Source organism: Streptomyces sp. HSS9-12, from assembly GCF_054963655.1.
This window is the reverse complement of the sequence record NZ_JBUEGC010000007.1, coordinates 56,594-114,264: the sequence shown is the minus strand read 5'-3', so window position 1 is coordinate 114,264 and position 57,671 is coordinate 56,594. Positions and strand designations below refer to the sequence as shown.

Genomic DNA, 57,671 nt, shown 5'->3' with positions numbered 1-57,671 from the left:
CGGCGGCCGAGGGGGATGCCGCCGTGGGGGGTGCCACGGGCGCACGGTGATCGGCACGCGCAGTAGGGTGGAGTGCCGTGGCCCGAAGGCCCGCGGCCGTGCAGCCGGACTTGCGTACGATCACACGTAGTCGATCACTAGCAGCCGATCAAAGGGAGCAGGACGTGCCCCGTCAGGTGTTCCTCTACGACCCTCCGGACCGGTTCATCGCCGGTACGGTCGGGCTGCCGGGCCGGCGCACCTTCTTCCTCCAGGCGTCGGCAGGCGGCCGGACCACGAGCGTCGCCCTGGAAAAGGCCCAGGTAGCCGCGCTCGCCGAACGCATCGACGAGCTGTTGGACGAGGTGGTGCGCAGGACCGGAGGCAGCGCTCCCGTGCCCGCGGTCGCCCCCTCCGAACTCGCCGACACCGCGCCGCTCGAAGTCCCTGTGGAGGAGGAGTTCCGGGTCGGCACCATGGCCCTGGCCTGGGACGGCGAGGAGCAGCGCATGATCGTCGAAGCGCAGGCGCTCGTCGAACTGGAAGCGGAGACCGAAGAGGACCTCGCGGAGGCCGAGGAGCGGCTGCTGCGGGACGACGAGCACGGTCCGCCGATGCTGAGGGTCAGGCTCACCGGGGTGATGGCCCGGGCGTTCGCCAAGCGGGCGCTCGAGGTGGTCAACGCCGGACGCCCGCCGTGCCCGCTGTGCAGCCTGCCGCTCGACCCGGAGGGACACGTATGTCCGCGCCAGAACGGATACCGCAGGGGGGCGTGACGCCGGGCTCCTGCTGCGCCGAGGCCGACGGCAGGAGAACGGATCAGCCCGCTCCGGACGATGGCCAGACCGCGCTGTACGACCTGCTCGCGCACGGCGAGCTGACCGTCCGCGCGCGGATCCGGGAGGCGTCGAACGCGGTGCTCTACTGCACCGTCGAACGGGACGGGCAGCGGGCGGACTGCGTCTACAAGCCGATCGCCGGTGAGCGGCCGCTGTGGGACTTCCCCGAGGGCACGCTGGCGCAGCGCGAGGTGGCCGCGTATGTGCTGTCCCGCGCCACGGGATGGGACCTGGTCCCGCCGACCGTGCTGCGCGACGGCCCGTACGGCCAGGGCATGTGCCAGCTGTGGGTCGAGTCCGACCCCGCGGTCGAGCTGCTGGCCCTTGTCGAGAGCGACGAGCCGGACCCCGGCTGGAAGGCGGTGGGCTTGGCTGCGGTGGGGGAAGGGCGCACTGCGCTGCTGGTGCACGCCGACGACCCGCGGCTGCGGCAGCTGGCCGTGCTCGACGCCGTGATGAACAACGCCGACCGCAAGGGCCGCCATCTGCTACCGACCGTCGACGGGCGGCTGTACGCCATCGACCACGGGGTGACCTTCAACGCGGAGAACAAGCTGCGCACCCTGCTGTGGGGGTGGGCTGGGGAACCGCTGCCCGAGTGGGCCCTTGACGCCCTGGTGGCCCTCGACGCCGAGCTGGCCGACGGCGGCTGCCTCGCGACCCGCCTGGGGGAGCTGATCACGGCGGCTGAGGTCGACGCCGTACGGGCCCGGATCGCGGCACTGCTGCGCACCGGGCGACACCCCGAACCGACGGGCGACTGGCCCGCCATCCCCTGGCCCCCGGTCTGACCTTGCGCGGCCCCGTTCACCTGCCCCTTTTCGGGGGCGGGTGGGCGGGAACCTCCAACGCGGAGCGATGGAGACGCGGAACCACGCCAGAGGCGATCCCGCAAGACCGCCTGTCCAGTCAACTCCGCCGATCCGGTTCGTAACCGGAACGCACCCCCGGTTACGCTCAAGGCATGTATGCCTGGCCCGCTTCTGAGGTTCCCGCCCTGCCCGGCAGTGGCCGCGACCTCCGGATTCACGACACGGCGACCGGGGGTCCGATCACCCTCGACCCCGGTCCCGTCGCCCGCATCTACGTCTGCGGGATCACCCCGTACGACGCCACCCACATGGGGCACGCGGCGACCTACAACGCGTTCGACCTCGTTCAGCGCGTGTGGCTCGACACGAAGCGCCAGGTTCACTACGTCCAGAACGTTACCGACGTCGACGATCCGCTCCTGGAGCGGGCGCGGCGCGACGGCCAGGACTGGACCGCACTCGCCGAGCGCGAGACGGCACTGTTCCGCGAGGACATGACCGCCCTGCGGATGCTCCCGCCCCAGCACTACATCGGTGCCGTCGAGTCGATCCCCGGGATCGTGCCGATCGTCGAGCGGCTGCGGGACGCCGGGGCCGCGTACGAGCTGGACGGCGACATCTACTTCTCCGTCGAGTCCGACCCGGACTTCGGCCAGGTCTCCCGGCTCGACGCCGACACCATGCGCCGGCTCTTCGCCGAGCGCGGCGGCGACCCGGAGCGCCCCGGCAAGAAGAACCCGCTGGACCCCCTCCTGTGGATGGCCGCCCGTGAGGGCGAGCCGAGCTGGGACGGCGGCAGCCTCGGCCGCGGGCGGCCCGGCTGGCACATCGAGTGCGTCGCCATCGCCCTCGATCACCTCGGCATGGCCTTCGATGTCCAGGGCGGCGGCTCCGACCTCGCCTTTCCGCACCATGAGATGGGCGCCTCGCACGCTCAGGTGCTCACCGGCGAGCGCCCGTTCGCGCAGTCCTATGTGCACGCCGGCATGGTCGCCCTGCACGGCGAGAAGATGTCCAAGTCCAAGGGCAACCTGGTCTTCGTCTCCGCGCTGCGCCGCGCGGGCGTGGACCCGGCGGCCATACGGCTCGCGCTCCTGGCGCACCACTACCGCTCCGACTGGGAGTGGACCGACAGCGTGCTGGACGAGGCCGTCGAGCGCCTCGGCCGCTGGCGCTCCGCCGTCTCCCGTCCCGACGGGCCGCCCGCCGAGGCCCTGCTCGAGGAGATTCGCGAGGCCCTTGCGAACGACCTCGACTCCCCGGCGGCGCTTGCCGCCGTCGACCGCTGGGCCGCCGCCCAGCAGGCCCACGGCGGTACGGACGAGGGGGCGCCCGGCCTGGTGTCGCGCGCCGTCGACGCGCTCCTCGGCGTAGCCCTGTAAACCAGGCACCACAACACTCAGGGGTGCTCCCCTCCACACCGCAGGGGAGCACCCCACTATTTGACGAGGCGTCAGCTAAGTCGGGTCACTTCTCGTCGTCCGAGTCAGCGGAGTCCGTGTCCGGCTCGTCGTCGTCCTGGGTGGCCGGGGGCTTCGGCGGCCGCGTACGCCCGCTGGAGGTGTCCCGCAGATACGAGCCGCTCTCCCGGCCGTCCGCCGTCGCCCCGCCCTCCGTCGCATGACCACCCGGCTGGCCGGGCCCCGCCTGGCCGTAGCCGTCACGCCGCCGCAGATAGCGCTCGAATTCACGCGCGATGGCCTCGCCCGACGCCTCGGGCAGGTCGGCGGTATCGCGCGCTTCCTCCAGCGTCTGCACATACTCGGCGACCTCGCTGTCCTCGGCCGCCAGCTGGTCCACGCCCAGCTGCCACGCCCGGGCGTCCTCCGGCAGCTCACCCAGCGGGATGCGCAGGTCCAGCAGGTCCTCAAGGCGGTTGAGCAGGGCGAGCGTCGCCTTGGGGTTCGGCGGCTGCGACACATAGTGCGGCACGGCCGCCCACAGGCTGACCGCCGGCACGCCCGCGTGCGTGCACGCCTCCTGCAGGACGCCGACGATGCCGGTCGGACCCTCGTAGCGGGTCTCCTCCAGGTCCATCGTCCGGGCCAGATCCGGGTCGGAGGTCACGCCGCTGACCGGTACCGGGCGGGTGTGCGGGGTGTCTCCCAGCAGCGCGCCCAGGACGACCACCATCTCCACGCCCAACTCATGGGCGAAGCCCAGCAGCTCGTTGCAGAACGAGCGCCAGCGCATGCTCGGCTCGATACCGCGCACCAGCACCAGGTCGCGCGGCTTGGGCCCGCTCACCCGGACCACCGAGAGCCGGGTGGTGGGCCAAGTGATCTTCCGTACCCCGTCCTCCATGAACACCTGCGGCCGATTGACCTGGAAGTCGTAGTAGTCCTCGGCGTCGAGCGCCGCGAAGACCTCGCCCTTCCACTCCCGGTCCAAGTGCTTGACCGCGGTAGAGGCGGCGTCGCCGGCGTCGTTCCAGCCCTCGAACGCGGCCACCATGACCGGGTCGATCAGCTCGGGAACCCCCTCGAGCTCGATCACCCAGCGCCTCCTTCCGACCGGGAGACTCCTCTGGGTCCGCCCCCGGCTGCCGTTCTTGTTGCGTGCCTTCCCAAGCCTACGGCTTCCCGCGAGCCCCCTCCGCAGCGCCTGAAGACTCGCCAGGGCATTGTGTACAGCCGTTCCCCGACGGCGGCTCGCACGCCAGCGCGCTGCCGTCGCTCCTCGGCCGCGCCCGCGCAGCGTACGCACGGTGGGGGCGCGATGGGACCACGCCGGGGGCGAAGTTCCGCGCCGCTGCTCGAGAATGGCCGGAATACACAGGGCCGAAGCGGGACGGTTTGTACAGACGCCGAGGGCGGGTGACAGGAGATCCCACCCGCCCTCGATGTCGGGGCGCCTCAGGCCTTGGCGGCCAGCAGCTCCTCGACCCGGGCCCGGACCTCTTCGGTGTCCAGACCGCGGATCGTCAGGGTCGTACGACGGCGCAGCACGTCATCGGCCGTCTCGGCCCACTCGTGGTCCCGTGCGTACACCACCTGGGCCCAGATCTCCGGACCGTCGGGGTGGATCCGCTCGCCCAGCGCCGGGTCCTCGGTGACGAGGCGGGCGATGTCGAAGGACAGCGAACCGTAGTGGGTGGCCAGGTGGCGGGCGGTGAGCGGGTCCATCCGCGCGCCCGGCTCCCGGTCCACCAGCAGCCGGTGCGCGACCGCGTTGGGGTTGGCGATGCCCGGCAGCGGCACCCGCTTCGGCAGGTGCGCCAGCGGCTCCATGTCCTCGTTCAGCGGCCCGCCGGGCAGCTGCGCGAGCTTGTTCATCACTACCCGGCCGATGTGGCGGTACGTCGTCCACTTGCCGCCCGCCACCGAAAGCATCCCGCCACGGCCCTCGGTGACCACCGTCTCGCGCTTGGCCGACTCGACTCCGCCCGGGCCGCCGGGCAGCACCCGCAGGCCCGCGAAGGCGTACGTGATCAGATCGCGCGACAGATGCTCGTTCCGCACCGAGATGGCGGCCTCGTCCAGGATCTGCTGGATGTCGGCCTCGGTGGCACGCACCTCCGCAGGGTCGCCCTCGTACACCTCGTCAGTGGTGCCCAGCAGCAGCTGGTCCTCCCACGGCAGGGCGAAGGTGATGCGGTACTTGTCGATCGGGGTGGCCATCGCCGCCCGCCACGGCGCCTTGCGTTTGAGGACGATGTGCGCGCCCTTGGAGAGCCGGATGCTCGGGTCCGCGCCCCTGTCCTCCAGCTTGCGCAGGTGGTCCACCCACGGCCCGGTCGCGTTGATGACCAGGCGGGCATTGACCCCGAACTCGGCGCCGTCCACCCGGTCCTTGAGCTCCGCGCCCGTCACCCGCCCGTGCGTGAAGCGCAGGCCGGTGACCTCGGCGTGGTTGAGGACGACCGCGCCCGATTCGACGGCGGCGCGCACCGTCATGATCGCCACGCGCGAGTCGTTCATCTGGTGGTCGCCGTAGACCGCGACCGCCTTGAGGTTGTCCGTCCGCAGGCCGGGGTTGTCGGCCTTGGCCTTGGCCGGGGATATCAGCCGGCCGACACCGTCGCCGAAGGCGGACAGCATCGAGTAGGCGAAGACCCCCGCGCCGAGCTTTGCCGCGCCGTGCGGGCCGCCCTTGTAGACCGGCAGGTAGAAGGTGAGCGGGTTGACCAGGTGCGGGGCCACATCCCTGGCCAGCACCCGCCGCTCGTGGTGGTTCTCCGCGACCAGCTTGACCGCGCCGGTCTGCAGATAGCGCAGACCGCCGTGGGCGAGCTTGGAGGAGGCGGAGGAAGTGGCGCCGGCGAAATCGCCGGCGTCCACCATTGCCACCCGCAGTCCCGACTGCGCGGCATGCCAGGCCACCGAAGTGCCCAGGATTCCGCCGCCGATCACCAGGAGGTCGTACGTCGCCTTGGACAGTCGCTCACGGGTCTCGGCGCGGCCGGGGGCCCGGCCGGCAGCCGGATGCGTCCCGAGCGACGGGACGCTCTGCAGGGTGCTCATCTGTTTACTGCTCCTTAGGTGTCTCCGACGAAGGCCCTTACTTGTCTTCGACGGGCTCCTCGTCGATCCAGCCCATGGTCCGCTCGACGGCCTTGAGCCAGAGCTTGTACTCGCGGTCGCGAACGTCCGCGTCCATGTCGGGCGTCCACTCGGCCGCGCGGCGCCAGTTGGCACGCAGCGCGTCGGTGTCCGGCCAGAAGCCCACGGCCAGTCCGGCCGCGTAGGCGGCGCCGAGGCAGGTGGTCTCGGCCACCATCGGACGCACCACCGGTGCGTCGAGGACATCGGCGAGGGTCTGCATCAGCAGGTTGTTGGAGGTCATGCCGCCGTCGACCTTGAGCGCGGTCAGGTCCACGCCCGAGTCCTTGCTCATCGCGTCGACGATCTCGCGGGTCTGCCAGGCGGTCGCCTCGAGGACGGCGCGGGCAATGTGCGCCTTGGTGACATAGCGGGTCAGGCCGGCGATCACACCGCGGGCGTCGGAGCGCCAGTACGGGGCGAACAGGCCGGAGAAGGCGGGGACGAAGTACGCGCCGCCGTTGTCCTCGACCGAGCTGGCCAGGGTCTCGATCTCCGCGGCGGTGCTGATCAGACCCATCTGGTCGCGCATCCACTGCACCAGCGAGCCGGTGACCGCGATCGAGCCCTCCAGGGCGTAGACCGCCTTGTCGTTGCCGATCCGGTAGCCGACCGTGGTCAGCAGGCCGCTGTAGGAGTTGATGACCTTGGCACCGGTGTTCATCAGCAGGAACGTGCCGGTGCCGTAGGTGGACTTGGCCTCGCCCTCGGCGAAACAGGTCTGGCCGAACAGGGCCGCCTGCTGGTCGCCGAGCGCGGAGGCGACCGGCACGCCCTCCAGCACGCCCGTGGCGGTGCCGTACACCTCGGCGGAGGAGCGGATCTCCGGCAGCACGGCGGCCGGGACCTCCATCGAGGACAGGATCTTCTCGTCCCACTCCATGGTGTGCAGGTTCATCAGCATGGTGCGGGAGGCGTTGGTGACGTCGGTGACGTGGACGCCGCCCTCGGTGCCACCGGTGAGGTTCCAGATGACCCAGGAGTCCATCGTGCCGAAGAGGATGTCGCCCGCTTCCGCGCGCTCCCGCAGACCCTCGACGTTGTCGAGCAGCCAGCGGACCTTCGGTCCGGCGAAGTAGGAGGCCAGCGGCAGGCCGGTCTCACGGCGGAACCGGTCCTGGCCGACGTTGCGGCCGAGCTCCTTGCACAGGGCGTCGGTGCGGGTGTCCTGCCAGACGATGGCGTTGTGCACCGGCTCGCCGGTGTGCTTGTCCCACAGCACGGTGGTCTCGCGCTGGTTGGTGATGCCGATCGCCTTGAGGTCGGCTCTGGTGATCCCGGCCTTGTCGAGGGCGCCGGCGACGACTTCCTGGACGTTGGTCCAGATCTCGGCGGCGTTGTGCTCGACCCAGCCCGGCTTCGGGAAGATCTGCTCGTGCTCCTTCTGGTCGACGGAGACGATACGGCCGTCCCGGTCGAAGACAATGCAGCGGCTGGAGGTGGTGCCTTGGTCGATGGCGGCGATGAACGGGCCGGCGGTGTGCGCGTCGGTCACGGTGTGCTCCTGACGAAGTATGGGTGCGAGAGGGGCCGTGCTCAGACGAAGGCCACGTTGTAGAGACCGGCGGCGAGGGCGCCACCGATCAGCGGGCCGACGACCGGGATCCAGGCGTAGCCCCAGTCGGAGCCGCCCTTGTTCGGCATCGGCAGCAGGGCGTGCACGATGCGCGGGCCGAGGTCACGGGCCGGGTTGATGGCGTAGCCGGTCGGACCGCCGAGCGAGAGGCCGATACCGACGACGACGAGGGCCACGATGAGCACACCCGTGCCGGACAGACCCAGGCCCTTGGTCAGGCCAAGGGTGAGGATCAGCAGAACGAGCACCGCGGTGCCGATGATCTCGGTGGCGAGGTTCTGTGCGGCGTTGCGGATCTCGGGTCCGGTGGAGAAGATGCCCAGCACCGGGCCGGCGGCCGGCTCGGTCTTACGGTCGACCAGCCCCGCGGCCTCTTCCTCGGCCTTGATGATCTCGGGGTCGGTGAGGTGAGCCTTGAAGTGGCCGTAGTAGGCGACCCAGGCCAGCGTGGCGCCGATCATCGCACCGAGCATCTCGCCGGCGAAGTAGACCGGAACGGTGTTCCAGGGCGTCTTGTGGGCGATGGCAAGGCCCAGGGTGACGGCCGGGTTCAGGTGTGCACCGGAGACATTGGCAGAGATGTACGCGCCGGTGAGAACGGCGAAGCCCCACCCGAAGGTGATGGCCACCCAGCCGGAGCCGAAGGCCTTCGAACGCTTGAGAACAACGGCGGCGACCACGCCGGCGCCGAGAAGGATGAGTACGGCGGTACCGATGGTCTCGCCGATGAAGATGTCGGAGGTGGACACCCGCGACTCCTTGTCCTTGGTCCAGGGGAAGGGCAGGCAACGGAGTCCCACCCGTTGGACTGCCTGCTGACGCTCGCTTGCCTCCGGGCTCTTGGACCCGGCGTCGAGGCTCTTCGACCCTGCGTCATACCGCGCTCGGTCTCGGTGCCTACGACACCGGCGTGCCGTTCGGCTCGCTCACTTGCCCTCGGTGAGGGCGGTGACCGGTCCGTTGGCGTGTCACACCCTATCGAAGATTGTCGTTAGGTGTTCGACATTGCCGACCGGTGAACGGCAGTTTTCTTCACCGGTCGGGGTGCGTCAAGAGTCCGGTGACGGAGAAATCGTTCCGTTGTCCTAGCGTGACAGCGGGGAGTCGGCGCACGACTCAGAAACGCCCGGCACCCAGGTCCCGCGAGACCGCGCGGGCACAGTCCCGTACCGCCGCGACCAGGTGCTGACGCAGCTCGCCGTCCTCGCAGACCCGCTCCACCGCGCCGGCGATACAGACCGCCCCCACCGGCATGCGCCGGCGGTCGTGGATCGGGGCGGCCACGGAAGCGACGCCCTCCCAGGTCTCCTCCACATCGGCCGCCCAGCCGCGGGCCCGGGTCAGGTCGAGGATCGTCTCGAAGTCGGCGAGGTCGGTCACCGTACGGTCCGTGAACGCCTTGCGCGCACCCTCCACCGCCTCGGTGTGCGCCACGGGGTCGTACGCCGACAGCACCTTGCCCAGCGCTGTGCTGTGCAGGGGCTGCATGGCCCCGACCTCGAGCACCTGGCGGCTGTCGTCGGGCCGGAAGACGTGGTGGACGATCAGTACGCCCTGCTGGTGCAACACGCCGAGGTAGACGCTCTCTCCACTGGAGCGGGCCAGGTCGTCGGTCCACACCAGGGCGCGGGCCCGCAGCTCGTGCACATCCAGATAGCTGTTGCCCAACCGGAGCAGCTCGGCCCCCAGCTGGTAGCGGCCGGAGGCCAGGTCCTGCTCGACGAAGCCTTCCTGCTGGAGGGTGCGCAGAATGCCGTGTGCGGTTCCCTTGGCAAGGCCCAGGGCCGCGGCCACGTCAGACAGTCCGAGCCGTCGCTCGCCCCCGGCCAGCAGTCGCAGCATCGCCGCTGCCCGCTCGAGCGACTGAATAGTCCGGGCCATCGGGCACCCCTCCTACAAAGCAGTTCGACAATGCGGAACACTATCGGCCCATGCCGACCTTGACATAGCCGCATGAGAGCTTGCCCATGATCTCGCCGTTGGCAGAGGACTCGGCACCGGCCCGTCCGCCTCGTGGAATGTGCGTAGCGCCGAGAGCCTTGGCGGTTACCCTGGCCGGGTGCGCCCTTGAAACCAAGATCGAAGGGTGCATAGCCGACAGCCGTCGCATCCCAGGGAGCTTTTCCATGGCCTCGCACGAGCCATCGTCCGCTACGTCCACCCCCACCACCGGTACCGACCGGGCTTCCGGACTCCGTGAGGCACTCGCCTCCCGGGTCGTGGTGGCCGACGGGGCCATGGGCACCATGCTCCAGGCCCAGGAGCCGACCCTGGAGGACTTCCAGCAGCTGGAGGGCTGCAACGAGATCCTCAACATCACCCGCCCGGACATCGTGCGCTCGGTGCACGAGGCGTACTTCGCCGCGGGTGTGGACTGCGTGGAGACCAACACCTTCGGTGCGAACCACGCCGCGCTCGGCGAATACGACATCGCGGACCGGATCTTCGAGTTGTCGGAGGCGGGCGCGCGGATCGCCCGGGAGGTCGCGGACGAGTTCGCCGCCGACGGCCGGCAGCGATGGGTGCTGGGGTCGATCGGCCCGGGGACCAAGCTGCCGACCCTGGGCCATGTCGCGTACTCCACGATTCGGGACGCCTACCAGCAGAACGCCGAGGGGCTGATCGCCGGTGGCGCGGACGCGCTGCTGGTGGAGACCACCCAGGACCTGCTGCAGACCAAGGCGTCGGTCATCGGTGTCCGGCGAGCGCTCGAGGCGGCCGGAGTGGACCTGCCGCTGCTGGTACAGGTGACGGTGGAGACCACCGGCACGATGCTGCTGGGCTCGGAGATCGGCGCCGCGCTCACGGCGCTGGAGCCGCTGGGCATCGACATGATCGGACTGAACTGCGCCACGGGCCCGGCGGAGATGAGCGAGCATCTGCGCTACCTGTCCCGGCACGCCCGTACCCGTATCTCCGCGATGCCCAACGCGGGCCTGCCCGTCCTGGGCAAGGACGGCGCGCACTACCCGCTTACTCCGGCCGAACTGGCCGACGCCCACGAGACGTTCGTGCGCGAGTACGGGCTCTCGCTCGTGGGCGGCTGCTGCGGCACCACCCCGGAGCATCTGCGCCAGGTCGTCGAGCGCGTCCGCGAGCTGGCCCCGACCGGGCGCGAACCGCGCCCGGAGCCGGGTGCCGCCTCCCTCTACCAGACCGTCCCGTTCCGTCAGGACACCTCCTACCTCGCCATCGGTGAACGGACCAACGCCAACGGGTCGAAGAAGTTCCGCGAGGCCATGCTGGCCGGCCGTTGGGACGACTGTGTGGAGATGGCGCGGGAGCAGATCCGCGAGGGCGCGCACATGCTGGACCTGTGCGTGGACTACGTCGGCCGGGACGGCGTGGCGGACATGAACGAGCTGGCCGGCCGGCTCGCCACCGCCTCCACCCTGCCCATCGTGCTGGACTCCACCGAGCCCGCGGTGATCCAGGCGGGACTGGAGAAGCTGGGCGGCCGCGCGGTGATCAACTCGGTGAACTACGAGGACGGCGACGGCCCTGAGTCCCGGTTCGCCAAGGTCACCCGGCTCGCGGTGGAGCACGGCGCGGCGCTCATCGCCCTCACCATCGACGAAGAGGGCCAGGCCCGTACGGCGGAGCACAAGGTCGCGGTCGCCGAGCGGCTCATCGACGACCTCACCACCAACTACGGGGTGCGTGAGTCGGACATCATCGTCGACTGTCTGACCTTCACCATCTGCACCGGCCAGGAGGAGTCCCGCAAGGACGGCATCAACACCATCGAGGCGATCCGCGAGCTCAAGCGCCGCCATCCTGAGGTGCAGACGACGCTGGGCCTGTCGAACATCTCCTTCGGCCTCAACCCGGCGGCCCGTATCGTCCTCAACTCCGTCTTCCTCGACGAGTGTGTCAAGGCGGGACTGGACTCGGCGATCGTGCACGCCTCGAAGATCCTGCCGATCGCCCGGCTGGAGGAGGAGCAGGTCAAGGTCGCCCTGGACCTGATCTACGACCGGCGCAGCGAAGGTTACGACCCGCTGCAGCGGCTTCTCGAGCTGTTCGAGGGCGTCGACACCAAGTCGATGAAGGCCGGCAAGGCCGAGGAGCTGGCCGCCCTGCCGCTGGAGGAGCGCCTGCAGCGTCGGATCATCGACGGCGAGCGCAACGGGCTCGAGGCCGACCTGGACGAGGCCCTGCAGTCCCGTCCGGCCCTGGACATCGTCAACGACACCCTCCTGGAAGGGATGAAGGTCGTCGGTGAGCTGTTCGGGTCCGGGCAGATGCAGCTGCCGTTCGTCCTGCAGTCGGCCGAGGTGATGAAGACCGCGGTGGCCTACCTCGAGCCGCACATGGAGAAGAGCGACGACTCCGGCAAGGGCACCATCGTGCTGGCCACGGTGCGCGGCGATGTGCACGACATCGGCAAGAATCTGGTGGACATCATCCTGTCCAACAACGGCTACAACGTGGTGAACCTGGGCATCAAGCAGCCGGTCTCGGCGATCCTGGACGCCGCGGAGGAGCACAGGGCCGACGTCATCGGCATGTCCGGGCTCCTGGTGAAGTCCACCGTGGTCATGAAGGAGAACCTGGAGGAGCTCAACCAGCGCGGGCTGGCGGCCACTTACCCCGTCATCCTCGGCGGCGCGGCGCTCACCCGGGCCTACGTCGAGCAGGACCTGCACGAGATCTACGAGGGCGAGGTCCGCTACGCGCGCGACGCGTTCGAGGGGCTGCGGCTGATGGACGCGCTCATCGGGGTCAAGCGGGGTGTGCCGGGCGCGACCCTGCCCGAGCTCAAGCAGCGCCGGGTCAAGGCGGCAACGGCCGTCGTGGACGAGCCGGAGCCGGAGGAGGGCGCCGTACGGTCCGATGTGGCCGTCGACAACCCCATCCCCGCCCCGCCGTTCTGGGGCACCCGCGTGGTCAAGGGCATCCCGCTGAAGGACTACGCCTCGTGGCTGGACGAGGGCGCGCTCTTCAAGGGCCAGTGGGGCCTGAAGCAGGCCCGTACCGGCGACGGTCCGTCGTACGAGGAGCTCGTGGAGACCGACGGCCGGCCCCGGCTGCGCGGCTGGCTGGACCAGCTGCACACCGAGAACCTGCTGGAAGCCGCCGTGGTCTACGGCTACTTCCCTTGCGTGTCCAAGGGCGATGACCTGATCCTGCTGAACGAGGACCGCAGCGAGCGCACCCGCTTCACCTTCCCGCGCCAGCGGCGCGGCCGCCGGCTGTGCCTGGCCGACTTCTTCCGCCCGGAGGACTCCGGCGAGACCGATGTCGTCGGGCTGCAGGTGGTCACGGTCGGCTCGAAGATCGGTGAGGCCACGGCCGAGCTGTTCGCCAGCGACTCCTACCGCGACTACCTGGAGCTGCACGGCCTGTCCGTCCAGCTGGCCGAGGCGCTGGCCGAGTACTGGCACGCGCGGGTGCGGGCCGAGCTCGGCTTCGGGGGCGAGGACCCCGCCGAGATCGAGGACATGTTCGCGCTGAAGTACCGCGGCGCGCGCTTCTCCCTCGGTTACGGCGCTTGTCCCGACCTGGAGGACCGGGCGAAGCTCGCGGAGCTGCTGCGGCCGGAGCGGATCGGTGTGCGCCTGTCGGAGGAGTTCCAGCTCCACCCCGAGCAGTCCACGGACGCGATCGTCATCCACCACCCGGAGGCGAAGTACTTCAACGCGCGGTAGCGCGCGCCGGGGGCACCCCCGGCGCGAAGCCCCGGTTCCGGGGCTTCTCCCTGCGGTAATCCCCCCGGGCTGGGCGGCCCGGGGGGCCCTTGGGGGCACCTCCTGGGGGCGCCTCCAGCGGCAGCTGGGGACGTAGCCGGGGGAGTGCCCCCATTCCCGTGGCCCGGGGCAGCGCCTCATCGGCGCCCGGGGGCTGGGGCGGAAGCCCCGGTTTCGGGCGGGGCAGGGGAACTCCCGCAGGCGCCGGGAACCGGGGCCGCCGCACGTGTGGTAACCCGGCGAACCCGCCGGGCCCACGTGTGTGCAGCCATCCCGTCACGTGATCGTCGTACAATGGTCGGTCCGGTACCGGCCGGTCGGTGTCCCGCCCTGGGACAGCGGCCGGCCCCTTTGTCCCTCGAGGGGCATACCTGACGAGAGGAGCACGGATGACCAGTATCATCCCCGCACTCGGCCCCCGAACGGCCGAGAGATCGGCCCCGCAGGCCGTGCTCCTCGACATGGACGGCACTCTCGTCGACACCGAGGGCTTCTGGTGGGAGGCAGAGGTCGAGATCTTCGCCGAACTCGGCCATGAGCTCGCCGACGAGTACCGCGAGGTGGTGGTCGGCGGGCCCATGACCCGCAGCGCCTCCTACCTGATCCAGGCCACCGGGGCCGACATCACCCTCCCCGAGCTCTCTCTGCTCATCAACCAGCGCTTCGAGGACCTCGTCGACCGCGGCGTGCCGCTGATGCCCGGTGCGGCCCGGCTGCTCGCCGAGCTGGCCGCGCACGAGGTGCCGACCGCCCTGGTGTCCGCCTCGCACCGCCGCATCATCGACCGGGTGCTGAAGTCCCTCGGCCCGGACAACTTCACCTTCACCCTCGCCGGGGACGAGGTGGCGCGCACCAAGCCGCACCCGGACCCGTATCTGCTGGCCGCCACCCGGCTGGGCGCCGACCCGGCACGGTGCGCGGTCGTGGAGGACACGGCGACCGGCGTGGCGGCGGCGGAGGCCGCCGGCTGCCGGGTGGTGGTGGTCCCGTCCGTGGTGCCGATTGAGCCCGCCCCGGGCCGTGAGGTCGTCCGGTCCCTTGAAGAAATCGATCTGCCGTTCCTCCGGAAACTCATCACGGAAACGCGCTGATGCGTTTACACAGCGTGTTTCCGATCATTCTCGGGAGAGGTCCGGGCACCGGATCCCCCATTTTCCGTGACGAATCCCGTCGGTGAATATCCTTGCGCCGCTCCACAGTTGAATGCGTGACGTTTCTCACTTCTTCGGGTATCGACAAGGGGCCTTTGGGGTGCTTGTGGGTGCTCCATGCTCCCGGTTGACGCACCGTTGTGTCCGATTTGATGAGTCGCTGCGTCAATCATCCCAGCGTCCGAATAGCGAACAGTCGGGTCGCGTTATCTCGGCGTGATATCGCATCAACTTCCGTGTGTTCCAGTAAGCCTGGTGCCGCCTACTAATGTCTTCGCGAGAACTTTGTCTCAAGCCCTGGACCAGCAGACCCACCGTGGGATGGTCCCGGGGCAGACCGCTTCGCAGGAGACGTCCGACGATGAATCGCAAGTCTGTGGTGCTGCCGGCCCTCGCGGGCCTGCTGGCTCCTCTGCTCGCCGCATGCGGTGGCGCGGACGACGGCGGCAGCGGCGGTGACCCCATCGTCCTGGGGACCACCGACCAGATCGTGCTGACGAAGGACGCCCCGGCCCCCTTCGACCCCGCCCTGGCCTACGAAATGGGCTCCTGGGACATCCTGCGGAACACCTTCCAGACCCTGTTGGCGCTGCGCCGCTCCGGCGGCGATCCGGTACCGGAGGCCGCCACCAACTGCGGGTTCACCGACCGGCAGAACGAGCAGTACCGCTGCACCCTGCGCAAGGGGCTGACCTTCGCCAACGGGCACGCGCTCACCGCCGAGGACGTGCAGTTCTCGATCGAGCGGGTGCTGGCCATCAAGGACCCCAACGGCCCGGTGTCGCTGCTGTCCAACATCGACACGGTAGAGGCGCCCACCGACCGGCAGGTCGTCTTCCACCTCAAGAGCCCGGACGCGACCTTCCCGCACAAGCTCGCCACCCCGGCCGCGGCCATCGTCGACAGCGAGGTCTACGAGCGCAACCACCTCCGCGACGGCGTCGAGGTCGACGGTTCCGGCCCGTACACCCTCAAGACCCAGGTCGAGAACAACCGCGTCGTCTCCACCGTCTTCACCAAGAACCCGCACTACCAGGGCGGGATGACCCTGAAGAACGACAAGGTGGAAATGCGCTTCCTGCCCGACGCTGCGGCCATGGAGCGGGCCCTGAAGAAGGGCGACATCGACCTGATGACCCGCACCATGGCGCCCGAGCAGGTCGCGCGGCTCGAGCGGAGCCCGGACAAGAGCATCAAGGTCGTCGAGATGCCGGGTCAGGAGATCCGCTACCTGGCCTTCAACACCGACGATCCGGTCGCGGGCAAGAAGGCCGTACGGCAGGCCATGGCACAGGTCATCGACCGGGACGCACTCGTACGCGATGTGTACGCGCGCACCGCCAAGTCGCTCTACTCGATCGTCCCCGCCAGCGTGGGCTCGCACGTCAACTCGTTCTTCAACAAGTACGGCGAGCCGGATGAGGAGGCCGCGCGCAGGACGCTGCGCTCGGCGGGCATCAGCCTCCCGGTGAAGCTCAGGCTCTCGTACACCACCGACCACTACGGCCCGGCCACGCCCAAGGAGTTCCAGACGCTCCAGGCCCAGCTGAACCGCAGCGGACTGTTCGATGTATCGATCGAGGGTGCGCCGTGGAAGAACTTCCGCGCGGCTCAGCTCGACCGCAAGTATTCGGTCTACGGCATGGGCTGGCTCCCGGACTTCCCCGACCCTGACAACTTCATCGCTCCGTTCTTCGCCAAGGACAACTTCCTCAACACCCCCTACCGCAACGACACGATCCGCACCCAGCTGATACCGCAGACCCGGCAGCAGGCCGTACGCAGCGCGGCCACGGCGGGCTTCGAGAAGGCTCAGAACATCGTCGCCGACGACGTCCCCGTACTGCCGCTGTGGCAGGGCAAGCAGTACGTTGCTGCCCGCGACGGCGTCACCGGTGTGGAGTGGGCGCTCAACTCCTCGTCCGTGTTGCAGCTCTGGGAGCTCGGAAACGGAACCTCCGCCTGATTGCCACCCAGGGCGAAGGCAATGACAGGATCGTCACGACACCGCAGGACCCGGCAGGACAGCAACAAACTCAAGTAAGAGTGTGAGGAACGTGCACGTGAGGAAACGTCATCAGTGGCTCGCCGCCCCGGTAGGGGCAGGGCTCGCGGCCGGACTGCTCGCCGGGTGCGGCTCGGACCAAGCCGATACGGCCGGCACCGGGGAGCCGGTGGTGATGGGGATGACGGACAAGATCGTGTCCACCGATCCGGCCTCCGGCTACGACCCCGCCTCCTGGCTTCTGTTCAACAACGTCTTCCAGTCGCTGCTGAGCTTCCCCAAGGGCGGTACGACGCCGGAGCCCGAAGCGGCCCAGCGCTGCGGATTCGACGACAGCCACAGCAAGGTCTACCGGTGCGTCCTCAAGGACGGCCTGAAGTTCTCCAACGGCAACAGCCTCACCTCCGAAGATGTCGCCTTCTCCTTCCGGCGCACCTTGAAGATCAACGACGACCTCGGCCCCGCCGTGATGCTGACGTCGATCAAGGACGTTCAGACCCCGGACGAGAAGACCGTCGTCTTCCACCTCAAGACCCCCGACGCGACCTTCCCCATGAAGATCGCCTCCGGCGCCGGCTCCATCGTGGACCACCGCGAGTACAAGCTGAACAAGCTGCGCACCGACGGGAAGGCCGTCGGCTCGGGCGTGTACAAACTGGACTCCTACGACCCGAACGAAGAGGCGGTCTTCTCCGTCAACCCGGGCTACAAGGGCCCGGCCAAGGTCCGGAACTCCGGCATGACGATGAAGTTCTTCAGCGGCGACCAGCAGGCCCTCAAGCGCGCTGTGCAGGACGGCAGCGTGGACTTCGCCTTCCGCGGCCTCGCGTTGAAGGACATCGCCGACCTGCAGACCGCCACCACCAACGACACCAGCGGCAAGAGCGTCGAGATCGTCGAAGGCAGCAGCGCCGAGGTCCAGCACCTGGTCTTCAACATGAAGGACCCGGTGGTCGGCAAGCCGGCGGTGCGCAAGGCCATCGCGTATCTCATCGACCGCAGCGCGCTCGTACGGGATGTCTACAAGCACACCGCCAAGCCGCTGTACTCGATCATCCCGGCCGGCATCACCGGCCACAACACCGCCTTCTTCGATCGCTACGGCGACCACCCGCAGCCGGACAAGGCCGCGGCGGCGCTGCGCCGCGCCGGCATCAAGGACAAGGTGAAGCTCACCCTGTGGGCGACCCCCGTGCGTTACGGCCCCGGCACCGTGCCCGCCTTCGAGGAGCTTGCGAAGCAGCTGAACGCGAGCGGCCTGTTCGACGCCGAGGTCAAGAGCGTCCCGATCGAGCAGTACGAGAAGGGCATCGCGGCCGGCAAGTACGGCGTCTACGTCAAGGGATGGGTGCCGGACTACCCCGACCCGGACAACTTCACCGCGCCGTTCTTCGGAGACGGCAACGTGCTGTCCAACAACTACACCTCGAACCGGATCGTCAAGCAGCTGATACCGACGACCGCGTCCGAGGCCAACCGGGCAGCGACAGCGGCCAAGTTCGAGGAAGTGCAGAACATCGTCGCCGACGAGCTGCCGATGATCCCGCTGTGGCAGGGCAAGCAGTACGCGGCCGCCCGCGAGAACGTCGCCGGGCTCGAGTGGTCGCTCGACCCCTCGACGGTGTTCCGCTTCTGGGAGATCAGCAAGGGCTCCGAGGAGAACTGAGCCGAGGACCGGGGCGGCGCGGCGCGCTCACTGCGCGCCGGGCCGTACCAGTCCGCTCTCGTAGGCGTAGACGGCCGCCTGCACCCGGTCCCGCAGGCTCAGCTTCGTCAGCACATGCCCGACGTGCGTCTTGACCGTCGTCTCGCTCACGAACAGATCCGCGGCGATCTCCGCGTTCGACAGCCCGCGGGCGACCAGCTTGAGCACCTCGACCTCGCGGTCCGTCAGCGTGTGCAGGCTGTCCGGCACGGGCTCCTCACCGGACGGCAGCCTGCCCGCGTACTTGTCGAGCAACCGCCGGGTGACGCTGGGCGCGAGCATGGCCTCGCCGGCCGCGACGACCCGGATCGCCTGGACCAGTTCGGTGGCCGGCGCGTCCTTGAGCAGAAAGCCGCTGGCCCCCGCCCGCAGCGCCTCCACCACGTACTCGTCCAGGTCGAAGGTGGTCAGCACCAGCACCTTCGCCGGTCCGTCCCGGCCGGGGCCGGTGATCTGCCGGGTCGCCTCCACCCCGTCCATCCGGGGCATCCGGATGTCCATCAGCACCACGTCGGGCTGCAGCGCCCGCACCTGGTCCAGGGCCTGCTGCCCGTCGCCGGCTTCGCCGACCACGGCGAGGTCCGGCTCGGCTTCCAGGATCATCCGGAAGCCGGTGCGCAGCAGGGGCTGGTCGTCGACCAGGAGGACGCGTATCGCCACAGAAAACTCCTTCGTCAGTCCTGCCCCATTCTGCCCTGGAGGGGGATCACCGGAAGGGGATACGGCGGGGGAGTGCCGCCGAACTCCGGGCAGAACGACTGGTGGTCGCACCAGTCGCACAGCTTGCTCGGCCGCGGCCGCCAGTCCCCGGACCGCGTCGCCCGCCGGATCGCCTCCCACAGCGCCAGCAGCTTGCGCTCCACGGCCCGCAGATCGGCCTGCGTCGGGTCGTACGTCAGCACATCTCCGCTGCCGAGGTAGACCAGCTGCAGACGGCGTGGCACGGCGCCGCGCAGCCGCCACAGCACCAGCGCGTAGAACTTCATCTGGAACAGGGCGTCCGCCGCGTACTCGGGCCGGGGCGCCTTGCCGGTCTTGTAGTCGACGATCCGCACCTCACCGGTCGGCGCCACATCCACCCGGTCGATGATCCCGCGCAGCTGGAGCCCGGACTCCAGTGTGGTCTCGACGAACAGCTCCCGCTCCGCGGGCTCCAGCCGCGTCGGGTCCTCCAGCGTGAACCACCGCTCGATCAGCTGCTCCGCGGTGGTCAGCCAGCGCGCCAGCCGCTCCGCAGCGACCGCGCCGGCCTCCGGGCCGCCGCCCTCCCCGTCGCCGCTCTCCTCGGCGAACAGTTCGGCCAGCACCGGCTTCGCCGCCAGCAGCCGCTCCCACTCGCCCGCCACCATGGAGCGGGCACGAGCGGCCGTACGGTCCACCGCCGGGTCGTCAAAGAGCCGCTCCAGCACCGCGTGCACCAGCGTCCCGCGGGTCGCCGCCTCGCTCGGCTTCTCCGGCAGCCGGTCGATGACCCGGAACCGGTAGAGCAACGGGCAGGTCATGAAGTCGGCCGCACGCGACGGCGACAGCGACGAGGGCGGCCCGGGGGCAGGGCCGGCGGCATCGGCCTTTTCGGTGCTGGTTCCCATGACGTACGACCCTACGGCCCGTCACTGACACCCCGCCGCATACCATCGACGCCGGACCTCCACGCACTGCATGATCGTGGCATCACACAACCAACGAGTGCACGCGCCGAGGATGAGACGGCCTGACGGGGACGAGGGGACAGCGTGGAAGACAGCGGCGAAAGCGGGAAGCCGCAGCAGGGGGAGCGCCCTGGGGCTTCACCGGGGGGAGGTGGCTGGCCCCGTCGGATCGGCGGCGGCATCCTCATGGGCCGCGTCTTCGGCGTCCCGGTCTATGTGGCGCCCAGCTGGTTCCTCGTTGCCGCGCTCATCACCTGGGTCTTCGGCGGTCAGCTGGAGCGCGTGCTACCGGACCTGGGCTTCGCCCGCTATCTGGTCTCCCTGTTCTTCGCGGTGGCCTTCTACGCCTCGGTCCTGGTCCACGAGCTGGCCCATACGGTGGCCGCCCTCCGCTTCAAGCTGCCGGTGCGCCGGATCCAGCTGCAGTTCTTCGGCGGAGTGTCCGAGATCGAGAAGGAGTCCGAGAGCCCGGGCCGCGAGTTCGTCCTCGCCTTCGTCGGCCCCTTGCTGTCCCTCGTTCTGGCGGTCCTGTTCTACCTCGGCATGCTGGCGGTCGAGCCCGGCACCGTGCCCGGCGTGCTGCTCGCCGGCCTGATGACGTCCAACCTGCTCGTCGCCGCCTTCAACCTGCTGCCCGGCCTGCCGCTCGACGGCGGCCGGATGCTGCGCGCCCTGGTCTGGAAGCTCAGCGGTAAGGCGATGACCGGCACCATCGCCGCCGCCTGGACCGGCCGCGCGCTCGCGGTCACCGTGCTGGTCGGGCTGCCGCTCCTCACCCGTACCGGCGCCCTCGGCGACCCGACCGAGGACCTCGGCGGCCTCGACACCCTCTCCGACGCCCTGCTCGCCGCGATCCTGGCCGCGATCATCTGGACCGGCGCGGGCAACAGCCTGCGGATGGCCCGGCTGCGCGAGCGCCTCCCCGAGCTGCGGGCGCGTATCCTCACCCGGCGCGCCGTACCCGTACAGTCCGACACACCGCTGTCCGAGGCGCTGCGCCGGGCCAACGAGGCGGGGGCGCGGGCGCTGGTCGTGGTCGATGGGCAGGGCGAGCCGACGGCGGTCGTGCGGGAGGCGGCGATCGCGGGCATCCCGGAGCACCGGCGCCCCTGGGTCGAGGTGAGCGGTCTGGCCCAGGAGCTCACGCCGGGCATGCGGGTCTCCGCCGAGCTGGCCGGTGAGGACCTGCTGGAGACTCTGCGGACCACCCCGACCAGCGAGTACCTGGTGGTCGAGGAGACCGGGGAGATCTACGGCGTGCTGTCCACGGTGGACGTCGAGCGGGCATTCGTCGCCGCCATGGCCCGGACGCCGTCCTAGGGGCTGGGCTCGGCTCAGTTCCCGTCCGGAGGCGAGCCGAGCGCTGGGCGGAACTCCCCTGGCCTTCGGGCAGCGCGAGCCCGGGTACGCTGTCCACATGTCCGAACCGACCGGTGCCGCCCGCCGTCGCGGGCCCTTCCAGGTCGGGGACCAGGTCCAGCTGACCGACCCCAAGGGACGCCACTACACGTTCACGCTCGAGCCGGGAAAGAGCTTCCACACCCACAAGGGAGCCTTCCCGCACGACGAGCTGATCGGGCGCCCCGAGGGCAGCGTCGTACGGACCACGGGAAACGTCGCCTACCTCGCGCTGCGCCCCCTGCTCCCCGACTACGTCCTGTCCATGCCCCGCGGTGCAGCCGTGGTCTACCCCAAGGACGCGGGGCAGATCCTGGCCATGGCCGATATCTTCCCCGGCGCGCGCGTCGTCGAGGCCGGCGTCGGCTCCGGCTCGCTCAGCTGCTTCCTGCTCCGGGCCGTGGGGGACCAGGGCATGCTGCACTCCTACGAGCGCCGGGCCGACTTCGCGGAGATCGCCACCCAGAACGTGCGCCGCTACTTCGGCGGCGACCACCCGGCGTGGCAGCTGACTGTCGGTGACCTCCAGGACAACCTCTCCGACACCGACGTCGACCGCGTCATCCTGGACATGCTCGCCCCCTGGGAGTGCCTGGACGCCGTGTCCAAGGCCCTCGTCCCCGGCGGCATCCTGTGCGCGTATGTCGCCACCACAACCCAGCTCGCGCGCACCGTCGAGGAGATCCGCGAGCACGGTACGTTCAACGAGCCGACCGCCTGGGAGACCCTGGTCCGCACCTGGCACGTCGAGGGCCTGGCCGTACGTCCCGACCACCGGATGATCGGCCACACCGGCTTCCTGCTCACCGCCCGCCGGCTCGCCGACGGCGTCGAGCCGCCGCTGCGCCGACGCCGCCCGGCCAAGGGCGCGTACGGCGAGGACTACTCAGGACCGGGTGGTGCCCGCAGCGGCAGCGGCTCGGCCGAGCGCGCCTGACCCCGGCGGGAGACCCTCCGTACCCCCCGCACACGACTCGTACGGCGTCACGACCCGTACACGGCGTCACGACACGTACGACGAACAGCCCGGCGCCGCCGCCGACTTCCCCTCGGGAGGCCGGCGGCGGCGCCGTTTGACACGGCTTTCCCAAGGGCCCCACCCGGTCGTTCCCGCCACGTGTGACATGTGGCACCATGCTGGCCACCCCCATCGGCTTCCCTCCCCCAGGAGGCACCCCGCGTGCAGCCTTCGGCCGGCTCTGCGTCCGTCCCCCCGCCCCACCCGGAGCTCTCGGAGCTTCCCCACACCCGCACCCGCCCGGTGCACTGGATCGCCACCACCGCCGCGCTGGCCGCCGTGGTCGGGGCCTCCGCCTTCCTGCAGCCCACCCACGCCACCGCAACGCCCTCGGTGGCCACTGCGGAAGCCCCGGCACCCGCCGCTTCCCCATCCGTGATCGCCGAAGGGCCGGATCCGGCCACCGCGCACTATCCCATCGAGTGCGGCCCCGAGAAGCCGGGGGTGATCGCCAAGGACTCCGGGGACCTGGACGGCGACGGCCGGGCCGAGACGGTGGCCGTCGTGCGCTGCACCGCCGGATTCGGCACCCCGCCCAGCGGCATCTACGTCCTGGCGCACCCCGCCGACGCGGCAGCCGACGGCCCGCGGGTGGTGGAAACCCTCCTCGATCCCAAGGAGGGGCTGAGTGTCATGGACCTCGCCGTACGCGGCCGTACGATCTCCGTGACGCTGCTCGGCTACTCGTCCGAGAAGGTGCCGCGCTGCTGTCCGGACAAGCAGCGCAAGGTCAAGTGGCAGTGGCACGAAGGGAAGTTCGGCCTGACCGCGCTGCCTGTACCGGGGAGTGTGTGATCCGTCACTCAGCGTTGGGGCCGTAGACCTCTACGTTGTCCGAAACGCGACGTACATGGATGCAGTCGCCCGGACATTCCTTGGCGGAGTCGATGACCTCATTGAGCAGGGGGAGCGGTACGGGCGTTGCGGCGCCCGGCTCCGCCAGCAGCTCATCCCGGTCATTTTTCACATACGCCAGCCCGTCGATGTCCAGCTCGAAAACCTCGGGGGCGTATTGCGCGCAGATGCCGTCACCCGTGCATAGATCCTGGTCGATCCATACTTCGAGGGCTTCGTTCTGTGCGGTCATCTCGCCTGCCGTTCCTGCGTACGTGAGCCAATTGGAGCCAGCCCTGACGGGTGTTGACCGTCTCGACGATACAACCGGTCGCTTTCCGATGTTGTTGGGTGGGTATTCCCCTGGCGTGAGGGAGTGCGCAAGGGTGAAGATCGGACACACCCCGACCGTCTTTGTGATCTAGGGGTTTCAACCGTCACCTGCCCAGGTAGGGTCAGGAAGCGTCCAGCTCCCCTTGGAGGAGGTGAGGACCGTGGCAGCCCACGACGACGACATCAACCGCGGCATCCGGCCGGGTCGGGGGTCCGATGACCCTGCCGGCCAGATCGCCTATCTCGAGCAGGAGATCGCCGTCCTGCGGCGCAAGCTCGCCGACTCTCCGCGTCACACGAGGATTCTCGAAGAGCGGATCGTCGAGCTGCAGACCAATCTGGCCGGAGTGTCCGCTCAGAACGAGCGGCTCGCGAACACGCTCCGTGAGGCCCGCGACCAGATTGTGGCCCTCAAGGAGGAGGTCGACCGGCTCGCGCAGCCGCCGGCCGGCTTCGGGGTCTTCCTGCAGGCGAACGAGGACGGCACGGCCGACATCTTCACCGGGGGCCGCAAGCTCCGGGTGAACGTCAGCCCCAGCGTCGAGCTAGACGACCTCAGGGTGGGCCAGGAGGTCATGCTCAACGAGGCGCTGAACGTGGTCGAGGCCATGGAGTTCGAGCGCATCGGGGAGATCGTCACCCTCAAGGAGATCCTGGAGGACGGCGAGCGCGCCCTGGTGCTCGGGCACACCGATGAGGAACGGGTGGTGCGGCTCGCCGAGCCGCTGCTGGACGCGACCATCCGGCCCGGTGACGCCCTGCTGCTCGAACCCCGGTCCGGCTACGTCTACGAGGTCGTGCCGAAGAGCGAGGTCGAGGAACTGGTCCTCGAAGAGGTCCCGGACATCGACTACTCCCGCATCGGCGGTCTGGGCACCCAGATCGAGCAGATCCGGGACGCGGTCGAGCTTCCGTACCTCTACCCCGACCTTTTCAAGGAGCACGAACTGCGGCCGCCCAAGGGCGTGCTCCTCTACGGCCCGCCCGGCTGTGGCAAGACGCTCATCGCCAAGGCCGTCGCCAACTCCCTTGCCAAGAAGGTCGCCGAGGTGACCGGGCAGCCCGCGGGGAAGAGCTACTTCCTCAACATCAAGGGCCCGGAGCTCCTCAACAAGTACGTCGGTGAGACCGAGCGGCACATCCGGCTGGTCTTCCAGCGTGCCCGGGAGAAGGCGAGCGAGGGCACTCCCGTCATCGTCTTCTTCGACGAGATGGAGTCCCTGTTCCGCACCCGTGGATCCGGGGTCAGCTCGGACGTGGAGAACACCATCGTTCCGCAGCTGCTCGCCGAGATCGATGGTGTGGAGGGCCTGGAGAACGTCATCGTCATCGGTGCCTCCAACCGTGAGGACATGATCGACCCTGCGATCCTCCGCCCTGGCCGCCTCGATGTGAAGATCAAGATCGAGCGTCCGGACGCGGAGGCGGCGAGGGACATCTTCGGCAAGTACCTCACCCCGTCCCTGCCTCTCCACGCCGACGACCTCGCCGAGCACAACGGATCCCGCGAAGCCGCTGTCGACGGCATGATCCAGTCGGTCGTCGAGCAGATGTACGCGGAATCCGAGGAGAATCGGTTCCTGGAGGTCACGTACGCCAATGGCGACAAGGAAGTCCTGTACTTCAAGGACTTCAACTCCGGCGCGATGATCCAGAACATCGTCGACCGGGCGAAGAAGATGGCCATCAAGGCCTTCCTCGAGCACAACCAGAAGGGTCTGCGCGTCTCCCACCTGCTCGCCGTCTGCGTGGACGAGTTCAAGGAGAACGAGGACCTGCCGAACACGACCAACCCGGACGACTGGGCCAGGATCTCCGGTAAGAAGGGCGAGCGGATTGTCTTCATCCGCACCCTTGTCACTGGAAAGCAGGGCGCAGACACCGGTCGGTCCATCGACACGGTGGCAAACACCGGTCAGTACCTGTAAAAGGCAGTCCGGCTGCGGGTGCCCTCTACGGGGCGTCCGCAGCCGAGTGCTTTCCGTGGTATGGAATAGCGAAAATGATCTCCCCCACACCGCAAAGGCGTTCTAGGCTCTTCGATACCGCCGAGTCGCGCAGTGCGGGGACGGGCACCGCACACGCATCGGAGAAGAGCGGTACTTGAGCGTCCACCCCGGACGGGGCAGGCGCCGGCAAGGAGGGCCGCATGACCGTACGGCGAGTAATGGGTATCGAGACGGAGTACGGGATCTCCGTCCCCGGTCACCCGAACGCCAATGCCATGCTCACCTCGTCTCAGATCGTCAATGCCTATGCGGCGGCGATGCACCGGGCGCGCCGCGCCCGCTGGGACTTCGAGGAGGAGAACCCGCTGCGGGACGCCCGCGGCTTCGACCTCGCCCGCGAGTCGGCGGACGCCAGCCAGCTCACCGACGAGGACATCGGCCTGGCCAATGTCATCCTGACCAATGGTGCGCGGCTGTACGTGGACCACGCGCACCCGGAGTACAGCGCCCCCGAGGTGACCAATCCGCGCGACGCGGTGCTCTGGGACAAGGCCGGTGAGCGCATCATGGCCGAGGCGGCCGAGCGGGCCGCCCAGCTGCCCGGAGCCCAGCCCATCCACCTCTACAAGAACAACACCGACAACAAGGGCGCCTCCTACGGCACGCACGAGAACTACCTGATGAAGCGGGAGACCCCGTTCTCGGACATCGTGCGGCACCTGACGCCCTTCTTCGTCTCCCGGCAGGTGGTCACCGGCGCCGGCCGGGTCGGCATCGGCCAGGACGGCCACGAGCACGGCTTCCAGCTCAGCCAGCGCGCCGACTACTTCGAGGTCGAGGTGGGGCTGGAGACCACCCTCAAGCGCCCCATCATCAACACCCGGGACGAGCCGCACGCGGACGCCGAGAAGTACCGCCGGCTGCATGTGATCGTCGGGGACGCCAACCTCTCCGAGATCTCCACCTACCTCAAGCTCGGCACCACCTCGCTGGTGCTGTCGATGATCGAGGACGGCTTCATCGCGGTGGACCTGGCCGTGGACCAGCCGGTCCGCACGCTGCACCAGGTCTCCCACGATCCGACGCTGCGCCAACTGATCACCCTGCGCAGCGGCCGGACACTGACCGCGGTCCAGCTCCAGATGGAGTACTACGAGCTGGCCCGCAAGTACGTCGAGGACCGCTTCGGCGCGGACGCCGACGAGCAGACCAAGGACGTCCTCGGCAGGTGGGAGGACGTGCTCAACCGCCTCGAGAGGGACCCGATGAGCCTGTCCGGCGAGCTGGACTGGGTGGCCAAGCGGGAACTGCTCGAGGGCTACCGGCGCCGTGACAGCCTGGGCTGGGACGCCGCCCGCCTGCACCTGGTCGACCTGCAGTACGCCGACGTACGGTCCGAGAAGGGCCTGTACAACCGTCTGGTGGCCCGGGGGCGGATGAGGCGGCTGCTGGACGAGGACGAGGTCCGCAGGGCCCAGACGCAGCCTCCTGAGGACACGCGCGCGTACTTCCGCGGGCGGTGCCTGGAGCAGTACGCCGACGACGTGGCCGCCGCGTCCTGGGACTCGGTGATCTTCGACCTCCCGGGCCGTGACTCCCTGCAGCGGGTGCCCACGCTGGAGCCGCTGCGCGGGACTCGTAACCACGTCAAGGAGCTGCTGGACCGGTGCCGTACCGCGGAAGACCTGGTACGAGTGCTCTCCGGGGGCTGAAATCGGTGCCGAGCGGGAATCATCGTGATGACGTTCGGACGTTGTAGGAAGTGCGGGGCCGATGTCGGACCCGGCTTGTAGGGTCTGATCTTGTACGTCGAACCGAGCGGGGTGAGGGATATGGCGACCAAGGACACCGGCGGCGGACAGCAGAAGGCGACTCGCTCGACCGAGGAGGTCGAGGAGACCGCGCAGGACGCGCAGGCCTCCGAGGACCTCAAGGAGCGTCACGAGAAGCTGTCGGACGACGTTGACTCCGTCCTGGACGAGATCGACGACGTCCTCGAGGAGAACGCAGAGGACTTCGTCCGGTCTTTCGTGCAGAAGGGCGGCGAGTAGAACTGGTCACTCCGTCCCGCGCCCCTTGTGAGGGGGTGCGGGACGGATGACTTTCCCGGCTAGGGGTAAGGTCCGTGCAGTATTTTCAAGATCTGATGGAAGGAATCGCGTGGAAGCCAACACTCGGGGCACCGGGCGTCTGCCGGCAGCCTTCCTGACGCCCGGCTCGTCGTCGTTCATGGACTTCCTGTCGGAGCATTCGCCGGAACTGCTTCCCGGGAACCGGCCCCTGCCTCCTGTCCAGGGTGCGATCGAGGCCCCGCACGGGACGACGATTGTCGCGGCCACCTTCCCCGGCGGCGTCGTGCTCGCCGGTGACCGGCGGGCGACGATGGGCAACATCATCGCGCAGCGCGACATCGAGAAGGTCTTCCCCGCCGATGAGTACTCCGCGGTCGGCATCGCCGGCACGGCGGGCCTGGCCGTTGAGATGGTCAAGCTCTTCCAGCTGGAGCTGGAGCACTTCGAAAAGGTCGAAGGCGAGCATCTCTCCCTGGAGGGCAAGGCGAACCGGCTGTCCACGATGATCCGCGGCAACCTCGGCATGGCCCTGCAGGGCCTGGCCGTCGTCCCGCTCTTCGCCGGCTGGGATCTGGAGCGCGAGAAGGGCCGGATCTTCAGTTACGACGTCACCGGCGGTCGCTCGGAGGAGCTCGGTTACGCGGCCACCGGCTCGGGCTCGGTCTTCGCGCGCGGCTCGCTGAAGAAGCTCTTCCGCGAGGACCTGACCGAGCGGCAGGCCGTCACCCTGGTCGTCCAGGCGCTGTACGACGCCGCCGACGACGACTCCGCGACGGGCGGCCCGGACCTCGCCCGCCGTATCTACCCGCTCGTCACGGTCATCACCGACGAGGGCTTCCGGAAGTTGACGGAGGCCGAGTCCTCCGAGATCGCCCGCGCCGTTCACGAGCGGCGGCTCGAGGAGCCCGACGGCCCGCGCGCCGCGCTGCTCTGAGGGCGCAAGATGCATGTGTCACTGACAGAAAGGGACGGATAGCCGGTGTCGACGCCGTTCTACGTCTCACCCCAGCAGGCCATGGCCGACCGCGCGGAGTACGCCCGCAAGGGCATCGCGCGCGGCCGGAGCCTGGTCGTGCTGCAGTACACCGACGGGATCGTGTTCGTCGGCGAGAATCCGTCCCGCGCGCTGCACAAGTTCAGCGAGATCTACGACCGCATCGCGTTCGCGGCGGCGGGCAAGTACAACGAGTACGAGAACCTGCGGATCGGTGGCGTCCGCTACGCCGATCTGCGCGGCTACACATATCACCGGGAAGACGTCACCGCGCGGGGCCTGGCCAATGTCTATGCGCAGACGCTGGGCACGATCTTCTCCAGCGTCGGCGAGAAGCCGTACGAGGTCGAGCTCGTGGTCGCCGAGGTCGGGGACGTCCCGGAGGACGACCAGATCTACCGGCTGCCGCACGATGGCTCGATCGTGGACGAGCACGGCTCGGTCGCGGTCGGCGGCAATGCCGAGCAGATCAGCAGCTTCCTCGACCAGCGGCACCGCGACGGGATGACCCTCGCCGAGGCCCTCAAGCTCGCGGTGCAGGCCCTGTCCCGGGACAACGCCGGGGGTGAGCGCCAGCTCTCCGCCGAACAGCTGGAGGTCGCGATCCTGGACCGTACGCGGCCGCAGAAGCGCAAGTTCAAGCGGGTGGTGGGGCGTCAGCTGGCACGCCTGCTGGCGCCGGAGGAGTCGACCTCCGCTCCCGCCGAGGAATCCGCCCAGGAAACGGATGAGGGTTCCGCCTCCGACAAGTAGTCCGCCTGTCCTCTCCGCGCCCCTGACCGGCCCCGCCCGGCCAGGGGCGCGGTGGTTCCCGCCCAGCCCCTGTCCTCTCCGCGCCCCTGACCGGCCCCGCCCGGCCAGGGGCGCGGTGGTTCCCGCCCACCCGCCCCAGCGCAGCGCCGGCGTGTCCGCCGGGGCCGGGCTATGACGCCGGCGGGCCCGTGGAGCCGCGGATCACCAGCTCTACCGGCAGCGCCTCACTCTCCGCCGGGCGGCCGTCGAGGACGGCCAGCAGCGCCGCCATGCCCCGCGCCCCCACCTCCTCGGCCGGCAGCCGCACCGTCGTCAGCTCCGGCTCCACCGCCGTCGCCAGCGCCAGGTCGTCGAAACCGCTCACCGACACGTCCTCCGGCACCCGCAGGCCCAGCCGCCGTACCGCTTTGCACGCGCCCGCCGCCAGGATGTCGTCGTCGCACAGCAGGGCCGTGGGACGCGGACCGGGGCGGGACAGCGCCCGCTCCGCCGCGCGCCGGGCCTGGTCCACCTCCAGCGCCGTCGCCTCGGTGTGCAGCACCGCATCGGGGACGCCCCGGAGCGCCTCGGCGACGGCGCGGGCCCGGATCCGGAAGGTCCACGAGTCAACCGCGGACGCCAGGTGCACCAGACGCCGGTGGCCCAGTCCGAGCAGATGCTCCGTCATCCGCCGCATGCCGCCGGCGATGTCGAGATTGACGGTGGCCGCGGCATCCGTGTCCGCCGGATCGCTGTCCAGCATCACCAGCGGCAGCTCGCCGCCGCGCATCGCCGCGAGCGCGTCGGCCGCCATGGAGGAGGCGATGACGCCGTCCAGGGCCGTGCGCGCCGAGTCGAAGGGGTCACGCGCCGGCCCCACGCCCTCCGGGGACGGATAGAGCACCACACCGAAGCCGTGCTCGGCGGCGACCCGGGAGGCGCCGGTGTGGACGCGGGCGAAGAACTCGTTCGTCAGTGCCGGGACCACCAGCAGGGCGGTCCGGGTGCGGCCCATTCGCAGGTGGCGCGCCGCGAGATTGGGGCGGTACCCGAGCTTGTGCGCGGCCGCCCGTACCGCTTCGGCCGTACGCTCCGACACCCGGCCGTGCCACTTGTCCCCGAGCACGAGGGAGACCGTCGCCTGCGACACGCCCGCGCACCGCGCGACATCGCGGCTGGTCGGCCGCGAGGACCCTGCCTGGTCGGCTGCCCCCTCCAGTCCCGCGTCGCCTCGCCGCGCGCGCCGGGCAGGTGTCCCCGGGGCGTCGGGCGCGCCGCCCGAGCCCCTCGGCTCGACCGCGCCGGAACCCTTCGCGCTCCCCACGTGCACCTCCGCCGTAGCCGTCCGTACCGGCCCGCCGCACGCGCCCGGTGGACCGGCGGACTGGCGTCATGGTACGTATAACGCCGCACGTTATACGTAAAACGAGGCCGCAAGGCGCAGGAGATGAGGGCGGGCGATGGCTGCGGGCTACGCGGAGCTGCTACGGACCCGGTACGCGGCGCGGCTGCTCATCGGCACGCTGGTCGGCCGGCTGCCGAACGCCGTGGCCGCCGTCGCCATCGTGCTCTTCACCCGCGCCGAGGGCGGCAGCTACACCCTCGCCGGCGCCCTCTCAGCCGTATACGGGCTGGCCAACGCGGTCGGACAGCCGGTTCTCGGCCGGGCCGTGGACCTCTACGGCCAGCCGCGAGTCATGCTGCCCGCCGCGCTGGCCTCCGCCCTCGGCATGGTGCTGTTCGCCGTCGTCGGTCTGGAGCCGCTGCCCGGCGCCTACGCCGCGATGCTCGTCGCCGGGTTCTGCACACCGCCGCTGGAGGGCGGTCTGCGCGCCCTGTGGCCGAGTGTGCTGGGGCGCGAGGACCGGGTGCACACCGCGTACGCACTGGACGCCGTGGCGCAGGAGGTGATGTTCACCGTCGGCCCGCTGCTCGTCACCCTGGTGGTGGCCGCCTGGTCGGAGGCGACCGCGCTGCTGGTCCTGAGCGCCCTCGGCGTCGCCGGCGCCCTGTCCGTCGTCGTGTCCGAGCCGTCCCGGGCCTGGCGCTCCGCGCCGCGCGAGGCGCACTGGCTCGGAGCGCTGCGCTCGCCCGGCCTGCTCGCGCTGCTCGGCGCGTTCTTCTTCGTCGGCCTCGCCCTCGGCTCGATCGCCGTCGCTTCCCTCTCCTACGCGGACCGCACCGGCGACCGCGACCTGGTGTACGGCCTGCTGATGTCCGCGCTGGGCTTCGGCGCGCTGGCCGGCGGCGTGGTCTACGGGTCCCGGCAGTGGCCCGGCGCGCCCGAGCGGCGGCTGCGCCTGCTGGTGGCCCTGCTCGCCCTCGGTTATCTGCCGCTCCTGCTGGTCCCCGGCGCACCCGCCATGACCGCGCTCGCCGCGCTGGCCGGCGTCTTCCTTGCACCCTCCCTGGCCTGCGCGTTCGTCGTCGTCGACCGGCACGCCCCGCGCGGTACGGTCACGGAGGCGTTCTCCTGGCTGGTCACCACGTTCGGGGTCGGCGCGGCCCTCGGAACGGCCGCGGCGGGACCCGCCGTCGAGCGCAGCGGCACCGTCGCGGGGTTCTGTGTCGCCGGGGCGGGCGGGCTCGCCGCCCTGCTCGTTCTGCTGGTCACCTCCCGGGTTCTCGCAGTTCCCGCCCGTACAGCGGACGGTGGACGCACGCCGAAAAATGATCGAAACGGTGCTGTCGAACCCGGTTTCAGAGCAGAGCATCAGGCGTAATGTTCAGTCATGGACCGCCGCATTTTCGGGCTGGAGAACGAGTATGGCGTCACGTGCACGTTCAGGGGACAGCGCCGACTGTCTCCTGACGAGGTGGCGCGGTACCTCTTCCGCCGTGTCGTTTCCTGGGGCCGCAGCAGCAATGTGTTTCTGCGCAACGGCGCCCGTCTCTATCTCGACGTGGGCTCGCACCCGGAATACGCAACTCCCGAGTGCGACAACGTGGTCGAGCTGGTCACCCACGACAAGGCGGGCGAGCGGATTCTCGAAGGCCTGCTCGTCGATGCCGAACGCCGCCTGCACGAGGAGGGAATCGCGGGCGACGTCTATCTCTTCAAGAACAACACCGACTCGGCGGGCAACTCCTACGGCTGCCACGAGAACTACCTCGTGGCCCGGCACGGAGAGTTCTCCCGGCTCGCGGACATCCTCATTCCGTTCCTCGTCACCCGCCAGCTGCTGTGCGGCGCGGGCAAGGTGCTGCAGACGCCGCGTGGCGCCGTCTACTGCGTCAGCCAGCGCGCCGAGCACATCTGGGAGGGTGTCAGCTCGGCGACCACCCGTTCCCGTCCGATCATCAACACCCGCGACGAGCCGCACGCCGACGCCGAGCGCTACCGCCGGCTGCACGTCATCGTCGGCGACTCCAACATGTCCGAGACGACCATGCTGCTGAAGGTCGGCGCCACCGACCTCGTGCTGCGCATGATCGAGGCGGGCACGGTCATGCGGGACCTCACGCTGGAGAACCCGATCCGGGCCATCCGCGAGGTCAGCCATGACACCACCGGGCAGCGGAAGGTGCGGCTGGCCAGCGGCCGCGAGGCCTCCGCCCTCGAAGTGCAGCAGGAGTACTACGAGAAGGCGGTCGACTTCTGCGAGCGCCGCGGCATCGTCACCGGCACGGTGGAGCAGGTCCTCGAACTGTGGGGCCGCGCTCTCGACGCCATCCGCACCCAGGAGCTGGACCGGATCGACACCGAGATCGACTGGGTGATGAAGTACAAGCTCATCGACCGCTACCGGGCCAAGAACAACATCACCATGTCGCACCCGCGGGTCGCCCAGATAGACCTCGCATATCACGACATCCACCGCCGCCGCGGGCTCTACTACCTGCTGGAGAAGCGCGGCCAGGCCAAGCGTGTCTGCAACGACGTGAAAATCTTCGAGGGCAAGTCGGTGCCCCCGCAGACCACACGTGCCCGGCTGCGCGGCGACTTCATCCGCCGTGCGCAGGAGCAGCGCCGCGACTTCACCGTTGACTGGGTGCACCTCAAGCTCAACGACCAGGCGCAGCGCACCGTCCTGTGCAAGGACCCGTTCCGGTCGGTGGACGACCGGGTGGAGAAGCTCATCGCCGGTATGTAGCAGGGCGCTTCGGACGCGGCTGTGCGCCGGGAGTCACAACAGACTCCCGGCGCACAGCCGTGTTGTCCGCGCTGGAACACACAGGCACAGGTCGTAGAGTGGCGGGCATTGCCCGCAGAACCAGAACCCACGAGTCCGAGTTGGATCCATGCTGAAATCAAAGACCCGCCGTATCGCCGCGGCGCTGGCCGTGCCTGTCCTGCTGTTCACTGCCGCGTGCGGATCGGAGGAAGGCGGCTCGTCGCAACCGGTCGCGAAGGTGGAGGGCAAAGCAGGGGAGCAGCCCAAGATCTCCGTGCCGAAGAACGCCAAGCCGGCCGACAAGGTCGTCGTCGAGACGGTCATCGCGGGCAACGGTGAAGAGGTGAAGAAGGGGTCCTTCGTACGGCTCGACTGGACCGGGCAGACGATGAAGGACAAAAAGCCGCTCGGTGGCACCTGGACCCCGCAGCCGGGCGCCAACACCAAGGGCCCGCGCCGTCAGGTCGTCCAGGAGATCGGCCAGCCCAGCCAGGAGCTGCCGCCGAAGGTGCTTGACGCGCTCGTCGGCCGGAAGGCCGGCAGCCGGGTCGAGGTGGAGGGGACGGCCAAGGCGCTGATCGGGGAGCAGCTGAACCCGCAGTCGGGGGTCAAGCCGGAGGACGGCCTGGTGTGGGTCATCGACATCGTCGGCGCCAAGCAGGTCGACAAGAAGGCCGAGGCCAAGGGCAAGCAGGCGCCGCCGGCGGCCGGTATGCCCGAGGTGAAGGCCCAGCCGCAGAAGCCCGCCACCATCATCATCCCCAAGGGCGAGAAGGCTCCCACCGATCTCAAGCAGCAGGTCCTGATCAAGGGCAACGGCCCGAAGGTCAAGGCCGGTGAGGGCCTGATCGCCCAGTACACGGGCGTCAAGTGGGAGGACGGAAAGAAGTTCGACTCCTCCTGGGACCACGGCGGTGCCACCGCCTTCCAGATCGGCACCGGCTCGGTCGTCCAGGGCTGGGACAAGGCCCTGGTCGGCAAGAACGTCGGGGACCGGGTGCTGATGGTCATTCCGCCGAAGCTGGGCTACGGCAGCAACCCGCAGAGCGAACTGGCGAAGAACACCCTGGTCTTCTCCGTCGACATCGTCGGCACGGTGTGATCGCGGATGATCTCGGTCTGCGAGACTGGCACCGTTTCCGACAAGATCCATCCGTAGGAGCACTTCAGTGAGCATCGACAAGCCCGAGGTCGACTTCCCGGGCGGCGAGCCCCCGGCGGACCTGCAGATCCAGGACATCTGGGAGGGCGACGGCCCGGTCGCCAAGGCCGGGGACACCGTGCAGGTCCATTACGTGGGCGTGGCCTTCAGCACCGGCGAGGAGTTCGACGCGAGCTGGAACCGCGGCACGCCGCTCCGCTTCCAGCTGGGTGTCGGCCAGGTCATCCCCGGATGGGACCAGGGCGTCCAGGGCATGAAGGTCGGCGGCCGCCGTCAGCTGGTCATCCCGCCGCACCTCGCGTACGGCGACCGTGGCGCCGGCGGCCGGATCAAGCCGGGCGAGACGCTGATCTTCGTCTGCGACCTGGTCTCCGTCTGAGGCCGCCCACGTCGGCCGAGGCCCATGCCTGTCCCAGGCATGGGCCTCGGCTTTTGCCTGGGATCCCCGGACCGGTACGGTCATGTGTCGAGGGGACAATGAGAGAAGGGCGTCGATGGCGATTGCCAAGGCCGAGCGGCTGATGAACCTGGCGCTGTGCCTGCTGGGGACCCGGCGCCCGCTGACCAAGCGAGAACTGCGGGCCTCCATCGAGGCGTACATCGAAGCGGGCAGCGACGACGCCTTCAACCGGATGTTCGAGCGGGACAAGGACGACCTGCGGGAACTCGGCCTCGTCATCGAGACCGTCGAGAACTTCGACGGCGATACCGGCTACCTCGCCCGCCGCGACAGCAACCGCCTCCCGCCCGTCGCCCTCGACGCCGAGGAGGCCGCCGCCCTCGGCCTCGCCGCCAAGGTCTGGCAGCAGGCCCGGCTCGCCGGCGCCGCCAGCGGCGCCCTGCAGAAGCTGCGCGCCGCCGGGATGCCGCTGGCCGAGGACGTGTACGAGAGCCACAGCGCCCTCGAGCCGCGCATCCCCGCCCACGAGGCCGCCTTCGAACCGCTGATGCTCGCTTGCCGCGACCGCCGGCCGGTCGTCTTCGACTACCGCAAGGCCACCGCCGCCCGCCCCGAGACCCGGCATGTCGAGCCATGGACCCTCGAATGCTGGCGCGGCCACTGGTATCTCGCCGGCTGGGATCGCGACCGGCAGGCCGAACGCGTCTTCAGGCTCTCCCGGATCACCGGCAGGGTGCGCTCCCGGTCCGGAGCCTTCACCGCCGAGGTACCCGACCACGTCACCGTCCGCGAGACCGTCGAGAGCTGGGCGGGCGAGACCGCGACCCGAACCGCCCGCATCCGGCTGCGCGCGGGCGCCGGCTACCCGTTGCGCGCCCGGGCCGTGAGCACCCGTGCGGCGGGAGACGGCTGGGACGAGCTGGAGATCCCGTACGGACACGGCCTCGACGCCTGGCTCGTGGAGTTCGGTCCGGACGTGGTCGTGCTGGAGCCCGCGGAGCTGCGGGCAGACGTGATCGACCGGCTGCGCGCCGTGGCCAAGGGCTGAGGCGAGAGGAAGCGGAAGAGACTGCTCATGGCCAGCAACGCGATCGACCAGACACGGCGGATGCTCTCCTTGGTGACGTATCTGCGCGAGCGGCCCGGCGCCCGCGTCAGCGATGTCGCGCGGGCCTTCGGCATCACCGAGGACCAGCTCATCGCCGACCTCGACGTGCTCCCGCTGTGCGGCACGAGCTTCCGGGGCGGTGATCTCCTCGACATCGACACCGACGGTGACCGCATCTGGTGGCACAACCCGGACGATGTGGCGACCCCGCTGCGGCTCGCCGCCGACGAGGCCACCGCCCTGCTCGTGGCCGCCCGCGCCGTCGCCACCCTCCCCGGTCTGCGGGAGGGCGACCGTCAGGCGCTGCTGCGGGCCACGGCCAAGCTGGAGGCCGCCGCGGGGGAGGCCGCGGGCGCCAGCTCCCGGCTGTCGGTGACCTTCGAGTCGGAGGGCGGGGTGTTCGCCGACGTCGACCGGGCGATCTCGGAGCGCCGGCGGCTGTGGCTGCGGTACTACTCGCCGGCGCGTGATGAGCTCACCGAGCGCGAGGTGGACCCGATCCGCCTGTTCGCCGTGGGGCACACGTATATGGAGGCCTGGTGCCGGCTCAGTGAGGCTCGCCGTACCTTCCGCCTCGACCGGGTCGCCGAGATCAAGCTGCTCGACGAGCCCTCCGATCCGCCGCCCGTCGAGCTGCGGGATCTGTCCGAGGGGCTGGTGCAGCCGGCGGCGGAGGACCCCGAGGTGGTCGTCGAGGTCGGCCCCGCCGGCCGCTGGGTCGCCGAGTACTACCCGCACGACAGCGCCGAGGAACTGCCCGACGGTGGCCTGCGGATCACTCTTCGCACCCCCGACCCGGCGTCGCTGCGCCGGCTGGCGCTGCGTCTGGGCCGGGACGGCCGCATCGTCGCCCCGCAGGACCTCGCGGAGAGCGCTCAGCAGGCGGCCCGAGAAGCCCTCGCGGCCTACGGCGACTGAAGGGGCGGGAACTACGGTGGCCACAGCGGCGATCTTCAAGGCAGCCTGCCCGGACTGCCGCGGCCGGTTCGAGCTCACCTCGGACGCCTTCCGGCTGGCCATCGGTGCCACCCGGCGCACCACCTTCTACTCCTTCACCTGCCCCGACTGCGGGTCCACCGTCCGCAAGCCGGCCGGCGAGCGGATCGTGGAACTGCTCACCGGCGGCGGGGTGCGCACCCTGCGGCTGCACATCGGCTGATTTCGGCCGAAGTGGGTTGGTGCGGTGGCTGATTCGGGCCGCCCGGTAGGCTCCTCCCCATGCTCTGGCCCATGATCGCGATCGCTCTCGCCTTCTGTGGAACCGCCGTGCTCGGCGTGCTCGCCGTACGGGCCGGCATCGAAGTGCGACGGCTGGCGCGGCAGGTGGGGGACGCCTCGGAGCGCATCAGCCGCGCCGCGCAGGACCTGGAGCGCGCCGCCGTCCCGCTCGCGGCACGGGAGCGGCCGCCGCACCACGACTGACCGCCCAGGGACGGCAGGTACGCTGCATGGACGGCCCCACAGCGAGGCCACGGGCCGCAACAGGGAGTACGCACAGGCATTGCCGTGCATTTACCCCTGCGCGTTACGATCGCTGCCAGCACGGCAGTCGGTGTCATACCGGCAGGTCGGGCAGCCCCACCCAATGCCGCCTCGGTGAGAAGGTAAACGCATATGTTCGGAAGGCTCGGCGCTCCCGAGATCATTCTGATCCTCGTCGTCGTCATCCTCCTGTTCGGAGCGAAGAAGCTGCCGGACATGGCCCGCTCCCTGGGTAAGTCGGCTCGCATCCTCAAGAGCGAGGCCCGCGCGATGAAGACCGAGGGCAAGGACTCCGCCTCGGCGCCCGCTGACCCGCCGGCTGACCAGCCCGCGCCCCGGACGATCCAGGCCGCCCCCGGGGACGTGACCAGCTCGCGCCCGGTGAGCGAGCCCACCGATACGACCAAGCGCTGACCGGAGCCGGACCAGGCGGCCGATGACGGCTCGCCGCACGAGATGAGGACGTGGGTTGCTCAAGCCTGCCCGCAAAAAGGAGAAGGACCCCGAGGGGCGGATGCCGCTCGTGGAGCACCTGCGCGAGCTCCGCAACCGGCTTGCGAAGGCCCTGCTCGCGATCATGGTCGTCACGATCGTGGCCGCGTTCTTCTACAACGACATCATCGAGTTCTTCACCAAGCCGGTGCTGCAGTCGGTGGGGTGTGACTCCACCTTCGCGGAGCTGGCGAAGCAGGGTGAGGCCACGACCTGCGCGCGGATCACGATCAACGGTCTGCTCACCCCGTTCACGCTGGCGCTCAAGGTGTCGTTGATGGCGGGCATCGTCCTCGCTTCCCCGGTGTGGCTGTACCAGTTGTGGGCGTTCCTCGCGCCCGGCCTGCACCGCAACGAGAAGAAGTACGCGCTGAGCTTCGTGGCGGCGGGCTTCCCGCTCTTCCTCGGCGGCGGCTACTTCGCGTACGCGGTCCTGCCGACCAGCGCCAAGGTGCTGATCGACTTCACCCCGGGAGGCGTGGACAACCTGCTGCCGCTGGACGACCTGCTCGACCTGGTGACGCGCATGGTGGTCGTCTTCGGCCTCGCCTTCGAGCTGCCGCTGCTGCTCGTACTGCTCAACCTCGGCGGTGTGATCACCGGCAAGCGCATGCTCGGCTGGTGGCGCGGCATGATCATGGGAATCACGATCTTCGCCGCGGTCGCGACTCCCAGTACCGACCCGCTCACGATGCTCGCGCTGGCCGGTCCCATCTGGGTGCTGTACTTCGTCGCCGTCTCTGTCGCCCTGCTCAACGACTCTCGTAAGCGCGCCCGGGAGGCGGCCGGGCCCGCTGACGACGAGGCGTCCGAGCTCGACCTGACCCCCGCGGCCATCGGCGAGGTGGAGTCGGTCCCGGCCGCCCCGGCCCTGCCGGAGCAGGCGAGCGGCGACCGCGACCCCGGCCGCTCCCTTGACCGCGGCGGTTACGACGACGCGACGTGATCGTCTAAGGCCCCGGCGGTCCCGGGCGCACGGCAGGCGCTGGCAAAGATCGCTGCTCTGTCCGAGGTGGCCGGTAGGCTCGTAGACACGATGACCGAGGACCTGTCCCCTGCGGAGCGCTACGCCGCTGCTCGCAACCGCGCCGCCGAGCAGAAGACCGCACTCGCTCCCTTCCGTGAGATGTACGACTTCGAGCTGGACCCGTTCCAGATCGAGGCGTGCCAGGCGCTCGAGGCCGGGAAGGGCGTGCTTGTCGCTGCTCCCACCGGCTCCGGCAAGACCATCGTGGGCGAGTTCGCCGTCCACCTGGCCCTGACCGAGGGCCGCAAGTGCTTCTACACCACGCCGATCAAGGCGCTGTCGAACCAGAAGTACAACGACCTCGTGGCGCGCTACGGCCCCCAGAAGGTCGGCCTGCTGACCGGCGACAACAGCATCAACGCCGAGGCCCCGGTGATCGTGATGACCACCGAGGTGCTGCGCAACATGCTCTACGCCGGCTCGCAGACGCTGGCCGGCCTCGGCTATGTGGTGATGGACGAGGTGCACTACCTCTCCGACCGCTTCCGCGGCGCCGTCTGGGAGGAGGTCATCATCCACCTCCCCGAGTCCGTGACCCTGGTCTCCCTGTCCGCCACCGTCTCCAACGCCGAGGAGTTCGGTGACTGGCTGGACACCGTGCGTGGCGACACCGAGGTGATCGTCTCCGAGCACCGGCCCGTCCCGCTGTGGCAGCACGTGCTCGCCGGCCGCCGGATGTACGACCTCTTCGAGGAGAAGAAGGCGAAGAGCGGCGGCCGGGCCGACGGCAGGCGGGAGGTCAACCCCGATCTGCTCCGGCTGGCCCGAATGGAGAACAGCCGCCCCACGCGCATCCGCGAGCGGCAGCGCGGGCGCAACAACATGCGCGAGGCGGACCGCGAGCGGGAGCGGCGCCAGCGGAGCCGCGTCTACACCCCCAGCCGGGTCGAGGTCATCGAGCGGCTGGAGGCCGAGGGGCTGCTGCCCGCCATCACCTTCATCTTCAGCCGGGCCGGCTGCGAGGCCGCCGTACAGCAGTGCCTGGCCGCCGGGCTGCGGCTGAACACCGACGAGGAGCGCCGGCAGGTACGGGCCCTGGTCGAGGAGCGTACGGCCCCCATCCCCGACGAAGACCTGCACGTGCTGGGCTACTTCGAGTGGCTGGAGGGCCTGGAGCGGGGGATCGCCGCGCACCACGCGGGCATGCTGCCGACCTTCAAGGAGGTCGTGGAGGAGCTGTTCGTCCGCGGTCTGGTCAAGGCGGTCTTCGCCACCGAGACCCTGGCGCTGGGCATCAACATGCCCGCGCGGTCGGTCGTCCTGGAGAAGCTCGTCAAGTGGAACGGCGAGCAGCACGCCGACATCACGCCCGGCGAGTACACCCAGCTGACCGGGCGGGCCGGGCGGCGCGGCATCGATGTCGAGGGCCACGCCGTGGTGCTGTGGCAGCGCGCCATGAGCCCCGAGGCGCTCGCCGGACTCGCCGGCACGCGTACGTACCCGCTGCGCTCCTCCTTCAAGCCGTCGTACAACATGGCGGTCAACCTCGTCTCCCAGTACGGCCGGCACCGCTCGCGCGAACTGCTGGAGACCTCCTTCGCGCAGTTCCAGGCCGACCGGTCGGTGGTCGGTATCTCCCGTCAGGTGCAGCGCAACGAGGAGGGCCTGGAAGGCTACCGCGAGGCGATGACCTGCCACCTCGGGGACTTCGAGGAGTACGCGCAGCTCCGCCGTCAGCTCAAGGACCGCGAGACCGAGCTTGCCAAGCAGGGTGCCGCGCAGCGGCGGGCCGCTGCCGCGGCCGCGCTGGAGAAGCTCCGGCCCGGGGACGTCATCCATGTCCCCACCGGCAAGTACGCGGGCCTGGCGCTGGTCCTGGACCCGGGCGTCCCGGCCGGCCGTACCAACCCGCACCGGGGCTTCGAACATGACGACGGGCCACGCCCATTGGTGCTCACCGCCGAGCGGCAGGTCAAGCGGCTGGCGTCCATCGACTTCCCGGTGCCGGTCGAGCCGCTGGAGCGGATGCGGATTCCCAAGTCCTTCAACGCCCGCAGCCCGCAGTCGCGCCGCGACCTCGCCTCCGCGCTGCGCACGAAGGCCGGCCACATACAGCCGGAGCGGCACCGCAGGCAGCGCTCCGCCGCTGCCGACGACACCGCGATCGCCCAGTTGCGCGCGGCGATCCGCGCCCACCCCTGCCACGGCTGCGACGAGCGCGAGGACCACGCCCGGTGGGCCGAGCGCTACCAGCGGCTGCAGCGCGACATCCACCAGCTGGAGCGGCGCATCGAGGGCCGTACGAACACCATCGCCCGCACCTTCGACCGGGTGTACGCGCTGCTGACCGACCTCGGCTATCTGCAGGGGGACGAGGTCACCGAGCACGGGCGGCGGCTGGCCCGGCTCTATGGCGAGCTGGACCTGCTGGCCTCCGAGTGCCTGCGCGAGCGGGTGTGGGACAGCCTGAAGCCGGCCGAGCTGGCCGCCTGCGCCTCCGCGCTGGTCTATGAGTCCCGCGTCGCCGACGATGCGCTCCCGCCGAAGCTGCCGCAGGGCAATGCCAAGCAGGCGCTCGCCGAAATGGTCCGGATCTGGGGCCGGTTGGACGCCCTTGAGGAGGAGCACCGCATCAACCAGACCGAGGGCGTGGGCCAGCGGGAGCCCGATCTGGGGTTCGCCTGGGCCGCGTACCGGTGGGCTTCCGGGCACAGCCTGGACTCGGTGCTGGGCGAGACGGACATGCCTGCCGGGGACTTCGTGCGCTGGTGCAAGCAAGTGATCGACGTGCTCGGGCAGATCGCGGAGGCCGCGCCGGACGGCAGCCCGGTGCGCCGGAGCGCCCGGCGGGCGGTCGATGGGATGCTGCGCGGCGTGGTCGCGTACTCCTCCGTGGGCTGATACTTACCGTCCGCCCAGGGAAAGGAGCGGGTGGGAAGACCGGCGCGGAGCGCCGGAGCTCACACCGGCAGGGTGGCGAGAAGCCGCTCAAGGGAGCCGCCCAGTCCCCAGCGCGCGGAGAGGGCCTCCAGGGTCGCGGGGTCGCGCGGCTGGTGGGGCACCGCCGGATCGAAGGCGGGCAGCGTGACATCGCGGGCGACCCGCACCACCCTCGGGGCGACGGCGAGGTAGCCCCGCGCCTCGTCGAGCCGCTTGCGCTGGACCGGGGTGAGCCCCGAGGCGGGGTCGTCGATCGCGGCCGTGATCCCGGCGAGGTCGCCGTAGATGGCGAGGAGCTTGGCCGCGGTCTTCTCGCCGATGCCCGGGACGCCGGGGAGCCCGTCGCTGGGGTCGCCGCGCAGCAGCGCCAGATCCGCGTAGCCGGGGCCGTCGACCCCGTACTTGCCGCGCAGGGCCGCCTCGTCCACCACCTGCAGGGTGCCAACGCCCTTCACCGGGTACAGCACGCGCACTTCGCGCTTGTCGTCGACGAGTTGGTAGAGATCGCGGTCGCCGGTGACGATGTCCACCGGGCCGGTCGCGCGGGCGGTGAGGGTGCCGATGATGTCGTCCGCCTCGTATTCGGGCACCCCGACGCGGGCGATGCCGATGGTGTCGAGGACCTCCTCGATGATCGGCACCTGCGGCGACAGGGTGTCCGGAATCTCCTCGATGTCGGAGCCCTCGGGCACCTCCTCCGCGACCCGGTGCGCCTTGTAGCTGGGGATCAGCGCGACTCGCCAGTGCGGCCGCCAGTCGGCGTCCATGCAGGCGACCAGCTCATCGGGCCGGTGGTCCTGGACCAGCCGGGCAATGAAGTCCAGCAACCCGCGCACCGCGTTCACGGGTGTGCCATCGGGGGCCCTGACCGAGTCCGGAACCCCGAAGTAGGCGCGGAAATACAGGCTGGCGGTGTCGAGCAGGAGCAGCTTCCTGGGGCGAGATGCAGTCACGCGGCCAGCATGGCACGCCGGGGAGCGGCGCAAGCGATCGATGCCCGCAAGATGCCCGCAAGTGTTTTGCCCGGTATGAGAGTGAATTACTGGGTACGCGAGTTACGCACGGTTGCTCCCGACTCCCGTGTGACCTGGGGGAAGGGATCATCATCAAACCGGATGAGGGATCAGCATGAACAAGGACAAGCGACGTAAGCGGTTCGCGGGTCTGGCCTTGGGGGCCACCGTCTTGACGTCGGTGGCGGTGACGGGTGTGACCCCCGTCGGAGCAAGCCAGGGCCAGACCCAGGTCCGCGGCCAGGCCCAGGGCCGCGCCGAGAACCCGGCCCAGCCGCGGCCCGGGGCACAGACGCGGCAGATCGCCTTCACCCAGCTCGATCAGGACCGCAGGGCCATCCTCACCGCAGAGCGATCAAGGTTCAATCGCCAACGCGCGACGGTGCACCTCGAGATCTTCTCGTTCATCCGTGGCCAGTGGGTCAGCCGGGGCACGCGGCTGGTAGGCCAGCCCAACCAGTGGTTCTGGTTCACGCTCGTCAGCCCGCCGGGCAACCCCAGGCTGGGCCACAACGCGATCTGTGAGTTCTCCGTCTCCAGTGCGATCCCGCCGGCGGTCAACGCGAACGAGCGGGGGGCCATACATGTGAGCCTCTTGCAGACCGCGCCGGGAAGCAGGCAGCCCCAGTGCTCCGAGGATTTCCCCTTCCATGTGAACCTGGTGCGTGATCCGCGCAACAGGAGGGTGTTCATCGAGCAGCTGGTCCAGGGCTGAACGGAGCGTGTGAACTGCGTAACAACAGCGTTTGGCCTGGACAACCCCGGGCAGCCGCCCACGCGGAGCGGACCCGGTCGTGTGATCAACACCATGCGGCCGGGTCTGCGGGCAGGTCCCGCGCGCCGCTCTACGACCCGGCCGTGGGGGAGGCGGGTCGTAGTCAGTTCGACCCGAAAGGTTCATGTGTCCAGGCTGCAAGCCGAGCACCTGTACAAGGTGTTCGGGAGACGACCCCATGACGCCGTACGCAAACTCGAAGGCGGCGCGGACCGCGAGGACCTGCGCGCCGGCGGTACGACAGCGGCGGTGATCGACGCCTCCTTCTCCGTCGAGGCAGGCCAGATCTTCGTCGTCATGGGATTGTCCGGTTCCGGTAAGTCCACCCTGCTGCGCATGCTCAACGGGCTGTCGGAGCCGACAGCCGGTCGGGTCCTCTGCGACGGCCAGGACCTCACCGCGCTCAGCCCGCGCGAGCTGCGCACGGTGCGCTCGCGGAAGATCAGCATGGTCTTCCAGCACTTCGCGCTCTTCCCGCACCGGAGCGTCCTGGAGAACGCCGCGTACGGGCTTCAGGTGCAGGGCGTGCCGCGTGCCGAGCGGGAGGCGCGCGCCACCGAGGCACTGGAGCTCGTTGGCCTGAAAGGCTGGGAGAAGTCCTGGCCCGATGAGCTCTCCGGCGGTATGCAGCAGCGCGTCGGCCTGGCCCGCGCGCTCGCCACCGACGCCGAACTGCTGCTGATGGACGAGTCCTTCAGTGCGCTCGACCCGCTGATCCGCCGCGACATGCAGGACCAGCTGCTCGAGCTCCAGCAGCGGCTGAAGAAGACCATCGTCTTCATCACCCATGACCTCAACGAGGCCATGCGTCTCGGCGACCGGATCGCGGTCATGCGCGACGGCCGGATCGTCCAGGTCGGCACGGCCGAGGACATCCTCGTCCGCCCGGCCAACGACTATGTCGCCTCCTTCATCCAGGACGTGGACCGCAGCCGCGTGCTGACCGCCGGCTCGATCATGGCCGAGCCCAGCAGCGCCCTGGGCGAGGAGAGCGACGACGGTACGACGATCCGTACCGAGCAGGACATCCTGACGGCAGCGCCCGCGACTGTGACCGCCGACACCCCCATCGCTGAGCTGTTCACCCCCTGCTCGGCCAGTGGCGTCGCGGTCGCCGTGACCGACACGGAAGGGGAGCTGGTCGGCGTCGTGGACCGCGAGAACCTGCTCGCCGCGCTCGGCGAACAGGCCCGCGCGGACCAGACGGAGGCCGAAGCCGGTACCCCGGCGGACGCCAAGGCCGCGGCACAGGGCACGGTGACCGCCCATGCCTAGGATCACCATCGGAAGCTGGATCGAGTCGGGCATCACCGCCCTGCGGGACCATCTCGCCTGGCTCTTCGACGCCATCTCATCCGTTGTCAACGGCATGTACGACGGGGTGCACGCGGTGCTCTCCGCCCCCGACCCCCTGCTCCTCGCGGGGATTCTCGCGGTGCTCGCATGGTGGCTGCGCGGACTGCTGCCCGGCGTCCTCGCGTTCGCCGGATTCGCGCTGATCGACTCGCTCGATCAGTGGGACAAGGCGATGGAGACGCTGTCACTGGTGCTCGTCGCCGGCCTGATCACCATCGCCATCGCGGTGCCGCTGGGCATCTGGGCCGCCCGCAACCGCGCCGTGAGCGCTCTGCTGCGCCCGGTGCTGGACTTCATGCAGACGATGCCCGTCTTCGTCTATCTGATCCCCGGCATCTTCTTCTTCGGCGTCGGCGTGGTCCCGGGCGTCATCGCGACCATCGTCTTCGCGATGCCTCCCGGCATCCGGATGACCGAGCTGGGCATCCGGCAGGTCGACGAGGAACTGGTCGAGGCGGCCGACGCCTTCGGCACCAGTCCCCGTCGCACCCTGCTCGGCGTCCAGCTGCCGCTCGCCCTGCCCACCATCATGGCGGGCGTCAACCAGGCCATCATGCTGGCGCTGTCGATGGTCGTCATCGCGGGCATGGTCGGCGGTGGCGGCCTCGGCTCCAGCGTCTTCGAGGCCATCAGCTCCGTCGATGTGTCCCTCGGCTTCGAGGGCGGCCTCGCGGTCGTCATCCTCGCCATGTACCTGGACCGGATGACCGGCGCGCTCAACCAGCGCGTCTCGCCTCTCGGCCGCCGGGCGCTGGCCAAGCAGAACGCCAACCCGCTGCACGGCCTGAAGGTGCTGCACTGGAAGCCCGCCACCTCGGTCGCGATGGTCGGCGTCGTCGTCCTCGCGCTCGTCGCGGGCGGTCTCAACGTCTTCGGCAAGAACGCCGGTGGCGAGAAGACGGCGGCGGCGAACGTCGGCCACGGCCGCTCGGTCAACCTCGGCTACATCAACTGGGACGAGGGCGTCGCCTCCACCTTCCTGTGGAAGGAGATCCTGGAGCAGCGCGGCTTCCAGCCAAAGGTGCAGCAGTACGACGTGGGCGCGCTCTACACGGGCCTGGCCGCCGGTGATGTGGACTTCCAGACCGACTCCTGGCTGCCGGTCACGCATGCCTCGTACTGGAAGCAGTACCAGCACCAGCTCGAAGACCTCGGCTCCTGGTACGGGCCGACCTCGCTGGAGATCGCGGTGCCGTCCTACGTCAAGGGCGTGAAGTCGCTGGCGGACCTCAAGGGCCGGTCCAAGGAGTTCAATGGCAAGATCATCGGCATTGAGCCGGGCGCCGGCGAGATGAAGCTGCTGAAGTCCAAGGTGCTGGACGCGTACGGCCTGAAGGGCGAGTACACGCTCACCGACGGCAGCACCTCCTCGATGCTGGCGCAGCTCGAGCGCTCGTACGCGAAGAAGGAGCCGGTCGCGGTCGTGCTGTGGTCCCCGCACTGGGCGTACGACAAGTACAACCTGACCAAGCTGAAGGACCCCAAGGGCGCCTTCGGCAAGGGCGACGGCATCCACTCGCTCGCGCGCAAGGGCTTCGGTAAGGACCAGCCGGAGATCTCCCAGTGGATGAAGAACTTCAAGCTGGACGAGAAGCAGCTCACCAGCCTGGAGTCCGCCATCCAGGACGCGGGCACGGGCCATCAGCAGGAGGGCGTGCGCGCCTGGCTGAAGAAGAACCCGGGCATCGTCGACAAGCTGGCTCCCGTCAAGGGCGGCGGCGCCACGGACCGGCCCGGCAAGCAGGCCGGGGCCGCACCGCACATCGGCTACTTCCCGTGGGACGAGAACATCGCCACCACCTATCTGTGGAAGAACGTCCTGGAGCGGCGCGGCTACAAGCCGAAGATCAAGCAGTACGACATCGGCACGGCGTACACCGGCATGAGCGCTGGTCAGATCGATGTCCAGTTGGACGCCTGGCTTCCCAACGGCCAGAAGCAGTACTGGGACAAGTACAAGAACAGCCTGGTCGACCTCGGGCCCTGGTACGACAAGACCTCGATGGAGATCGCGGTGCCGTCGTACGTCAAGGGTGTGAAGTCCCTGGCGGACCTCAAGGGCCGGTCCGAGGAGTTCAATGGCAAGATCATCGGCATTGAGCCGGGCACCGGCGAGATGAATCTGCTCAAGTCCAAGGTCATGAAGGCGTACGGCCTGGACAGCGAGTACCAGGTCGTCGACGGTGGTACCCCGAGCATGCTCGCCGAGCTTCAGCGCGCCTACGCCAAGAAGGAGCCGGTCGCGGTCGTGCTGTGGACGCCGCACTGGGCGTACACCAAGTACCAGCTGACCAAGCTCGCCGACCCGAAGAAGGGCTTCGGGGAGAGCAACGAGATCCGTTCGCTGGGCCACAAGTCCTTCCCGAAGAAGTACCCGGAGTTCGCCGGGTGGTTGAAGAACTGGCACATGAGCGAGCAGGAACTCGGCAGCCTCGAGCAGGCCGTCCAGGAGGCCGGCAAGGGCCATGAGGAGCAGGGCGTCCAGAAGTGGATGGACTCCCACCCCGGCATCGTCGACAAGATGGCGCCGGTCGGGTCCTGACCTCACCCGATAAGCCCTGCGCTGCACCTGCCCGTCCCTCGCCGGGGCGGGCGGGTCGCTTTGGGGCCGCCGCGCCGCAGGGCTGACGCGGCACTAGGGTGCTGACGGGCGGCCGACCTGTGCCGCCGACCACCAGGAGGCCCTGACATGCGTGTCGTCTCGCTCGTGCCCTCGCTCACCGAGGCCCTCGCCGTCTCCGCGCCCGGGCTGCTGGTGGGGGTGACCGACTGGTGCAGCCATCCGGCGGAGCTCGACGTCGTTCGGATCCGCGGTACGAAGAACCCCGATGTACCGAAGATCGTCGAACTGGCCCCGGACCTGGTGATCGCCAACGAGGAGGAGAACCGGGAGCCGGATCTGGCCGCACTGCGCGCCGCCGGCCTCGAGGTGATGGTCACCGAAGTGCGCACCCTGGACCAGGCGTTCAGCGAGCTGGAGCGGGTGCTCGTACAGGGCTGCGGGCTGGCCAGGCCCGGCTGGCTGAGCGAGGCGGAGTCAGTCTGGCGGGAGCTGCCCGCACCGGCCGAGCGGCGGCGCGCGATCGTCCCCGTCTGGCGGCGGCCCTGGATGGTGCTCGGCCGGGACACCTTCGCGGGCGATCTGCTGGCCCGGCTCGGTGTCGACAACCTCTACGCCGGACACGGCGACCGCTACCCGCGCATCCCCCTCGACGAGCTGCGCTCCAGCGGGGCGGACCTGTGCGTGCTGCCGGACGAACCGTACCGCTTCACCGCCGACGACGGCCCCGAGGCGTTCCCGGAACTGCCGGCCGCGCTGGTCAGCGGCCGCCATCTCACCTGGTACGGCCCGTCGTTGGCGGAAGCACCGGCCGCCCTCAGCGCGGCGCTGCAAGCGGCGTGCCGTTGAACCAGTCGAGCCGAGCCCGCGCGCGGCGAGCGCGATGGCGCGACGCATCGCTGCTGCTTCGGCTGCTGCGGTGGCCACCACCCGGGTCCTCCTGCCTCGGCGGGCTCGGACTCCGGGGCCTGCTCACAGGCGCGCCGCCCGCACCGTGGCATATCCGCAGTGTCCCGCAGACGGCCCGGCGCTGCGGGTCGTCGTGAACCCGGGCAAACTCATGTTCGCGGGCCGGCAGTTCGCCGCAACGGCCCCCGGGGCGTTGACCGCGGGTGAGTGCGGTCACGAGGAGGCTGTCACATCTCCGGGTGCTCGTCGGTTCTCAGCGGATGACGGGCGCTCCACCGGGGAGCGCACGCCCAGCGAAGGGATGCGAACTGCGATGACCACGATCCTGGTGACCGGCGGCACCGGAACGCTCGGCCGGCTCGTCACCGAGCGGCTGCGCGCTGGGGGTACCCCCCAGGCCGGAGGCTCTGGGGGAGGGCACGAGGTGCGGGTGCTGAGCCGGCACTCACAGCCGTACGCCGTGGACCTGCGCGAGGGCACGGGGCTTGCCGCGGCCGTCGCGGGCGTGGACACGGTCGTGCACTGCGCGAGCTCGCCGCGCGGCGGTGACGAGCAGGCGGCACGCCATCTGATCGGGACGGCCCGCCAGGCCGGGGTACGGCATCTGGTGTACATCTCGATCGTCGGCGTCGACCGGGTGCCGCTCGGCTACTACCGGACCAAGCTCGCCGTCGAGGGGCTGATCGAGGAGTCGGGGCTCGGCTGGACCGTGCTGCGCACCACGCAGTTCCACGACCTCGTGCTGCAGCTCCTGCAGGGCTTGGCGAAGCTGCCGGTCATGCCGCTCCCGGCGGGGGTCGCTGACCAGCCGATCGAGGTGGAGGAGGTCGCCGCCCGGCTGGCGGAGCTCGCAACCGGGGCGCCCGCCGGGCGGGTGCCGGACATGGGCGGCCCCGAGGTCCGTACGTTTCCGGAGCTGGCCCGGGCCTATCTGCGCGCGAGCGGACGACGCCGCCCCCTGCTGAACGTGCGCCTGGCCGGCAAGGCCTATCACGGCTTCCGGGCGGGCGGGCATCTGACGCCGGAACGGGCCGTGGGCCAGGGCACGTTCGAGCAGTTCCTGGCGGGGCGCTTTCCCGCGCGAGGCTGACGCCTGGTGGAGGCGCGTGCCAGTCGGCGTGGGGCGTGTTGACCGACTTCCCCGAGGCCGCTTGGCCCCGCAGCGTAAGGGACCAGGCAACGGCCCGGGGCAGCACTACGGCTGGATGAGTCGCCCGGCGTGCCCGGCCTCGTCGAAGGACTGACGCCGGGCGGAACGCCGGCCGGCCGACGCCGCCTCCACCAGGGCCCGCATGACCCTGCCGTCGTCCCCGACCTCCGGGTGCCACTGCACGCCGACCGCGAAGCATGCCCCGGGGAACTCCAGCGCCTCGACGGTGCCGTCATCGGCGTACGCCGTCGCGATCAGGCCCTCGCCGAGCCGGTCCACCGCCTGGTGATGGTGGGTGGCCACCTCGACCGGTTCCGGCAGCAGTTCCCCGGTGCGGGTGCCCGGCACGGACTTGATCACATGGTCGGTGAAGACGCCGGGCTGCGGGTTGTGTGCCGCGTGGCCGAGCGTGTCCGGCAGGTGCTGGATGAGGGTGCCGCCCGCGTGGACGTTCATCAGCTGCATGCCGCGACAGATGCCGAGTACAGGCGTGCCGAGGTCGAGCGCGGCGGCGAGCAGGGCGCGCTCCCAGCTGTCGCGGGCAGGCACCGGGGCGCCCGTACGCGGATGCGGCTCGGCCCCGTACAGCGCGGGGTCGAGGTCCTCGCCGCCCGCGAGGACCAGCCCGTCCAGCCGCTCGACCACCGCGGGCGCGGCCGCCGGGTCGTCGTCCGGCGGCAGCATGACGGCGAGGCCCCCGGCGGCCTGTACATATCCGGGGTAGGCGGCCGGGAGCAGCGCGGCGGGCAGCTGCCAGGCGCCCCAGCGGGCGTCGGTGAGGTAGGTGGTGACACCGATCAGCGGTGGCCTGTCCACGTCGTCGCTTCCTTCCTCGCTGCCTGCCGGCACGCGTCCGCCGCCTGGTACCCCGGCCTTCAGAATTCCAGTTCGTGCTCGATCGCGGCCAGCTCCTCGGGCGTGCCCTGGACCTTGGGGCCGGTGAACCACTTGCGCGCCGAGACCAGCCACCAGGTGCCGGCGAAGCCGAGGACCAGCAGGACGGCGAGCGGAGTGTAGTTGAAGGTCTTGGCCGTCACCGGGCTGGTCGTCGGCAGCATGAACAGCACGGAGATGAACAGGGTCCATCCGACGGCGATGACCCCGACGGGCTTGCTCCAGCGGCCGAGGTGCCACGGGCCGCGCTCGAACCGCTCGCCCTGCAGCAGGCGCAGGAAGGTGGGCAGCACGTAGGCGATGTACAGGCCGATCACGGCGATCGAGGTGACGGCCGCGTACGCCGTGGCGTTCCACAGATACGGCAGGCCCAGGAGGAACGCGCCGCCGGCGGCGAGCCAGACCGCGTTGGTCGGCGTCTTGGTCCGCTTGTTGATGCGGTGCCACAGCCGCGAGCCGGGCAGCGCACCGTCCCGCGAGAACGCGTACACCATCCGCGAGTTGGCCGTGACCGACGACATGCCGCAGAAGAACTGGGCGCCGATGACGATGAGCAGCAGCAGCTTGCCGCCGCTTGAGCCCAGCGCGTCGATGAAGATCTGCGCCGGGGGGACGCCGGTCGAGCTGCCCAGCGCGCCGTCGTAGTTCTGGATGGCGAAGGTGATGCCGACCAGCAGGATCCAGCCGGCGACCAGCGAGACGAGGATCGACATCACGATGCCGCGCGGACCCGCCTTGGCCGCGTCGTGCGTCTCCTCGGTCATGTGCGCCGAGGCGTCGTAGCCGGTGAAGGTGTACTGCGCGAGCAGCAGCCCGAGCAGTCCGACGTAGAAGCTGGAGTGCCAGCCGGTGTCGTTGACGAAGTGCGTGAAGACGAAGGACGCGGACTGGTGCTTCGACGGCAGGACGACCAGCGCGCCCACGATGATCAGCACGCCGATGACGTGCCACCACACGCTGACGTTGCTGAGCAGGGAGACCAGCTTCACGCCGAAGGTGTTGAGCAGGCCGTGCGCCAGCAGCACCAGCCCGAACAGCATGATGGTGTGGGCCGGGGTGGCCGAGAAACCGAACTGCAGATCCAGCAGCGCGTTCATGAAGAACGCCGCCCCGAAGTCGATCCCCGCGGTCACCGCCACCTGGCCCAGGAAGTTGAACCAGCCGGTGAACCAGGACCACGCCGCGCCGTTCGAGGGGGCCAGCTTCGCCGCCCAGTAGTACAGGCCGCCCGCGGTCGGGTAGCTGGAACAGACCTCGGCCATGGCCAGGCCCACGAACAGCGTCATGGTGCCGACCAGCGGCCAGCCCCAGGTGATCAGCGCGGGCCCTCCGGTGGTCATGCCGAAGCCGTACAGCGTGAGGCAGCCGGAGAGGACCGAGATGATGGTGAACGAGACGGCGAAGTTGGAGAACGCCGACATCGAACGGGCCAGCTCCTGGGCGTAACCGAGCTCGTGCAGACGCTGCTCGTCGCTGCTCAGGTCAGGGGTCGGCGCTTCCTGGTCTGGGTTCGTCACATGTTTGTCGAGGGACACAACGCCTCCGGGGGCCTCGGATATCCGCGGCGGGCACGGCGTTCGGCGGACCGCTCCTGCCTCGAAACAAAGGTTTGGGGCGATACCTTTGCCCTCGGAATGGTGGAGCGCAAGACCCTGGCGGAAAAGTTTTGTATCCCGCGGGTTTCACGAGAGGAAGCCTCGGAGCAGCGCCGCCGTACCCGCGCAGTGCTCCCGCATGACCTCCCGGGCCCCGTCCGGGTCGCCCTCCAAAATGGCCTCGACCAGCGCCTCGTGCTGCTGCTGTGAGTGCTCCAGATTGCGTACCAGCAGCGGAATGCAGTCCAGCAGATCGTTCACGGTCGCCCGCACCGCGGCGTACTGCGCGGCCAGTGACGGGGAACCGCACAGCTCGGCCAGCGTCAGATGCAGCAGGGTGTCGCGGCGCCGGTAGTCGGCCAGCGGCGCATCCTGGGTCGCGGCCAGCGCGGTCCGCAGCCGCTCCGCCTGCTCCTGGCCGAGTCCGTGCACCGCGCACAGTCCGGCCGCGCCCACCTCGAGGACCTCGCGGAACCGCAGTGTGTCCTCCACATCGACCTTTTCGATACGCCTCCGCAGCTCCTCCTCGCCGCCGCCGCCGGTGCCGACCTCCGGCCGCTGCCGTACGAACGTGCCGCCGTACCGCCCGCGCCGGCTCTCGACCAGCCCCTGGTCGGTGAGGACCTTCAGGACCTCGCGCAGGGTCACCCGGCTGACCCCGAGGCGGTCCGACAGCTCACGCTCGGACGGCAGCCGTTCACCCTGCGGGACCAGCCCGAGCCGGATGATCTGGAGTATCTGCTCCAGCGCCTCCTCGAAGCCGTTGCCCGCTCGCACCGGCCGCAGCACCGGCGCCAGCCGGTCCGCCATGCCAACGCTCTGGTCGGCCTGGCTCATCGGACCCCCTTCCCAATCAATGGTTCCTATGCATACCTTATGCCATCCGGTTGCACCGACAGGAGGCACTCCCGTGGCTGACCGCACGCCCCCGCTCTCCGTCGACGACCTGAGAAGGCTCGTCGACGCCGAGGAGATCGACACTGTCGTCCTCGCTTTCACCGATATGCAAGGAAGGCTCCAGGGCAAGCGATTCGCCGCACGCTTCTTCCTCGACGACGTCCTCGACCACGGCACCGAAGGATGCAACTACCTCCTCGCCGTGGACGCCGACATGAACACCGTCGACGGCTACGCCATGTCCTCGTGGGAGCGCGGTTACGGCGACTTCGCCATGCACGGCGACACCACGACGCTGCGCCGCACGCCGTGGGACCCGGGGACCGCGCTCCTGCTCGCCGACCTCGCCTGGCACGACGGGTCGCCGGTGGTGGCTTCGCCGCGCCAGATCCTGCGCCGCCAGCTCGGCCGGCTCGCCGAGCACGGCTGGACCGCGTACGCCGGCACGGAACTGGAGTTCATGGTCTTCCGGGACTCCTATGAAGAGGCCTGGTCCCGCGGCTACCGGGAGATGAACCCCGCCAACCAGTACAACGTCGACTACTCGGTGCTCGGCACCGGGCGCGTCGAACCCCTGCTGCGCCGGATCCGCAACGAGATGGGCGCGGCCGGCATGACCGTCGAGTCGGCGAAGGGGGAGTGCAACCTCGGCCAGCACGAGATCGCCTTCCGCTACGACGAGGCGCTCACCACCTGCGACCAGCACTCCATCTACAAGACCGGCGCCAAGGCGATCGCCGCGCAGGAGGGCATGTCGCTGACCTTCATGGCCAAGTACGACCAGCGCGAGGGCAACTCCTGCCACGTCCACCTCTCGCTGCGCGACGAGGCCGGACACCCCGTGCTCGCCGACGACGACGGCCCGTACGGGATGTCCACGCTCATGCGGCACTTCCTCGCCGGACAGCTCGCCGCCATGCGCGACTTCACCCTGCTGTACGCGCCGAACATCAACTCCTACAAGCGGTTCCGGCCCGGTTCCTTCGCACCCACCGCGGTCGCCTGGGGCCCCGACAACCGCACCTGCGCGCTGCGCGTCATCGGCCACGGCCAGTCCCACCGCCTGGAGAACCGCCTCCCCGGCGGCGATGTGAACCCCTATCTGGCCATCGCGGGCATGGTCGCGGCCGGGCTGTACGGCATCGAGAACGAGCTGGAGCTGCCGGAGGCGTGTACCGGCAACGCCTATACGGGTGACGCCGCGCACGTACCCACCACGCTGCGGGAGGCCGCCCAGTTGTGGCAGGCGTCCCCGATCGCCCGGGCCGCCTTCGGCAACGAGGTGGTCGAGCACTACCTCAATATGGCCCGCGTCGAGCTGGACGCCTTCGACTCCGCCGTCACCGACTGGGAGCGGTTCCGTTCCTTCGAGCGCATGTAAGGGATCAGTCGTTTTGTCCGAGCACCACGTTCTCAATCCGGCGACCGAGGAGGTCGTCGCCACCGTCGCCGCATCGACCCCGGCGGACGTCGATGCCGCCGTCGTACGGGCCGCCAGGGCGCAGGAGGGCTGGACGGCCCTGGCACCCGGCGACCGCGCCCGGCTGCTGCGCCGCTTCGCCGCCGCCATCGACGACCACCTCGAGGAGCTCGCCCAGCTCGAGGTCCGGGAGGCGGGCCACCCGGTCGGCAACGCGCGCTGGGAGGCCGGGAACGCCCGCGACCTCTTCGACTACGCCGCCGGGGGAGTGGAGCGACTGAATGGCCGTCAGATCCCGGTAGCCGGTGGGCTGGACATCACCTTCCATGAACCACTCGGGGTCGTGGCCGTCATCGCGCCCTGGAACTTCCCGATGCCCATCGCCTCCTGGGGCGTGGCCCCGGCGCTCGCCGCGGGCAACGCCGTCCTCCTCAAGCCGGCCGAGGCGACCCCGCTGACGGCGGTCCGGCTGGCCGAACTCGGCCTGGAGGCAGGGCTTCCGGAGGGCCTGTTCCAGGTGCTGCCGGGCGCCGGCCGGGTGGCGGGCAACGCCCTCGTCGAGCACCCGGGCGTCGCCAAGGTCGTCTTCACCGGCTCCACATCCGTCGGCAGGCAGATCATGGCCAAGTGCGCCGAGCGCGTGAAGCGGGTGACCCTCGAACTGGGCGGCAAGAGCCCCAACATCGTCTTTGCCGACGCCGACATCGAGCAGGCCGCGGCCGCCGCCCCCGGCTCGTTCCTGGACAACACCGGCCAGGACTGCTGCGCCCGCAGCCGCATTCTGGTCCAGCGCAGCGTCTACGACCGGTTCCTGGAGCTGCTGGAGCCGGCCGTGCTGGCCTGGACCGTCGGCGACCCGATGGACCCGGCCACGCAGATGGGCCCGCTGATCTCCGCCGACCAGCTGGCGACCGTACGCGGTTACGTACCCGGGGACGCCCCCGTCGTCATCCGCGGCGAGGCGCCCGCCGGCAAGGGCTTCTGGTACCCGGCGACCGTGCTCGCCCCGACCTCCCCGGACGACCCTGCCGCCATCGAGGAGATCTTCGGTCCCGTCGCCGTCGTGCTCCCCTTCGAGGACGAGGCCGACGCCGTACGCCTCGCCAACGCCACCGAGTACGGGCTGTCCGGCTCCCTCTGGACCCGCGACCTCGGGCGCGCCGTACGCGTCTCCCGCGCCGTCGCCGCCGGCAACCTGTCCGTGAACTCGCACAGCAGCGTGCGCTACTGGACCCCCTTCGGGGGTTACAAGCAGTCCGGACTCGGGCGGGAGTTGGGCCCCGACGCCCTCGCCGCCTTCACCGAGACGAAGAACGTGTTCATCAGCACCGAGGGCTGACCCCCGGACCTCCAGCGGATCGTCGCCTTCCCCGGTTGCACCACCACCGCGAAAGAAAGGTTCAGAGCGTTGACCGAGACCTCAGTCTGCCGCCGCCTGGTCGGCCGTACCGCCGTCGTCACCGGAGCGGGCAGCGGCATCGGCCTCGCCACCGTGCGGCGCCTCGCGTCCGAGGGCGCGAACGTCGTCTGCGCCGACATCGACGAGGCCGCGGGCAAGGCCGCCGCCGAGGAGGTCGGCGGGCTCTTCGTCCAGGTGGACGTCACCGACCCGGACCAGGTCGAGGCCCTGTTCAAGACCGCCTACGACACCTACGGCTCGGTCGATGTCGCGTTCAACAACGCCGGCATCTCACCGCCCGACGACGACTCGATCCTCACCACCGGCCTGGACGCCTGGAAGCGGGTCCAGGAGGTCAACCTGACCTCCGTCTACCTGTGCTGCAAGGCCGCCATCCCCTATATGCGGCGCCAGGGCAAGGGCTCCATCATCAACACCGCCTCGTTCGTCGCCGTGATGGGTGCCGCCACCTCGCAGATCAGCTACACCGCCTCCAAGGGCGGGGTGCTGGCGATGTCGCGAGAGCTGGGCGTGCAGTTCGCCCGCGAGGGCATCCGCGTCAACGCGCTGTGCCCGGGACCGGTCAACACCCCGCTGCTGAAGGAGCTGTTCGCCAAAGACCCGGAGCGGGCCGCGCGCCGCCTGGTGCATGTGCCCGTGGGCCGCTTCGCCGAGCCGGAGGAGATGGCCGCCGCGGTCGCCTTCCTCGCCAGCGACGACGCGTCGTTCGTCAACGCCGCCGAGTTCCTCGTCGACGGCGGTATCGCGGGCGCGTACGTCACCCCGCTGTAACCCCCTCCCGTCACCGGCAGGCGGGCTTCGCCGCGAGCCCGGCTGCCGTGCTGACGCCCGCCGCGATCGTCGGTCATTCCCGACCAGCAGGACACGGTGTACTGAACCGAATCCGGGCCTTAGGGTGACGCCCGTGACCACGACGACCCCGCCCGGCTGGTACCCAGACCCCGGGCACACAGGCCACGGGCCCGCCCTCGAACGCTGGTGGGACGGGTCCGCATGGACCGGCCACACCCGTGACCCGCAGGCGGCCGGCGCCGCGTTCGTTCAGCAGCAGCCGACGGGATTCGGCTCGCCCGCCGACTTCGGCAGGCAGCCGGGCCCAGGCGGCTCGCGCCGTACCACGACCGCGGTCCTCATCGGGGCCGCGGTCGTCCTCGTGGCCGCCATGGTCGGCGGCATCGTGCTGCTCGGCGGCGACGGGGGCAGCCCCGACAAGGCAACCAAGCCGGGGACCGGTTCCCCGCAGCCGGCGCCCGAGGGCGACGGCGGCGCGACCGCGGGCGGCGGCAGCACGGCCCCGGCGCCGGGGCCCAGCGGCGCACCGGACACCGCGCCCGACATCGCCCCCGACCCCGTGAACGGGATCGGCCTGCCCGTCCTGCGCGGCTGGGACAAGACCCGCAGCAGCTCGGGCGGGGCGGGCGTGACGATCGGCCCGTACCCGTGCCCCGGCGATGCGAACAGCAGCTGTGTGCGCGGCGGGGTGTTCACCCGGACCGCCACCGGCTACGACGCCACGACCGCCAAGGGGATCGCCGAGGAGGACATCGCCCGCAACGCCGAGGACTCGTACGGCAAGGACCCGGAGTCCGGCAAGCAGATGTACGGCGGGGTCGTCTCACACCGGCAGCTCAAGGCGGGGGCCGTCACGGTCCTGGGTCGCAAGGGCTATCTGGTGCGGTGGAAGGTGGAGACCAAGAAGGGGGACGGCGGTTACGTGGAGTCCCTTGTCTTCCCCTCGG

Annotated in this window: 49 protein-coding genes (2 of these 49 running past the window's edge); 36 read left to right on the top strand and 13 right to left on the bottom strand. The window is 69.9% G+C overall.

All coding sequences use genetic code 11. The features are described 5' to 3' along the window. From ACY34J_RS06015 to mshC, 4 genes are all read left to right on the top strand, one after another. Positions 1–50: the 3' end of a histidine phosphatase family protein gene (locus ACY34J_RS06015; protein ID WP_462725513.1), read on the top strand. It extends 649 nt beyond the left edge of the window; the window shows 50 of its 699 coding nt (coding positions 650–699); its start codon lies beyond the left edge, outside the window; the stop codon is at positions 48–50. 114 nt (positions 51–164) lie between these two features. Next, positions 165–755 carry a DUF3090 domain-containing protein gene (locus tag ACY34J_RS06010; protein ID WP_462725514.1) on the top strand — a complete coding sequence of 197 codons (591 nt, stop codon included), beginning with the start codon at positions 165–167 and terminating at the stop codon, positions 753–755. Next, complete coding sequence (locus ACY34J_RS06005; RefSeq protein WP_462725515.1) at positions 719–1,609, top strand: SCO1664 family protein; 891 nt, start codon at positions 719–721, stop codon at positions 1,607–1,609. Before ACY34J_RS06010 ends, ACY34J_RS06005 begins: the two co-directional genes overlap by 37 nt. Positions 1,610–1,782: 173 nt before the next feature. Continuing rightward, the gene (gene mshC / locus ACY34J_RS06000) at positions 1,783–3,012 is read left to right on the top strand and encodes a cysteine--1-D-myo-inosityl 2-amino-2-deoxy-alpha-D-glucopyranoside ligase (protein WP_462725516.1); all 1,230 of its coding nucleotides are present in this window, start codon (positions 1,783–1,785) and stop codon (positions 3,010–3,012) included. Between the two features lie 85 nt (positions 3,013–3,097). Here mshC and ACY34J_RS05995 read toward each other — a convergent pair whose 3' ends face one another. The 5 genes from ACY34J_RS05995 to ACY34J_RS05975 all read right to left on the bottom strand — a co-directional run bounded on the left by ACY34J_RS05995 (position 3,098) and on the right by ACY34J_RS05975 (position 9,628). Then, positions 3,098–4,126 carry a PAC2 family protein gene (locus ACY34J_RS05995; RefSeq protein WP_462725517.1) on the bottom strand — a complete coding sequence of 343 codons (1,029 nt, stop codon included), beginning with the start codon at positions 4,124–4,126 and terminating at the stop codon, positions 3,098–3,100. A gap of 359 nt (positions 4,127–4,485) precedes the next feature. Then, positions 4,486–6,093, bottom strand: a complete 1,608-nt coding sequence (locus tag ACY34J_RS05990; RefSeq protein WP_462725518.1) for a glycerol-3-phosphate dehydrogenase/oxidase — start codon at positions 6,091–6,093, stop codon at positions 4,486–4,488. Positions 6,094–6,130: 37 nt separating this feature from the next. Next, positions 6,131–7,666 (bottom strand): glycerol kinase GlpK, encoded by a 1,536-nt coding sequence (gene glpK, locus ACY34J_RS05985; protein ID WP_462725519.1) that lies wholly within the window; start codon positions 7,664–7,666, stop codon positions 6,131–6,133. 41 nt (positions 7,667–7,707) lie between these two features. Continuing rightward, positions 7,708–8,496, bottom strand: coding sequence for an MIP/aquaporin family protein (locus ACY34J_RS05980; RefSeq protein ID WP_462725520.1), 789 nt, complete (start codon positions 8,494–8,496; stop codon positions 7,708–7,710). 367 nt (positions 8,497–8,863) lie between these two features. Next, entirely contained in the window at positions 8,864–9,628 is a 765-nt protein-coding gene (locus tag ACY34J_RS05975; RefSeq protein WP_462725521.1) for an IclR family transcriptional regulator, read from the bottom strand. Positions 9,629–9,873: 245 nt separating this feature from the next. Between ACY34J_RS05975 and metH the strand changes: the two genes are divergently transcribed. The 4 genes from metH to ACY34J_RS05955 all read left to right on the top strand — a co-directional run bounded on the left by metH (position 9,874) and on the right by ACY34J_RS05955 (position 18,259). Continuing rightward, the gene (gene metH / locus ACY34J_RS05970) at positions 9,874–13,398 is read left to right on the top strand and encodes a methionine synthase (RefSeq protein WP_462725522.1); all 3,525 of its coding nucleotides are present in this window, start codon (positions 9,874–9,876) and stop codon (positions 13,396–13,398) included. A gap of 428 nt (positions 13,399–13,826) precedes the next feature. After that, positions 13,827–14,528 (top strand): HAD family hydrolase, encoded by a 702-nt coding sequence (locus ACY34J_RS05965; RefSeq protein WP_462725523.1) that lies wholly within the window; start codon positions 13,827–13,829, stop codon positions 14,526–14,528. A gap of 421 nt (positions 14,529–14,949) precedes the next feature. Further along, on the top strand, positions 14,950–16,554 hold the full coding sequence (locus tag ACY34J_RS05960) for an ABC transporter substrate-binding protein (RefSeq protein ID WP_462725524.1): 1,605 nt from the start codon (positions 14,950–14,952) through the stop codon (positions 16,552–16,554). Positions 16,555–16,651: 97 nt separating this feature from the next. Further along, positions 16,652–18,259: an ABC transporter substrate-binding protein gene (locus ACY34J_RS05955; protein ID WP_462725525.1), complete on the top strand. Its 1,608-nt coding sequence runs from the start codon at positions 16,652–16,654 to the stop codon at positions 18,257–18,259. Positions 18,260–18,286: 27 nt separating this feature from the next. Here ACY34J_RS05955 and ACY34J_RS05950 read toward each other — a convergent pair whose 3' ends face one another. Together ACY34J_RS05950 and ACY34J_RS05945 are read right to left on the bottom strand one after the other, a co-directional pair. Next, positions 18,287–18,958 (bottom strand): response regulator, encoded by a 672-nt coding sequence (locus ACY34J_RS05950; RefSeq protein ID WP_462725526.1) that lies wholly within the window; start codon positions 18,956–18,958, stop codon positions 18,287–18,289. A 14-nt stretch (positions 18,959–18,972) separates the two neighbouring features. Next, positions 18,973–19,887, bottom strand: coding sequence for a RecB family exonuclease (locus tag ACY34J_RS05945; protein WP_462725527.1), 915 nt, complete (start codon positions 19,885–19,887; stop codon positions 18,973–18,975). A 144-nt stretch (positions 19,888–20,031) separates the two neighbouring features. Between ACY34J_RS05945 and ACY34J_RS05940 the strand changes: the two genes are divergently transcribed. The 3 genes from ACY34J_RS05940 (at position 20,032) to ACY34J_RS05930 (ending at position 23,158) form a co-directional block, all read left to right on the top strand. Next, positions 20,032–21,267: a site-2 protease family protein gene (locus ACY34J_RS05940; RefSeq protein ID WP_462725528.1), complete on the top strand. Its 1,236-nt coding sequence runs from the start codon at positions 20,032–20,034 to the stop codon at positions 21,265–21,267. 97 nt (positions 21,268–21,364) lie between these two features. Beyond that, positions 21,365–22,282 (top strand): tRNA (adenine-N1)-methyltransferase, encoded by a 918-nt coding sequence (locus tag ACY34J_RS05935; RefSeq protein WP_462725529.1) that lies wholly within the window; start codon positions 21,365–21,367, stop codon positions 22,280–22,282. Positions 22,283–22,525: 243 nt separating this feature from the next. Further along, entirely contained in the window at positions 22,526–23,158 is a 633-nt protein-coding gene (locus ACY34J_RS05930) for a hypothetical protein (RefSeq protein WP_462725530.1), read from the top strand. Positions 23,159–23,162: 4 nt separating this feature from the next. On the opposite strand, the gene ACY34J_RS05925 is transcribed toward ACY34J_RS05930, so the two are convergent. Further along, the gene (locus ACY34J_RS05925) at positions 23,163–23,450 is read right to left on the bottom strand and encodes a ferredoxin (RefSeq protein ID WP_462725531.1); all 288 of its coding nucleotides are present in this window, start codon (positions 23,448–23,450) and stop codon (positions 23,163–23,165) included. A 241-nt stretch (positions 23,451–23,691) separates the two neighbouring features. Between ACY34J_RS05925 and arc the strand changes: the two genes are divergently transcribed. The 5 genes from arc to prcA all read left to right on the top strand — a co-directional run bounded on the left by arc (position 23,692) and on the right by prcA (position 29,298). Next, positions 23,692–25,458 carry a proteasome ATPase gene (arc, locus tag ACY34J_RS05920; RefSeq protein ID WP_462761939.1) on the top strand — a complete coding sequence of 589 codons (1,767 nt, stop codon included), beginning with the start codon at positions 23,692–23,694 and terminating at the stop codon, positions 25,456–25,458. Between the two features lie 221 nt (positions 25,459–25,679). After that, positions 25,680–27,191 carry a depupylase/deamidase Dop gene (dop, locus tag ACY34J_RS05915; RefSeq protein ID WP_462725532.1) on the top strand — a complete coding sequence of 504 codons (1,512 nt, stop codon included), beginning with the start codon at positions 25,680–25,682 and terminating at the stop codon, positions 27,189–27,191. A 120-nt stretch (positions 27,192–27,311) separates the two neighbouring features. Beyond that, positions 27,312–27,530 (top strand): ubiquitin-like protein Pup, encoded by a 219-nt coding sequence (locus ACY34J_RS05910; protein WP_462725533.1) that lies wholly within the window; start codon positions 27,312–27,314, stop codon positions 27,528–27,530. A 109-nt stretch (positions 27,531–27,639) separates the two neighbouring features. After that, positions 27,640–28,485, top strand: coding sequence for a proteasome subunit beta (gene prcB / locus ACY34J_RS05905; RefSeq protein WP_462725534.1), 846 nt, complete (start codon positions 27,640–27,642; stop codon positions 28,483–28,485). Positions 28,486–28,530: 45 nt separating this feature from the next. Then, positions 28,531–29,298 carry a proteasome subunit alpha gene (gene prcA / locus ACY34J_RS05900; protein WP_462725535.1) on the top strand — a complete coding sequence of 256 codons (768 nt, stop codon included), beginning with the start codon at positions 28,531–28,533 and terminating at the stop codon, positions 29,296–29,298. A gap of 169 nt (positions 29,299–29,467) precedes the next feature. On the opposite strand, the gene ACY34J_RS05895 is transcribed toward prcA, so the two are convergent. Further along, positions 29,468–30,496, bottom strand: coding sequence for a LacI family DNA-binding transcriptional regulator (locus ACY34J_RS05895; RefSeq protein WP_462725609.1), 1,029 nt, complete (start codon positions 30,494–30,496; stop codon positions 29,468–29,470). 241 nt (positions 30,497–30,737) lie between these two features. Here ACY34J_RS05895 and ACY34J_RS05890 point away from each other — a divergent pair, with 241 nt between their 5' ends. The 11 genes from ACY34J_RS05890 to ACY34J_RS05840 all read left to right on the top strand — a co-directional run bounded on the left by ACY34J_RS05890 (position 30,738) and on the right by ACY34J_RS05840 (position 41,904). Continuing rightward, positions 30,738–32,000, top strand: coding sequence for an MFS transporter (locus tag ACY34J_RS05890; RefSeq protein ID WP_462725536.1), 1,263 nt, complete (start codon positions 30,738–30,740; stop codon positions 31,998–32,000). A 9-nt stretch (positions 32,001–32,009) separates the two neighbouring features. Then, entirely contained in the window at positions 32,010–33,371 is a 1,362-nt protein-coding gene (pafA, locus tag ACY34J_RS05885; RefSeq protein ID WP_462725537.1) for a Pup--protein ligase, read from the top strand. Positions 33,372–33,519: 148 nt separating this feature from the next. Continuing rightward, positions 33,520–34,494, top strand: coding sequence for an FKBP-type peptidyl-prolyl cis-trans isomerase (locus ACY34J_RS05880; protein WP_462725538.1), 975 nt, complete (start codon positions 33,520–33,522; stop codon positions 34,492–34,494). Positions 34,495–34,561: 67 nt separating this feature from the next. Continuing rightward, positions 34,562–34,933, top strand: a complete 372-nt coding sequence (locus tag ACY34J_RS05875) for an FKBP-type peptidyl-prolyl cis-trans isomerase (RefSeq protein WP_462725539.1) — start codon at positions 34,562–34,564, stop codon at positions 34,931–34,933. A 115-nt stretch (positions 34,934–35,048) separates the two neighbouring features. Next, on the top strand, positions 35,049–36,002 hold the full coding sequence (locus ACY34J_RS05870; protein ID WP_462725540.1) for a helix-turn-helix transcriptional regulator: 954 nt from the start codon (positions 35,049–35,051) through the stop codon (positions 36,000–36,002). A 27-nt stretch (positions 36,003–36,029) separates the two neighbouring features. After that, entirely contained in the window at positions 36,030–36,980 is a 951-nt protein-coding gene (locus ACY34J_RS05865) for a helix-turn-helix transcriptional regulator (RefSeq protein WP_462725541.1), read from the top strand. Positions 36,981–36,996: 16 nt separating this feature from the next. After that, positions 36,997–37,221 carry a hypothetical protein gene (locus tag ACY34J_RS05860; protein WP_462725542.1) on the top strand — a complete coding sequence of 75 codons (225 nt, stop codon included), beginning with the start codon at positions 36,997–36,999 and terminating at the stop codon, positions 37,219–37,221. Between the two features lie 59 nt (positions 37,222–37,280). Further along, on the top strand, positions 37,281–37,484 hold the full coding sequence (locus ACY34J_RS05855) for a hypothetical protein (protein ID WP_462725543.1): 204 nt from the start codon (positions 37,281–37,283) through the stop codon (positions 37,482–37,484). A 192-nt stretch (positions 37,485–37,676) separates the two neighbouring features. After that, entirely contained in the window at positions 37,677–37,958 is a 282-nt protein-coding gene (gene tatA / locus ACY34J_RS05850) for a Sec-independent protein translocase subunit TatA (RefSeq protein WP_462725544.1), read from the top strand. A gap of 55 nt (positions 37,959–38,013) precedes the next feature. Beyond that, positions 38,014–38,982, top strand: coding sequence for a twin-arginine translocase subunit TatC (tatC, locus tag ACY34J_RS05845; RefSeq protein ID WP_462725545.1), 969 nt, complete (start codon positions 38,014–38,016; stop codon positions 38,980–38,982). Positions 38,983–39,072: 90 nt separating this feature from the next. Next, positions 39,073–41,904 carry a DEAD/DEAH box helicase gene (locus ACY34J_RS05840; RefSeq protein ID WP_462725546.1) on the top strand — a complete coding sequence of 944 codons (2,832 nt, stop codon included), beginning with the start codon at positions 39,073–39,075 and terminating at the stop codon, positions 41,902–41,904. A gap of 59 nt (positions 41,905–41,963) precedes the next feature. Here the strand turns inward: ACY34J_RS05840 and ACY34J_RS05835 are convergent, their stop codons facing one another. Continuing rightward, positions 41,964–42,896 carry a 5'-3' exonuclease gene (locus tag ACY34J_RS05835; protein ID WP_462725547.1) on the bottom strand — a complete coding sequence of 311 codons (933 nt, stop codon included), beginning with the start codon at positions 42,894–42,896 and terminating at the stop codon, positions 41,964–41,966. A 175-nt stretch (positions 42,897–43,071) separates the two neighbouring features. On the opposite strand from ACY34J_RS05835, the gene ACY34J_RS05830 reads away from it, so the two are divergent. The 5 genes from ACY34J_RS05830 to ACY34J_RS05810 all read left to right on the top strand — a co-directional run bounded on the left by ACY34J_RS05830 (position 43,072) and on the right by ACY34J_RS05810 (position 49,646). Continuing rightward, on the top strand, positions 43,072–43,671 hold the full coding sequence (locus ACY34J_RS05830; protein WP_462725548.1) for a hypothetical protein: 600 nt from the start codon (positions 43,072–43,074) through the stop codon (positions 43,669–43,671). Positions 43,672–43,857: 186 nt separating this feature from the next. Next, a complete protein-coding gene (locus ACY34J_RS05825; protein WP_462725549.1) occupies positions 43,858–45,006 on the top strand; it encodes a quaternary amine ABC transporter ATP-binding protein in 1,149 nt (382 codons plus the stop codon). Beyond that, entirely contained in the window at positions 44,999–47,629 is a 2,631-nt protein-coding gene (locus tag ACY34J_RS05820) for an ABC transporter permease/substrate binding protein (protein WP_462725550.1), read from the top strand. The genes ACY34J_RS05825 and ACY34J_RS05820 overlap by 8 nt, the downstream gene beginning before the upstream one ends. Before the next feature lie 147 nt (positions 47,630–47,776). Next, entirely contained in the window at positions 47,777–48,496 is a 720-nt protein-coding gene (locus tag ACY34J_RS05815) for a helical backbone metal receptor (protein WP_462725551.1), read from the top strand. Between the two features lie 373 nt (positions 48,497–48,869). After that, positions 48,870–49,646 carry an SDR family oxidoreductase gene (locus tag ACY34J_RS05810; protein ID WP_462725552.1) on the top strand — a complete coding sequence of 259 codons (777 nt, stop codon included), beginning with the start codon at positions 48,870–48,872 and terminating at the stop codon, positions 49,644–49,646. A 105-nt stretch (positions 49,647–49,751) separates the two neighbouring features. Here the strand turns inward: ACY34J_RS05810 and ACY34J_RS05805 are convergent, their stop codons facing one another. From ACY34J_RS05805 to ACY34J_RS05795, 3 genes are all read right to left on the bottom strand, one after another. Beyond that, positions 49,752–50,522 (bottom strand): gamma-glutamyl-gamma-aminobutyrate hydrolase family protein, encoded by a 771-nt coding sequence (locus ACY34J_RS05805; RefSeq protein WP_462725553.1) that lies wholly within the window; start codon positions 50,520–50,522, stop codon positions 49,752–49,754. A gap of 59 nt (positions 50,523–50,581) precedes the next feature. After that, positions 50,582–52,021, bottom strand: coding sequence for an amino acid permease (locus tag ACY34J_RS05800; RefSeq protein WP_462725610.1), 1,440 nt, complete (start codon positions 52,019–52,021; stop codon positions 50,582–50,584). Positions 52,022–52,282: 261 nt separating this feature from the next. Then, positions 52,283–53,032 carry a FadR/GntR family transcriptional regulator gene (locus tag ACY34J_RS05795; protein ID WP_462725554.1) on the bottom strand — a complete coding sequence of 250 codons (750 nt, stop codon included), beginning with the start codon at positions 53,030–53,032 and terminating at the stop codon, positions 52,283–52,285. 73 nt (positions 53,033–53,105) lie between these two features. On the opposite strand from ACY34J_RS05795, the gene ACY34J_RS05790 reads away from it, so the two are divergent. From ACY34J_RS05790 to ACY34J_RS05775, 4 genes are all read left to right on the top strand, one after another. Next, on the top strand, positions 53,106–54,473 hold the full coding sequence (locus ACY34J_RS05790) for a glutamine synthetase family protein (protein WP_462725555.1): 1,368 nt from the start codon (positions 53,106–53,108) through the stop codon (positions 54,471–54,473). Between the two features lie 13 nt (positions 54,474–54,486). Continuing rightward, a complete protein-coding gene (locus ACY34J_RS05785; RefSeq protein ID WP_462725556.1) occupies positions 54,487–55,851 on the top strand; it encodes an aldehyde dehydrogenase family protein in 1,365 nt (454 codons plus the stop codon). Positions 55,852–55,920: 69 nt separating this feature from the next. Continuing rightward, the gene (locus tag ACY34J_RS05780) at positions 55,921–56,703 is read left to right on the top strand and encodes a 3-oxoacyl-ACP reductase (RefSeq protein WP_462725557.1); all 783 of its coding nucleotides are present in this window, start codon (positions 55,921–55,923) and stop codon (positions 56,701–56,703) included. A gap of 133 nt (positions 56,704–56,836) precedes the next feature. Beyond that, positions 56,837–57,671: the 5' portion of a DUF2510 domain-containing protein gene (locus ACY34J_RS05775; RefSeq protein ID WP_462725558.1), read on the top strand. The gene runs 149 nt beyond the window's last position; only the first 835 of its 984 coding nucleotides appear in the window; its start codon is at positions 56,837–56,839; the stop codon falls past the right edge of the window.

Excerpts from the sequence above, each read along its gene's own strand:
- ACY34J_RS06005 (WP_462725515.1), top strand. The coding sequence starts at position 719 with ATGTCCGCGCCAGAACGGATACCGCAGGGGGGCGTGACGCCGGGCTCC.
- mshC (WP_462725516.1), top strand. The coding sequence starts at position 1,783 with ATGTATGCCTGGCCCGCTTCTGAGGTTCCCGCCCTGCCCGGCAGTGGC.
- ACY34J_RS05990 (WP_462725518.1), bottom strand. The coding sequence starts at position 6,093 with ATGAGCACCCTGCAGAGCGTCCCGTCGCTCGGGACGCATCCGGCTGCC.
- ACY34J_RS05975 (WP_462725521.1), bottom strand. The coding sequence starts at position 9,628 with ATGGCCCGGACTATTCAGTCGCTCGAGCGGGCAGCGGCGATGCTGCGA.
- metH (WP_462725522.1), top strand. The coding sequence starts at position 9,874 with ATGGCCTCGCACGAGCCATCGTCCGCTACGTCCACCCCCACCACCGGT.
- ACY34J_RS05965 (WP_462725523.1), top strand. The coding sequence starts at position 13,827 with ATGACCAGTATCATCCCCGCACTCGGCCCCCGAACGGCCGAGAGATCG.
- ACY34J_RS05960 (WP_462725524.1), top strand. The coding sequence starts at position 14,950 with ATGAATCGCAAGTCTGTGGTGCTGCCGGCCCTCGCGGGCCTGCTGGCT.
- ACY34J_RS05945 (WP_462725527.1), bottom strand. The coding sequence starts at position 19,887 with ATGGGAACCAGCACCGAAAAGGCCGATGCCGCCGGCCCTGCCCCCGGG.
- ACY34J_RS05935 (WP_462725529.1), top strand. The coding sequence starts at position 21,365 with ATGTCCGAACCGACCGGTGCCGCCCGCCGTCGCGGGCCCTTCCAGGTC.
- ACY34J_RS05925 (WP_462725531.1), bottom strand. The coding sequence starts at position 23,450 with ATGACCGCACAGAACGAAGCCCTCGAAGTATGGATCGACCAGGATCTA.
- dop (WP_462725532.1), top strand. The coding sequence starts at position 25,680 with ATGACCGTACGGCGAGTAATGGGTATCGAGACGGAGTACGGGATCTCC.
- ACY34J_RS05910 (WP_462725533.1), top strand. The coding sequence starts at position 27,312 with ATGGCGACCAAGGACACCGGCGGCGGACAGCAGAAGGCGACTCGCTCG.
- ACY34J_RS05890 (WP_462725536.1), top strand. The coding sequence starts at position 30,738 with ATGGCTGCGGGCTACGCGGAGCTGCTACGGACCCGGTACGCGGCGCGG.
- pafA (WP_462725537.1), top strand. The coding sequence starts at position 32,010 with ATGGACCGCCGCATTTTCGGGCTGGAGAACGAGTATGGCGTCACGTGC.
- ACY34J_RS05880 (WP_462725538.1), top strand. The coding sequence starts at position 33,520 with ATGCTGAAATCAAAGACCCGCCGTATCGCCGCGGCGCTGGCCGTGCCT.
- ACY34J_RS05870 (WP_462725540.1), top strand. The coding sequence starts at position 35,049 with ATGGCGATTGCCAAGGCCGAGCGGCTGATGAACCTGGCGCTGTGCCTG.
- ACY34J_RS05865 (WP_462725541.1), top strand. The coding sequence starts at position 36,030 with ATGGCCAGCAACGCGATCGACCAGACACGGCGGATGCTCTCCTTGGTG.
- ACY34J_RS05855 (WP_462725543.1), top strand. The coding sequence starts at position 37,281 with ATGCTCTGGCCCATGATCGCGATCGCTCTCGCCTTCTGTGGAACCGCC.
- tatA (WP_462725544.1), top strand. The coding sequence starts at position 37,677 with ATGTTCGGAAGGCTCGGCGCTCCCGAGATCATTCTGATCCTCGTCGTC.
- ACY34J_RS05840 (WP_462725546.1), top strand. The coding sequence starts at position 39,073 with ATGACCGAGGACCTGTCCCCTGCGGAGCGCTACGCCGCTGCTCGCAAC.
- ACY34J_RS05830 (WP_462725548.1), top strand. The coding sequence starts at position 43,072 with ATGAACAAGGACAAGCGACGTAAGCGGTTCGCGGGTCTGGCCTTGGGG.
- ACY34J_RS05820 (WP_462725550.1), top strand. The coding sequence starts at position 44,999 with ATGCCTAGGATCACCATCGGAAGCTGGATCGAGTCGGGCATCACCGCC.
- ACY34J_RS05815 (WP_462725551.1), top strand. The coding sequence starts at position 47,777 with ATGCGTGTCGTCTCGCTCGTGCCCTCGCTCACCGAGGCCCTCGCCGTC.
- ACY34J_RS05810 (WP_462725552.1), top strand. The coding sequence starts at position 48,870 with ATGACCACGATCCTGGTGACCGGCGGCACCGGAACGCTCGGCCGGCTC.
- ACY34J_RS05800 (WP_462725610.1), bottom strand. The coding sequence starts at position 52,021 with ATGTCGGCGTTCTCCAACTTCGCCGTCTCGTTCACCATCATCTCGGTC.
- ACY34J_RS05795 (WP_462725554.1), bottom strand. The coding sequence starts at position 53,032 with ATGAGCCAGGCCGACCAGAGCGTTGGCATGGCGGACCGGCTGGCGCCG.